The 57,671-nt window shown below is 40.0% G+C and carries 49 protein-coding genes, 1 tRNA gene, 1 pseudogene and 1 CRISPR repeat array; of the genes and pseudogenes, 39 read left to right on the forward strand and 12 right to left on the reverse strand.

What is annotated here, in order from left to right:
- Nucleotides 1-149: 149 nt before the first annotated feature.
- Together floA and HCJ66_RS06270 are read right to left on the reverse strand one after the other, a co-directional pair.
- Nucleotides 150-1,085, reverse strand: a complete 936-nt coding sequence (floA, locus tag HCJ66_RS06265; RefSeq protein ID WP_036059155.1) for a flotillin-like protein FloA — start codon at nucleotides 1,083-1,085, stop codon at nucleotides 150-152.
- Nucleotides 1,082-1,387, reverse strand: a complete 306-nt coding sequence (locus HCJ66_RS06270; RefSeq protein WP_036090969.1) for an NfeD family protein — start codon at nucleotides 1,385-1,387, stop codon at nucleotides 1,082-1,084. The genes floA and HCJ66_RS06270 overlap by 4 nt, the downstream gene beginning before the upstream one ends.
- A 164-nt stretch (nucleotides 1,388-1,551) precedes the next feature.
- On the opposite strand from HCJ66_RS06270, the gene HCJ66_RS06275 reads away from it, so the two are divergent.
- Both HCJ66_RS06275 and HCJ66_RS06280 read left to right on the forward strand, forming a co-directional pair.
- Nucleotides 1,552-1,884: a MerR family transcriptional regulator gene (locus HCJ66_RS06275; RefSeq protein ID WP_187132355.1), complete on the forward strand. Its 333-nt coding sequence runs from the start codon at nucleotides 1,552-1,554 to the stop codon at nucleotides 1,882-1,884.
- 3 nt (nucleotides 1,885-1,887) lie between these two features.
- A complete protein-coding gene (locus HCJ66_RS06280) occupies nucleotides 1,888-2,346 on the forward strand; it encodes an SRPBCC family protein (RefSeq protein ID WP_181676272.1) in 459 nt (152 codons plus the stop codon).
- Nucleotides 2,347-2,401: 55 nt separating this feature from the next.
- On the opposite strand, the gene HCJ66_RS06285 is transcribed toward HCJ66_RS06280, so the two are convergent.
- Complete coding sequence (locus HCJ66_RS06285; RefSeq protein WP_181676271.1) at nucleotides 2,402-3,028, reverse strand: FMN-dependent NADH-azoreductase; 627 nt, start codon at nucleotides 3,026-3,028, stop codon at nucleotides 2,402-2,404.
- A 173-nt stretch (nucleotides 3,029-3,201) separates the two neighbouring features.
- Here HCJ66_RS06285 and HCJ66_RS06290 point away from each other — a divergent pair, with 173 nt between their 5' ends.
- Both HCJ66_RS06290 and HCJ66_RS06295 read left to right on the forward strand, forming a co-directional pair.
- Nucleotides 3,202-4,365, forward strand: coding sequence for a GNAT family N-acetyltransferase (locus HCJ66_RS06290; protein WP_187132356.1), 1,164 nt, complete (start codon nucleotides 3,202-3,204; stop codon nucleotides 4,363-4,365).
- A gap of 108 nt (nucleotides 4,366-4,473) precedes the next feature.
- Nucleotides 4,474-4,563: transfer RNA gene (locus tag HCJ66_RS06295), tRNA-Ser, on the forward strand.
- Nucleotides 4,564-4,723: 160 nt separating this feature from the next.
- On the opposite strand, the gene HCJ66_RS06300 is transcribed toward HCJ66_RS06295, so the two are convergent.
- The gene (locus tag HCJ66_RS06300) at nucleotides 4,724-4,984 is read right to left on the reverse strand and encodes a hypothetical protein (protein WP_187132357.1); all 261 of its coding nucleotides are present in this window, start codon (nucleotides 4,982-4,984) and stop codon (nucleotides 4,724-4,726) included.
- Between the two features lie 245 nt (nucleotides 4,985-5,229).
- Between HCJ66_RS06300 and HCJ66_RS06305 the strand changes: the two genes are divergently transcribed.
- On the forward strand, nucleotides 5,230-5,553 hold the full coding sequence (locus HCJ66_RS06305; RefSeq protein WP_187132358.1) for a helix-turn-helix domain-containing protein: 324 nt from the start codon (nucleotides 5,230-5,232) through the stop codon (nucleotides 5,551-5,553).
- Nucleotides 5,554-5,588: 35 nt separating this feature from the next.
- Here the strand turns inward: HCJ66_RS06305 and HCJ66_RS06310 are convergent, their stop codons facing one another.
- Nucleotides 5,589-5,783, reverse strand: coding sequence for a hypothetical protein (locus HCJ66_RS06310; protein WP_187132359.1), 195 nt, complete (start codon nucleotides 5,781-5,783; stop codon nucleotides 5,589-5,591).
- Between the two features lie 368 nt (nucleotides 5,784-6,151).
- Here HCJ66_RS06310 and HCJ66_RS06315 point away from each other — a divergent pair, with 368 nt between their 5' ends.
- From HCJ66_RS06315 to HCJ66_RS06350, 8 genes are all read left to right on the forward strand, one after another.
- Nucleotides 6,152-7,033 carry a helix-turn-helix domain-containing protein gene (locus HCJ66_RS06315; protein ID WP_187132360.1) on the forward strand — a complete coding sequence of 294 codons (882 nt, stop codon included), beginning with the start codon at nucleotides 6,152-6,154 and terminating at the stop codon, nucleotides 7,031-7,033.
- A gap of 91 nt (nucleotides 7,034-7,124) precedes the next feature.
- Nucleotides 7,125-7,421 carry a hypothetical protein gene (locus HCJ66_RS06320; RefSeq protein ID WP_187132361.1) on the forward strand — a complete coding sequence of 99 codons (297 nt, stop codon included), beginning with the start codon at nucleotides 7,125-7,127 and terminating at the stop codon, nucleotides 7,419-7,421.
- A gap of 19 nt (nucleotides 7,422-7,440) precedes the next feature.
- A complete protein-coding gene (locus tag HCJ66_RS06325) occupies nucleotides 7,441-7,752 on the forward strand; it encodes a hypothetical protein (protein ID WP_187132362.1) in 312 nt (103 codons plus the stop codon).
- Nucleotides 7,739-9,244, forward strand: coding sequence for a DNA/RNA non-specific endonuclease (locus HCJ66_RS06330; RefSeq protein ID WP_187132363.1), 1,506 nt, complete (start codon nucleotides 7,739-7,741; stop codon nucleotides 9,242-9,244). Before HCJ66_RS06325 ends, HCJ66_RS06330 begins: the two co-directional genes overlap by 14 nt.
- A complete protein-coding gene (locus HCJ66_RS06335; protein WP_233230982.1) occupies nucleotides 9,225-9,731 on the forward strand; it encodes an immunity protein YezG family protein in 507 nt (168 codons plus the stop codon). The genes HCJ66_RS06330 and HCJ66_RS06335 overlap by 20 nt, the downstream gene beginning before the upstream one ends.
- Nucleotides 9,728-10,219, forward strand: a complete 492-nt coding sequence (locus HCJ66_RS06340) for an immunity protein YezG family protein (protein WP_187132364.1) — start codon at nucleotides 9,728-9,730, stop codon at nucleotides 10,217-10,219. The genes HCJ66_RS06335 and HCJ66_RS06340 overlap by 4 nt, the downstream gene beginning before the upstream one ends.
- A gap of 35 nt (nucleotides 10,220-10,254) precedes the next feature.
- On the forward strand, nucleotides 10,255-10,701 hold the full coding sequence (locus HCJ66_RS06345; protein WP_036059172.1) for an SMI1/KNR4 family protein: 447 nt from the start codon (nucleotides 10,255-10,257) through the stop codon (nucleotides 10,699-10,701).
- Nucleotides 10,702-10,752: 51 nt separating this feature from the next.
- The gene (locus HCJ66_RS06350) at nucleotides 10,753-11,235 is read left to right on the forward strand and encodes an immunity protein YezG family protein (protein WP_036059176.1); all 483 of its coding nucleotides are present in this window, start codon (nucleotides 10,753-10,755) and stop codon (nucleotides 11,233-11,235) included.
- Between the two features lie 265 nt (nucleotides 11,236-11,500).
- On the opposite strand, the gene HCJ66_RS06355 is transcribed toward HCJ66_RS06350, so the two are convergent.
- A complete protein-coding gene (locus tag HCJ66_RS06355) occupies nucleotides 11,501-11,782 on the reverse strand; it encodes a hypothetical protein (RefSeq protein ID WP_036059178.1) in 282 nt (93 codons plus the stop codon).
- Between the two features lie 89 nt (nucleotides 11,783-11,871).
- Here HCJ66_RS06355 and HCJ66_RS06360 point away from each other — a divergent pair, with 89 nt between their 5' ends.
- The 3 genes from HCJ66_RS06360 to cas13a all read left to right on the forward strand — a co-directional run bounded on the left by HCJ66_RS06360 (nucleotide 11,872) and on the right by cas13a (nucleotide 16,583).
- On the forward strand, nucleotides 11,872-12,090 hold the full coding sequence (locus tag HCJ66_RS06360; RefSeq protein ID WP_233230983.1) for a helix-turn-helix domain-containing protein: 219 nt from the start codon (nucleotides 11,872-11,874) through the stop codon (nucleotides 12,088-12,090).
- A gap of 23 nt (nucleotides 12,091-12,113) precedes the next feature.
- Complete coding sequence (locus HCJ66_RS06365; RefSeq protein ID WP_036059182.1) at nucleotides 12,114-12,581, forward strand: DUF4274 domain-containing protein; 468 nt, start codon at nucleotides 12,114-12,116, stop codon at nucleotides 12,579-12,581.
- Nucleotides 12,582-13,433: 852 nt separating this feature from the next.
- Nucleotides 13,434-16,583 (forward strand): type VI-A CRISPR-associated RNA-guided ribonuclease Cas13a, encoded by a 3,150-nt coding sequence (gene cas13a / locus HCJ66_RS06370; protein ID WP_187132365.1) that lies wholly within the window; start codon nucleotides 13,434-13,436, stop codon nucleotides 16,581-16,583.
- Between the two features lie 128 nt (nucleotides 16,584-16,711).
- Nucleotides 16,712-17,275: a CRISPR direct-repeat array (repeat unit 36 nt; unit sequence GATTTAGAGTACCTCAAAATAGAAGAGGTCTAAAAC).
- Between the two features lie 311 nt (nucleotides 17,276-17,586).
- Here cas13a and HCJ66_RS06375 read toward each other — a convergent pair.
- From HCJ66_RS06375 to HCJ66_RS06385, 3 genes are all read right to left on the reverse strand, one after another.
- A complete protein-coding gene (locus tag HCJ66_RS06375; RefSeq protein ID WP_187132366.1) occupies nucleotides 17,587-18,147 on the reverse strand; it encodes a DUF4240 domain-containing protein in 561 nt (186 codons plus the stop codon).
- Complete coding sequence (locus HCJ66_RS06380) at nucleotides 18,080-18,388, reverse strand: hypothetical protein (protein ID WP_187132367.1); 309 nt, start codon at nucleotides 18,386-18,388, stop codon at nucleotides 18,080-18,082. The genes HCJ66_RS06375 and HCJ66_RS06380 overlap by 68 nt, the downstream gene beginning before the upstream one ends.
- Nucleotides 18,389-18,486: 98 nt before the next feature.
- Nucleotides 18,487-19,305 carry a LysR family transcriptional regulator gene (locus HCJ66_RS06385; RefSeq protein WP_187132368.1) on the reverse strand — a complete coding sequence of 273 codons (819 nt, stop codon included), beginning with the start codon at nucleotides 19,303-19,305 and terminating at the stop codon, nucleotides 18,487-18,489.
- A gap of 67 nt (nucleotides 19,306-19,372) precedes the next feature.
- Here HCJ66_RS06385 and HCJ66_RS06390 point away from each other — a divergent pair, with 67 nt between their 5' ends.
- Nucleotides 19,373-20,371: a YeiH family protein gene (locus HCJ66_RS06390; protein ID WP_187132369.1), complete on the forward strand. Its 999-nt coding sequence runs from the start codon at nucleotides 19,373-19,375 to the stop codon at nucleotides 20,369-20,371.
- Nucleotides 20,372-20,414: 43 nt separating this feature from the next.
- On the opposite strand, the gene HCJ66_RS06395 is transcribed toward HCJ66_RS06390, so the two are convergent.
- Together HCJ66_RS06395 and HCJ66_RS06400 are read right to left on the reverse strand one after the other, a co-directional pair.
- Nucleotides 20,415-22,187 carry an ABC transporter ATP-binding protein gene (locus HCJ66_RS06395; RefSeq protein WP_181676257.1) on the reverse strand — a complete coding sequence of 591 codons (1,773 nt, stop codon included), beginning with the start codon at nucleotides 22,185-22,187 and terminating at the stop codon, nucleotides 20,415-20,417.
- Complete coding sequence (locus tag HCJ66_RS06400; RefSeq protein WP_187132370.1) at nucleotides 22,187-23,908, reverse strand: ABC transporter ATP-binding protein; 1,722 nt, start codon at nucleotides 23,906-23,908, stop codon at nucleotides 22,187-22,189. The genes HCJ66_RS06395 and HCJ66_RS06400 overlap by 1 nt, the downstream gene beginning before the upstream one ends.
- A 340-nt stretch (nucleotides 23,909-24,248) precedes the next feature.
- Between HCJ66_RS06400 and HCJ66_RS06405 the strand changes: the two genes are divergently transcribed.
- Nucleotides 24,249-25,112 carry a GRP family sugar transporter gene (locus tag HCJ66_RS06405; protein ID WP_187132371.1) on the forward strand — a complete coding sequence of 288 codons (864 nt, stop codon included), beginning with the start codon at nucleotides 24,249-24,251 and terminating at the stop codon, nucleotides 25,110-25,112.
- A gap of 120 nt (nucleotides 25,113-25,232) precedes the next feature.
- Nucleotides 25,233-25,964: a WxL domain-containing protein gene (locus HCJ66_RS06410; protein ID WP_187132372.1), complete on the forward strand. Its 732-nt coding sequence runs from the start codon at nucleotides 25,233-25,235 to the stop codon at nucleotides 25,962-25,964.
- A 109-nt stretch (nucleotides 25,965-26,073) separates the two neighbouring features.
- Here the strand turns inward: HCJ66_RS06410 and HCJ66_RS06415 are convergent, their stop codons facing one another.
- Nucleotides 26,074-27,543: an AcpB/EbpR/MafR family transcriptional regulator gene (locus HCJ66_RS06415; protein ID WP_187132373.1), complete on the reverse strand. Its 1,470-nt coding sequence runs from the start codon at nucleotides 27,541-27,543 to the stop codon at nucleotides 26,074-26,076.
- A gap of 1,132 nt (nucleotides 27,544-28,675) precedes the next feature.
- Between HCJ66_RS06415 and HCJ66_RS06420 the strand changes: the two genes are divergently transcribed.
- The 20 genes and pseudogenes from HCJ66_RS06420 to HCJ66_RS06515 all read left to right on the forward strand — a co-directional run bounded on the left by HCJ66_RS06420 (nucleotide 28,676) and on the right by HCJ66_RS06515 (nucleotide 57,551).
- Complete coding sequence (locus tag HCJ66_RS06420; protein WP_187132374.1) at nucleotides 28,676-33,517, forward strand: immunoglobulin-like domain-containing protein; 4,842 nt, start codon at nucleotides 28,676-28,678, stop codon at nucleotides 33,515-33,517.
- A gap of 73 nt (nucleotides 33,518-33,590) precedes the next feature.
- Entirely contained in the window at nucleotides 33,591-34,067 is a 477-nt protein-coding gene (locus HCJ66_RS06425) for a DUF4352 domain-containing protein (RefSeq protein WP_187132375.1), read from the forward strand.
- Between the two features lie 50 nt (nucleotides 34,068-34,117).
- Nucleotides 34,118-35,407 carry a nucleotide sugar dehydrogenase gene (locus HCJ66_RS06430; RefSeq protein ID WP_187132376.1) on the forward strand — a complete coding sequence of 430 codons (1,290 nt, stop codon included), beginning with the start codon at nucleotides 34,118-34,120 and terminating at the stop codon, nucleotides 35,405-35,407.
- A gap of 283 nt (nucleotides 35,408-35,690) precedes the next feature.
- The gene (locus HCJ66_RS06435; protein ID WP_187132377.1) at nucleotides 35,691-36,893 is read left to right on the forward strand and encodes a glycosyltransferase family 4 protein; all 1,203 of its coding nucleotides are present in this window, start codon (nucleotides 35,691-35,693) and stop codon (nucleotides 36,891-36,893) included.
- Nucleotides 36,880-38,148 (forward strand): glycosyltransferase, encoded by a 1,269-nt coding sequence (locus HCJ66_RS06440; protein ID WP_187132468.1) that lies wholly within the window; start codon nucleotides 36,880-36,882, stop codon nucleotides 38,146-38,148. Before HCJ66_RS06435 ends, HCJ66_RS06440 begins: the two co-directional genes overlap by 14 nt.
- Nucleotides 38,149-38,152: 4 nt before the next feature.
- Nucleotides 38,153-38,488 carry a hypothetical protein gene (locus tag HCJ66_RS06445; RefSeq protein ID WP_187132378.1) on the forward strand — a complete coding sequence of 112 codons (336 nt, stop codon included), beginning with the start codon at nucleotides 38,153-38,155 and terminating at the stop codon, nucleotides 38,486-38,488.
- The gene (locus HCJ66_RS06450; RefSeq protein ID WP_187132379.1) at nucleotides 38,485-40,593 is read left to right on the forward strand and encodes a CgeB family protein; all 2,109 of its coding nucleotides are present in this window, start codon (nucleotides 38,485-38,487) and stop codon (nucleotides 40,591-40,593) included. Before HCJ66_RS06445 ends, HCJ66_RS06450 begins: the two co-directional genes overlap by 4 nt.
- 10 nt (nucleotides 40,594-40,603) lie before the next feature.
- Complete coding sequence (locus HCJ66_RS06455; protein ID WP_187132380.1) at nucleotides 40,604-42,754, forward strand: glycosyltransferase family protein; 2,151 nt, start codon at nucleotides 40,604-40,606, stop codon at nucleotides 42,752-42,754.
- Nucleotides 42,729-43,697: a hypothetical protein gene (locus HCJ66_RS06460; RefSeq protein ID WP_187132381.1), complete on the forward strand. Its 969-nt coding sequence runs from the start codon at nucleotides 42,729-42,731 to the stop codon at nucleotides 43,695-43,697. The genes HCJ66_RS06455 and HCJ66_RS06460 overlap by 26 nt, the downstream gene beginning before the upstream one ends.
- Before the next feature lie 24 nt (nucleotides 43,698-43,721).
- A complete protein-coding gene (locus HCJ66_RS06465) occupies nucleotides 43,722-44,513 on the forward strand; it encodes a hypothetical protein (RefSeq protein WP_187132382.1) in 792 nt (263 codons plus the stop codon).
- 507 nt (nucleotides 44,514-45,020) lie between these two features.
- Nucleotides 45,021-45,713, forward strand: coding sequence for a Crp/Fnr family transcriptional regulator (locus HCJ66_RS06470; protein ID WP_181676240.1), 693 nt, complete (start codon nucleotides 45,021-45,023; stop codon nucleotides 45,711-45,713).
- A 137-nt stretch (nucleotides 45,714-45,850) separates the two neighbouring features.
- The gene (locus HCJ66_RS06475) at nucleotides 45,851-46,561 is read left to right on the forward strand and encodes a polyphosphate polymerase domain-containing protein (protein ID WP_187132383.1); all 711 of its coding nucleotides are present in this window, start codon (nucleotides 45,851-45,853) and stop codon (nucleotides 46,559-46,561) included.
- Entirely contained in the window at nucleotides 46,561-47,238 is a 678-nt protein-coding gene (locus HCJ66_RS06480) for a DUF4956 domain-containing protein (RefSeq protein WP_187132384.1), read from the forward strand. The genes HCJ66_RS06475 and HCJ66_RS06480 overlap by 1 nt, the downstream gene beginning before the upstream one ends.
- Before the next feature lie 182 nt (nucleotides 47,239-47,420).
- Entirely contained in the window at nucleotides 47,421-48,344 is a 924-nt protein-coding gene (gene bla, locus HCJ66_RS06485) for a class A beta-lactamase (protein ID WP_187132385.1), read from the forward strand.
- Nucleotides 48,345-48,997: 653 nt separating this feature from the next.
- A pseudogene (locus HCJ66_RS06490) lies at nucleotides 48,998-51,468 on the forward strand (cation-translocating P-type ATPase).
- Nucleotides 51,461-52,402, forward strand: coding sequence for an L-lactate dehydrogenase (locus HCJ66_RS06495; protein WP_187132386.1), 942 nt, complete (start codon nucleotides 51,461-51,463; stop codon nucleotides 52,400-52,402). The pseudogene HCJ66_RS06490 and the gene HCJ66_RS06495 overlap by 8 nt, the downstream one beginning before the upstream one ends.
- Nucleotides 52,403-52,653: 251 nt before the next feature.
- The gene (ytvI, locus tag HCJ66_RS06500) at nucleotides 52,654-53,763 is read left to right on the forward strand and encodes a sporulation integral membrane protein YtvI (protein ID WP_187132387.1); all 1,110 of its coding nucleotides are present in this window, start codon (nucleotides 52,654-52,656) and stop codon (nucleotides 53,761-53,763) included.
- Nucleotides 53,764-53,874: 111 nt separating this feature from the next.
- Nucleotides 53,875-55,398: a cardiolipin synthase gene (gene cls / locus HCJ66_RS06505; protein ID WP_187132388.1), complete on the forward strand. Its 1,524-nt coding sequence runs from the start codon at nucleotides 53,875-53,877 to the stop codon at nucleotides 55,396-55,398.
- Between the two features lie 310 nt (nucleotides 55,399-55,708).
- Nucleotides 55,709-57,205, forward strand: coding sequence for a glutamate/gamma-aminobutyrate family transporter YjeM (gene yjeM, locus HCJ66_RS06510; protein WP_187132389.1), 1,497 nt, complete (start codon nucleotides 55,709-55,711; stop codon nucleotides 57,203-57,205).
- Between the two features lie 13 nt (nucleotides 57,206-57,218).
- A complete protein-coding gene (locus tag HCJ66_RS06515) occupies nucleotides 57,219-57,551 on the forward strand; it encodes a hypothetical protein (protein WP_187132390.1) in 333 nt (110 codons plus the stop codon).
- Nucleotides 57,552-57,671: the final 120 nt, after the last annotated feature.

Consider the following 57,671-nt stretch of genomic DNA (forward strand, 5'->3'; position numbering starts at 1 on the left):
AACGACAATGCCCACCAAACTTATTTGTCCTCTTTCGCAATAGCCTCGCGCATTGTTGAGGCTGTTCGAATAAGATGAGTTACAGCATCAATATGGATATGAACAAAGTGAATATCCTACCCGCTAAACAACGACAATGCTCACGAAACTTATTTGTCTTCCTTCGCTATTGCTTCCCGCATTGTCGTATCCGCTTGAACATTATCCATACGGTAAATATCCATTGCACCAAGGTTCCCTTTTTCCAGTGCTTTTGCAAGGGCTCTTGGAACTTCGGCTTCGGCGGCAACTACGACTGCACGGTTTTCTTGTTCTAGTGCGATCGCTTCTGCTTTACGTTTGGATGCTGCGGCTTGAGCAACTTCCATGTCCGCGTTTGCTTTTTCGATGTCTAGTTTGGCTTTGATGTTATCGCCAATACGCATTTCGGCAATATCAATCGATAGAATCGTGTAGGCTGTGCCATCGCCAAGACCTTGTTCTTGTACTTTTTTCGAAATGCTGTTTGGGTTTTCGAGTACATCGGTATGCTCGCGAGTTTCACCGACTGTTGAGACTACGGCTTCACCGACACGCGCGATAACAGTATCTTCACCGGCACCACCGACGATACGGTCGATATTGGATTGCACGGTAATTTGTGTGATAACTTTTACTTCAACACCGTTTTGAGCAACACCGGTAAATTCAGGTGTGCGGATAACTTTGGGTGTAACGGAAGTTTGAACGGCTTCTAAAACGTCACGTCCTGCAAGGTCAATCGCTGCGGCACGGCTAAAATCAAGTTGAATATTGGCACGGTGCGCGGCAATTAGAGCATCAACGGTTTTATCGACGTCACCACCAGCTAAGTAATGGCTTTCCAGTTGGTTTACTTCTAGGTCAAGCCCGGCTTTTACGGCTTTAATTAGTGGTTTGACAACGCGGGAAGGAGTTACCCGGCGCAAACGCATGCCGACAAGTGTTCCCAGTCCTACGCGAACTTGCGCGGAAATGGCGCTGATCCATAGGCCTACTGGTACTAGTGTGAAAAATATAATCAAAACTACAAGTACTAAAACTGCGATAATAATTGGTCCAATCATGAATTATCTTCCTCTCTTTTTAGGTCTTCGTTTACTAATACATAGCCAATATCAATGCCGACAACAACGATAGGAGTTCCTATATCTAAATAGCCGTCTTTTAGCCTAGCGTCATACCATTCACCATCAATGATAACTCTGCCAATCGGTTTCAAAGTTGTTCCGGCTTTTCCGTGCTTGCCCATCACTTTATCTCGTAGCGCTTTCATTCGTTCGATTTCACTATCCGCTAAGAAACCACGATGTACAAGTCCCCAAGATTCGCCGTATACAAGATCATCTTCGGTATATTCTCGCGACATTATGCTCACCATCCTCTTGATAATAGATTGCTTACCTCTAGTATAACCTATTTTGCGTTAGGTGTGGGGAGGAATGTGGAAATAGTATGAAATTTTTCACGAAAGTTCGATATTGACACCGTGGTGCGCTACATGGTTTATACTGGATATGAGGAGGGGGAAGCATGTATCGAATTGGAGAGTTTGCAGAGATGACTGGGCTTACGAAGGAAACTTTGCGATATTATGCGCAGATAGAGTTGCTAGTGCCTGTGTTTGTGGAACCTCGGAATAAATATAGTTATTATGATAACAACTCGTTTTTGGTAGCGAGATTGCTCGTTTATTTGCGCCGATTTGATTTTTCGATTCAGGAAATGTTGACGGTAGTCCATGAGCGTTTGCTGGATGAGCTGGAGGAAATTTTGAGGGAGAAGAAGGTGGCTTTGCGTCAGCGAATTGCGGACACGGAGGCGATTATTAGTGAGATTGATGGATTTTTGGAAATGGAGGAATGAAACATGATGAAGTGGCATGAGGAAATGGCGATTAAGGCGAATATCGAGGTGGTTTGGAACTTATTTGCGCTTGAAAATATGCAGCGAGTGATGCCTCAAGTAGTTGAAAATGAAGTGATTGAGAGGAAAGAAGGTATCGTTGGCTCGACTTATCGGCAGAAATATCAGGAAGGTAAGCGTGTGGAGACGTATATTGTCGAGGATTTGGAGCATGAGGATACGCCGGATCGTAAGCATAATACGAGCGGTTTTGTGTTAGCGAAAGCTTTCAAAATTGAGACGTCGATTACGCTAGAAAAAATAGATGAGGATACGACGCGGTTCATTTATTATGGCTCGAATCAAGGCGTTAACTTTCTTGGGAAAACGTTGATGAAGCTTGGCGGATCGAAGAATAATGATAAGGTTGTGGATGATTTCATGAAGCGTGTGGAATCGGAGGCTTTGAAGGATATAGTATAAAAATAAGTCTAGCCACTTTTTGACGAGTAGCTAGACTTATTTTTATACATTTAAATTAGAACTTATTAGCCAAAGCAGCTGCTTTTTCTACGCCTGCTGCGATTAAATCTTGTGCTTGATCTGGTGCTGCGTTGTGGCCTTCTACGATAACGGTTTGTGGATTCGTGATACCGAAGTGAGTTAAGATATTTTTTACGTAGTTAAGAGACATTTCCCAGTTTGCCATTGGGCCGTCTGAGTATACGCCGCCGCGTGCGTTTAATAGTACAACTTCTTTATTTGTTACAAGACCAACTGGGCCTTCTGATGTGTATTTGAATGTTTTACCCGCTTGGTTTAAGTAGAATAGGTAAGTTAGGAATTGTGCTGGGATGCTGAAGTTCCACAATGGGAATGCCATCACAACTTTGTCAGCTGCTAAAAATTGTTCTAGGTAGCTGTTTGCAACTTTTGCTAGGCGAGCTTCGTCTTGCGTTAATGTTTCGCCGATCGACTCTTTGTAAAGGCCGCTCATCATCGTTGCGTCATAATAAGGAAGGTCTGCTTGGAACAAATCAAGTTCAGTGATTGTATCCCCTGCATTGCTTGCCGTATAGTTTTTTAAGAATTCTTCGTATAATTTCACACTCACGGAACGTTCCGCTGGTAAACCGTTTGCTTTAATAAATAATACATTAGCCATTTTATAAATTCCTCCAATATGTTTTGATTACTTTTACAGTGTATAATATTGCACGCTACACTTCAAGTAATATGCTTACAAAAAATTAGCATGTTGTAAAAAGTAAGTGAAAACGTTTTCGTGAACAATTAGACGCATTTTGTGCTAAAATAAAGAAGAATGGGGGTGTCGGCATGGAAATGAGGGAAATTAAGGATTCAGAGATTGGAAAAGTGAAGGAATTGCGCGACTATGCGTTTCGAGTTCCTGCATCTGGTGGAGAAGCAGATTTTAATTATTGGGCAGAAAATGCGCGGCGTCTGGGGTTGTTTTACGGCGAGCATTTACTAGCGCAGGTTTTGACATATCCGCTCAGCGTTTCGATTTTGGGTGAACGATTTTCGATGGGTGGCATTGCGTATGTGGCGAGTTATCCGGAGTATCGGAATGCTGGCTTGATTCGCCGTCTGATGGAGGAATCACTTGTTAAAATGAAGGAAGCCGGGCAGTTGGTTTCCTATTTGAGCCCGTTCTCCATACCGTTTTATCGGAAATTCGGGTATGAAGTATTCACGGAAAAAATAGAGGTGGAAATTCCGAGCCATGCATTACCGGATATGGGAAGTGTACCAGGGCGTGTGATGCGCTTTTCGAGTGAAGATGGGACGGGTATCTCGGTCGTTCGCGAGCTGTATAATCGATTCGCGCTGACGAAAAAAAGCGGCATGATGATGCGCGATGATGCGTGGTGGTTACGATTGGCGCGCCGTGGTCATACGAAGGAAATTGCGGTTTACTGTGATATGAACGGCGTGACGATGGGGTATATGTTGTTTACGCTGGATTCGGAAGTATTTAAGGTACACGAGATGGTCGCGCTGGATTACGAGGCCGAAAAAGGATTATGGCGATTCGTTGGGACGCATGGCATGATGGTGGACCGCGTTGTTGCAAAAAATGTGGGCAGTTTGCGGGATATCGCGCTTGCTTTTCCGTCACCAGATTTCGAGAAACGTGAGATTTTGGACTTCATGATGCGAATCGTGGATGTGGAAGCCTTTTTGGGGAAATATCGATTTGCGCGAACGGAAAATACGCTATACCTCCAAGTGGAAGATGAGACCGCGCCGTGGAATGACGGGATTTTTGAAATTCGAGGCAGCATTGTGAGGCGGTTAGAACAGACCAGCGAGCCTGTTTTGGCGATCACGATTCAAGCATTAGGGCAGATGGTGATGGGCTTTGTGCGACCGCGCGACCTCGTGTATTACGGGAAAGCGACGGCGAGTGAGGTAACGATTGCGACCTGGGAAAAAGCGATTCCACATGTTCGGAGCGATTTTTACGACGCTTTTTAAAAAATGGAGAGAAAACGCTGGATTTTTACGAAAAAATGCATTAGAATGGAACTTGTGATTGTTCAGGGTACGACTTTTAGAGCGTATTTTGGCAAGCATCTGCATGTTGGGGAAATACCCAAGTCCGGCTGAAGGGGACAGACTCGAAATCTGTTAGGCGGTTCAGGCCGCGCCGGGGTTCGAATCCCCGTTTCTCCGTTTTTAGGAAATGAAGGAAGAAGAGAAGACACTGTGAATCATTGATATTATGCGATTTATGGTGTTTTTTTGTTTGAGGGGTATGAAAGGTAACATAGAAAAAGCTCTTATCCTTAAAACGAGGATAAGAGCTTTTTTTTGCTTTGAATAGGGAAGTTTGCTATTTATTTTGTGAAAACTGTAAACCTTCTTTAAAAGCTACCGAATAAATATACGCAAAGGTTTCCACTTGTAATTTCTCCAGCTCATCGAGAAAGGGAAGAACGGCGGGAAACAATTGTTCTTCCATCTGGTCGCGCACTTGATAAAAGGCGGCACTTTTTTCTTGGTATGTTTTGTGGTTGACCTCATCTTCAAACATCGCCCGCAAGCGCATCGAGCAAAAATTTTCAAAGTCTTGTTCGAATGTTTTTGGAATCAAAGGTGATCACCTCTTTCTATAGTTTATAACGATACATCATTCATGATTTTGGGTTTTTCTCTCTAATATTGACTCGGATTATTAAATTTGATAAAATGAATCCATAACTTGTAAGTACATAACATTTGTTGCAGTCATTGTAAGCGGATAAATCGACTTATGGCTATACTTTATCATTGGATTTAATAAAAATCAAGTTTTTTTATCGAAATTAATAAAAGTAATATGGAACTAGGGAGGGTAAAATGATAACCTTTGAACGTATAAAAAAGCTCTGCAAAGCGAGAGGCATGTCGCTTCAAGACTTAGCTCGCAGTGTAAATATAGGAGAAAATTCAATCTACGCTTGGAAAACCAATGCTCCCACCAGTGATAAGCTTCGCGCGGTTGCGGATTATCTTGACGTTTCCGTGGATTACCTACTCGGCAGATCAGATAATCCAACGCAAGAAAATGGTCATTCCCCTGAAATACAAGATATTATCGATTACATGGAGCAAAATAGTGATTTTGCGGAATCCATCAGGCATTTGATAAAAACGGTTGAAAATCAAAAAAAGGATAAATAGAAAACCGCCCAAGAAAGGCGGCAATAGGACGAGGATTATTTGCAAGCTAGTGTTGATAAAAATGCACCGTTAAGTATAAACAATATTTTAAATGCTTCATCTTCTGTGTATCCTGCTACCATCAATTCATCTTTACTAATTCTATCTTGATCAATTATCTCTATTATCTTTTTGTAATGCATTTTATTTTTTTTCGCATGTTCTAATAGTAACCCGTGTTTTAATCCCATCTCAGCCTCACTCCTACGATAATATGATGCTCATTCATCACTCATTTTCTTTTTTACTTTTTCATAATATATGGTAGACTAAGTACATGTTCGAGGTCTATCTTTCGTTACACAATCGTCGGGATTGGAAAGAATAGGCTTCGGCTTTTTTACATTCAACCTGTATGAATATTAATCATTGTTTGGGCGATTGGAGTTTCCGCCACTACTAGACTGACTGTAGCTAGTAGAAAAGTAACCGTTAACATAGAAGCAAGCACTTTTTTCAATGTAAATTCACCTCACTCTTCACTTGTTAAATCTTAGTATATCACACAAATAGTTCCATTTTTCATTTGACCCAAAATACAATCGAAGGAGTAAAATATATGAAACCCATTGGAAGTACACTCGCTTACCTGCGAAAGAATTTAAACATGAGTCAACGCGCTTTTAAAAACATCAAGCAAAGTACCATCGGCAATATTGAAGTGAATAACACGGTACCACGGGTGAATACGTTTTTGGATATCATCAGCGAATTGCATGTGAGTTTAGACGAATTTATGTTCATATTGAATGGCTATGCGTACGATGAGCGTACCACATTATTCAAAGACGTACGCGCCATGCGACATAGTTTGTATGCCAAAGAAAATGTCGAATTGAAACACCGCATAGAACAATACATAGAGAATAACCCGCGCGACATGTTTATACAAGATTTAAAAGTTATCTTAGATAGTTACATTGAGATAAGCGAGTCGGATACGTATGAAATTGACTCCCCGAAATCGTTTGCTATTTATGATCGTATCGAGGAACAAAAAATATGGACGTATGAACAGATTTACGTCATGTCGAAATTGTTTTACATTTTCCCAGAAAAACGTGCGCTGGAAATTGTGCAACGAATCGACAAAGAATTCGAAAAATATAACACGTATGAGAATATACAAGGCACGCGAATCGCTTTCTTACTGAATGCTGGCGGCTATCGTATTTCCAAACGGTTGTATGCTACGGCGCTACCGCTTGTCGAAAAAGCGAGAGATTTGTCATATGCAGCCGATAATTTAGTAACCATGTCGTTTGCCAATGCAGAAATAGCAAAAGTGAAGCATGCTCATGGTGAAATAGAAGAGGCGCAAATCTTGATAGACAATGCGATTGCAATTCTGTCATTAAGTAAGAAACAACAATTAGCCGATGATATTGATCATTCTTGGAGGAACTTTATTACCGAATTAGAAGCGGCTCCGGTAAATTGAGTTTGCCGGTCTATGCTAGAAATTGTATAATAAAGGTGCTAGAAAAATGAGAGGAAGCTTTTTAAGAAAAAATAATGAAAGGATGGATAATATGGCGAAAAAAATACAATTACCAAGCGGTCGATTAGCCGAACATGCGAGTGCGATTCAAGCGACAACAAATAGGTTGAAGTTACAGCCTAAGCCAAGCGTTTCGTATTCCACAGGTAGTGCGCGGCAACTGGTAGAAGGCGCGATGGAGTTTGCGCAAATGACAGCATCCGCTCCAGCTGCGTTTCAAAAAGATACAGCGAATTTGAAGAATGTGGAGAAAGCATTTGTTGCCTCAGAAAAAGCGCTGGGCGACATGCTACACCAAGGAATCGAATGGGTGGGCAGTAAAAAATAGATAAGGGGGATACATAGCAATGCAACCAAGACAACGGGAAGAAGATGCTTGGAAAGAACAAATCAAGAAAGAGCGACAGTTTGAAGAGTTGGAGCAACTATTTTCAAAAGCGAAACGGGCGCAAGAGAATGTGTTACATACTTTTCAGGATGCGTGGCAGGGGAATCGGTCACGACAGCGATTAGGACTCGTGGAAGAAACGATGACGGAAGAATGGCAGAAGCGGAAAAAACAGATGTACGCCGTGGATGATGCGATACAGGAATCGCGTCGCGCTCACCAGCGAGCTAAATTTGCATCGAAGGAGGCTGATGCGCATGCCACGGATTGAGATTGGGGAAGTACGTTATTTTGTAGGACAGTTTCTACGAGAAAGTGAACGGTTACGGGACGCACTGAGCGATTATCGAAAAGCCGTCGCGAAGTTAGTGGCGGATGGTGAGATTAAAGGCGAATTTGTCGATAGCGCGAAAAGCTATTATGAAACGGTGCACTATCCCATCGTAGACACGACCATCGAGTGTTTGAGTGAAGCGGATCGGATTTTGAAGAAGTATGTGCAGGACTTTGAAGCGCAGGTGGATGATGCGTTTGACTCGCGATTGGATTCGGATAAATTAGATGCGCTGTATGCGGAAATCAGGCGGTCAGAGAATTTGTTGGATGACTTCACGCACGCGATGGATTCGATGACGGGCAACTTGAACCTTGGGCAACAGATAGGCATGAAGCTGGGACTGGAAACGTCGATGATGCAAATCAAAGAGGAGATCAAGATTTTAGAACGGTATCTGGATTTTGAGCATAGTCATACGAACGTGATGCACGATGTTTTATCGCGGATGTATCAGGTGAAGACGGGCGTGAATGAAATCCTAGCCGGAAAAGCATTCAATGCGACAACACACACCTACGATTCCAGTAAAATGCAATTGGGCTGGCTGAACCATCTAGTACCAGAGAAGAAGCCGAAGAAAACGTATAATTTCGATGATTACACGAAGACGCTGGAAGGTAGCTATTGGGTTTTAAGTAAAAATGGTATCACGAATCGCGAAACCGCAGAAGCAAGTATTGCCTACAACGACGGCTTAAAAGATGGTACAATTAAAGTGACATCCGAAGAAACTGGCGATTTCATGACGGATTATATGCTAGATGCAATGAAGGGTATCAATACACTTAATCCCGATGTACCTTTAACTAAAATGCAGAGTATTTCTATTGTCTCTTTTGTTCTATTAGGCGGAGTAGCTATGAAATCAAAAGGGATTAAGGTGCCTAAAAGCAATGTCAGTAAAATATATAGTAATGTGAAGCTTAAAGGGACATCTAGTAGAATTGTTCTTAATGATAATAGCCATTTTTTGAGTGAATTTGAATTAAAGCCAAATGTTAAGTACGATAGTAAAGGATATATGTATAAGACAGATGAGCTTAGCAGAGTTAAACAAGCTAAAGGTAAACTGACAGCTGTGAACGGTACAAGGAATACCACTCATCAACTTAAGGCGGGTGGAGAAGATCGTATTATAGCTCCTAGTACACAAGGAGATCATGGTGGACATTTAATAGCGACTAGATTTAATGGGTCGCCACTTATTGATAATATTGTTGCCATGAACGGAAATGTAAACGTTAGTGCATATAAGCAAATCGAAAATAAATGGGCAGCTGCGTTATCGCAAGGTAAAGAAGTAATTGTCGATATTAGACCTGAGTATCTTGGTACATCCAAACGACCAGTAGCGTTTAATATCAATTATTCAATAGATGGAGAAAAAGTATCAAGGAGGCTATTAAATGAGTATGGAAGCAAATAAAATGGAGACTAAAATACTAGACGAATTATATCAAAAGATCGCAACACAGGTCATAGAGACAATACCAGAAGCATGGGATAAATTTAAGCTTTATTCCGAGGTGGATAAATATAGCGATTCAACAATGTTTTACTATTATCCTAAAAATAGTAAGGAACCAATCTATAGTCTGGACATTGAAGACATAGATGGTGTGGATGAAGATATAACACAAGATAATTTAAGCCAATTGAGTAATTTATTGAGAGATTTGTGGGAAGAGTTTATAAGAAATGAACATGAGCCATGGACTAATTTAACATTTGAGGTAGATGCAGAAGGCGATTTCACTATCGATTATGATTATACGGATTTGGATGCGGGTAAATATGATCATTTTGAGAGAGTTATCGTTTGGAAATATGAGCATCTAGGTATCTTGCCTAAAGCTGGGCGGGATGATGAATTGAGTATGGTAGAGGCTTATATTGCGAACAAAAATAAATGAGTAATGAAAATGTTAATTCACTTTATCAGGAAATAGCGACAGAACTCAATATGATAATTCCAGAGCAATGGAGTGAGGTTCTATTATATTCAGAGGTGGAAGAACACAGTGACGCAACTTTCTTTTACTATTATCCTATGGGTAATAGTACACCGATATATAGCTTGGATATTGAGGATATAGAGGGTGTAGACGTAGAAGGGGTAGATAACGGTTTGAGCAATTTAAGTGATCTATTAAGAAAACTTTGGAATGAATTTATTGTAAACAAACAAGAAACATGGAAAAGTCTAAACTTCACTTTAAATTCAAAGGGCAAATTTAACATCCAATACAGCTATGAAGATTTAGAGAAAGATGGCTATGATTATGTTGATCGCATAGCTATTTGGGAATATGAGAAATTAAACATGTTACCCAAACCGACTGATATAAGTGGTATAGAACTAATTGAAAACTATAAAAAGAAATCTAGCAAGGGGAAATAGTATTAAAAATCGTTTGCCGCTAAGGAGCAACGGATATGCATAAAATTAAAGGTTTTGGCACATTGTCAATGCAAGAGATTATTAGGTTAGAAAAAGAGATGCAACTAAAATTTCCAGAAGACTATAAACAATTTTTGGTGAATAAAAATGGTGGGGTTCCAGCAGAAAATTATTTGTCTATGATAATCCCATCTAATGGCGAAGAGATTGTTTTAGGCGCGTTATTGGGAGTTAACGAAAATGATAATTTTGATTTAGAAAGCTGGTATAAAGAGTACGGTGATGAATTGATGGAGTCAGCATTAATCATAGGGACAGAATATGGCTCTGGATTATTTATTCTAATATGTGAAGGGGATCAAGAAGGAATATATTTTTGGGATAATGGGCAAGAATTAGAAGGGTCTAGTGATGAGGAGAATGTTTATAAGTTGGCAACTCCGTTTAGCACTTTTATCTCTGGACTAAAACCAGAAAAATAGTTCTATAGAATGATAAATTTAGAAAGCTAGTTACAGTAGAGAGGGTATTAAATGAGTATGGAAGCATTGTATCAAGAAATAGCTAATCAAGTGAATAATGTTATTCCAGAGGACTGGAGCCGGTTCTTACTTTACTCTGAAATGGATCAATACAGAGGAGCAACTTTCTTTTATTATTATCTGGTTGAAGGCAAAGATCCCATCTATAGTTTGGATATTGAAGATATGGAGCACATTGATATGGATGAAGTTCAAAATGGACTGAGCAATTTAAATGGATTATTAAGAGATTTATGGAATGAATTTATTGATAATAAACAAGAACCATGGAAAAGTTTAAATCTAAGTCTGGATTCTGAGGGCAAGTTCAATATTCAATACAGCTACGATGACTTGGAGAAGGATGGCTATGATTATATTGAGCGGGTTAAAATTTGGAAGTATGAAAAACTAGGTATCCTGCCTAACATTAAGGATGTAAGTGGTTGCAAGTTAATTGAGAAGTATAAAAAAGATGCAAGCAAGAAAAAGTGAGTGGAGTATAAAATGCGCATAGAAAAAGGTTCAGTCGTATTACCATTACCTACAAAAGACATAGTAAGCAACGAGGAAAATATGTGGGGTGTTAAACTTCCAACAAAATACTAAGCTTTATTAATTGAAAATAATGGCGGAGGAGCGTGCTGCATGCTGCTTAGTAAATTGAACAGATGATGTAGTTGGTTTAAAAAGAATTAAATAAGATTAATGATTAGATAAGACATTGAACTGTGTTTGGGTTCAATGTCTTATTTGGTGTTTATACAATATGGTTTTGGAATAACAGAGTTTTAGCATCATTAAATCCTAGCTTATAAATGTGTTGAGTAAGAAGTTGTTCATAGTTAAGGATGGTTTTTTCATAACGATTTAAAAGATCTAGCGCTTGGTCATCTTCGTCTAATTGTAAAAATAATTCATTTAATAAGGAAGTGCAATTAGAATTAAATTCCGCTAATTTTTTATCAGTTGAAGGGCTTTCCATAAGGGTTTCAATTCGGGTAAGAACAAATTCTTGAAAATCAATATCTAAATTTTTCATCAATAACTCCTTTCTGATGTCTTTAGCGACACCATATGATTACACATTATACTATATGATGTTCTTATAAACAACAGAAAGGGATGAGCATGTTGAGTAGATATGTAATTATTAACTTGAAGAATCTGGTGGAGAGCAGAAATATATCTTTACGAGAACTTGCACGGTTATCTGATATTGAGCCTTCGATTATTAATAAGCTGTCAAATAATAAGCATGAGAGAATTTCATTGCGACATATTGAAAGGATTGCAGAGGCGCTCGAAATTGATGATATAAGGGAGATAATAAGTATAGAATCTCATTAATGAAGGTTTATGGAGGAGATATTATGCACGGAGGACTCGACAGTGAAAAAATTAGTTGTATAGAGGCAATTCTGTATTCTGAGGATTTGAATGAAGCCACAAAACAAGTGGCGAGCATTGGAGATTCAGAAATGCTTTATGTACTTGCGGCAAATTATAATTGGGATAACGGATTTAGTATACCTAGGGCGATAATTACTAATAATAACTGTGACATGTCAACGGGTTTAATGATGTTCTATTTGTCTGACGGTATTAGATTACTAGTAGATAAAGAAAGTGTTGAACAATCGGGACTGGATGAATGGAGTAAATTTATAACGGAGGTTTATTCCAAACTTGAGATGGATGTTTTCAAGCGCAGCAGTATTTCATATTATCCAGAGTTGACTAAGGTACAACTATTTAAATTGAAAAAATCGAATCCAAACATACCCGGTTTTTTCTTGGATGGTATAGAGGGAAATGATATTGAGATTCCTATGATATAATTCAACACAAAAATCTAATTGAAATCAGAACTAGCAACATTTTCTCTGAACTTAGATTTTTAATTTTGCTATTTATTAATATCGGTAATTGTAAAAATTTCATTGGCAGCAGTTAACTGAAAATCTGCTTAAAAACCCAGTTGCTGACTTACAAAAACTTGAGGTACAGGTATTGAATTATTATGAAGAGTTTCAAGAAGGAAGGTATTTTGTTAGCAGAAGATAATTGGTTGAATTTAAGAGATGGCTGCTGAGCTGTCTCTTAATTTATGAAAAAATAATTATGTTTTGCTAATCTGTCAAGCTGCAGATTCATTAATAATCTGGTATAGTTATGTTGTTGCAAGCGAATAGGCGGATATATTACCTCAAAACAGAAGAGGACTAAAACCCAAACGATTGGTGTTACATTATTTTCATAGATTTAGAGTACCTCAAAACAGAAGAGGACTAAAACGCACTCTCCGACAATAATCTCGTCCATTTTGATTTAGAGTACCTCAAAACAAAAGAGGACTAAAACAACTCTGTACTTGTGAAGTACGTTAAATCCGATTTAGAGTACCTCAAAACAAAAGAGGACTAAAACCTCTTTTGTGGATAAGTATTCGAAATAAAGCCATAAAAACTGTGATCCAAAGAGCTGGATTATTGGTTTTTATGGCTTTATTCAATTCTTAGTATGGTAGATGATTCGTCAGTGAATGTTGTCTTACAACGTGCCTTCTTGTATAATGAATATATTGATAAATAATAGAAATTTCATACACACATGAAGAAACCAATTAAAATTTCAGCAATAATGAAGCATTAGGCGCATGACTATAAAATCAAATGGAGCTGAGTAGGCAGATGAAAATCACAAAGATGAGAGTAGATGGAAGAACTATCGTAATGGAGAGGACAAGTAAGGAAGGTCAACTGGTTTATGAAGGTATCGATGGAAATAAGACGACAGAAATTATATTTGATAAGAAAAAAGAGTCATTTTATAAGAGTATCCTCAATAAAACTGTGAGAAAGCTTGATGAGAAAGTAAAGGATAGGCGTCAGCGGGCAATTAATAAAGCGATTAATAAAGAAATAGCAGAATTAATGTTGGCGGTGTTACATCAAGAAGTGCCAAGACTAAAGTTACATAATTTAAAGAGTCTAAGTACGGAATCTTTAACCAAACTATTTAAACCGAAGTTCCAAAATATGATTTCTTATCCGCCTAGCAAAGATGCCGAACATGTTCAATTTTGTCTCACAGACATAGCGGTACCAGCGATTCAAGGGTTAGATAACATTAAGCCAGATTGGGGCGTTTTTTTTGAAAAATTGAAACCCTATACGGATTGGGTAGAATCATATATTCACTTTAAGCAGACAACCATACAGAGATCCATTGAGCAAAACAAAATACAGTCCCCTGATTCTCCAAGGAAGGTAGTATTGCAAAAATATGTCGCAGCCTTTTTGAATGGAGAACCGCTGGGACTCGATCTTGTGGCGAAAAAATATAAACTGGCAGACTTAGCGGAGTCGTTTAAATTAGTAGATTTGAACGAGGATAAAAGTGCAAACTATAAAATTAAAGCGTGCTTGCAACAACATCAGCGAAACATTTTGGATGAATTGAAAGAAGATCCTGAGTTAAATCAATATGGTATAGAAGTGAAGAAATATATACAGCGATATTTCCCAATCAAACGTGCACCGAATAGAAGTAAACATGCACGAGCGGATTTTTTGAAAAAGGAATTAATCGAATCTATAGTAGAGCAACAATTTAAAAATGCTGTATATCATTATGTATTGGAACAAGGTAAAATGGAAGCCTATGAGCTAACAAATCCTAAAACAAAAGACTTGCAGGATATTAGATCTGGTGAGGCATTTAGCTTCAAATTTATTAATGCTTGCGCCTTCGCATCCAATAATTTGAAGACGATTTTAAATCCTGAATGTGAAAAGGATATTCTAGGTAAGGGCGAGTTTAAAAAGAGTTTGCTAAACAGTACTACGCGATCTGATGTTGTGAAGAAAATGATTCCCTTTTTCTCGGATGAGATTCAAAATGTGAATTTTGATGAAGCTATCTGGGCGATTAGGGGCTCTATTCAGCAAATTAGAAATGAGGTTTACCATTGTAAAAAACATTCCTGGGAACGCATACTTAAAATAAAAGACTTTGAACCTAACAAGATGAAATATGAGGATTCTGATATGCAAAAATTGATGGACAAAGATATCGCCAAAATTCCAGACTTCATCGAAGAAAAACTTAAAAGTAGTGGGGTAATAAGGTTCTACAGCCATGATAAATTGCAGTCTATATGGGAAATGAAGCAAGGGTTTTCGTTGTTGACTACTAATGCGCCGTTTGTCCCAAGCTTTAAACGTGTCTACGCAAAAGGGCACGACTACCAAACTTCTAAAAATAGATATTATGATTTAGGTTTGACTACTTTTGATATTTTGGAATATGGAGAAGAAGATTTTCGTGCACGCTATTTCCTGACGAAGCTAGTTTATTATCAACAATTTATGCCATGGTTTACAGCTGATAATAATGCTTTCCGAGATGCTGCCAATTTTGTATTGCGATTAAATAAAAATAGACAGCAGGATGCAAAAGCTTTTATTAACATTAGAGAAGTTGAAGAAGGTGAGATGCCTAGAGACTATATGGGCTATGTCCAAGGTCAAATAGCGATACATGAGGATTCAACTGAGGATACACCGAATCATTTTGAAAAATTTATTAGCCAGGTTTTTATTAAGGGATTTGATAGTCATATGAGATCTGCTGATTTAAAATTTATTAAAAATCCAAGAAATCAGGGGCTAGAACAAAGTGAGATTGAGGGAATGAGCTTTGATATTAAAGTAGAGCCATCATTTTTGAAAAATAAAGATGACTACATTGCATTTTGGACATTCTGCAAAATGCTTGATGCTAGGCATTTAAGCGAGCTAAGAAACGAAATGATTAAGTATGATGGTCATTTAACTGGAGAACAAGAAATCATTGGTTTAGCATTGCTCGGAGTGGATTCACGAGAGAATGATTGGAAGCAATTTTTTAGCTCAGAATGGGAATACGAGAAAATTATGAAGGGCTATGTTGGAGAGGAATTGTATCAATGTGAACCGTATCGACAAAGTGATGGAAAAACACCGATTCTTTTTCGTGGTGTAGAACAAGCGAGGAAGTATGGTACTGAAACAGTGATTCAACGGCTTTTTGATGCTAGTCCTGAGTTTAAAGTGTCGAAATGCAACATAACTGAGTGGGAGCGGCAAAAAGAAACCATTGAAGAGACTATTAAGCGAAGAAAAGAATTGCATAATGAATGGGCAAAAAATCCCGAAAAACCGCAAAATAATGCATTTTTTAAAGAGTATAAAGAGTGTTGTGACGCTATTGATGCTTACAATTGGCATAAAAATAAAACTACGCTTGTATACGTTAATGAGCTGCACCATTTGCTAATTGAAATTCTGGGAAGATATGTTGGCTATGTAGCAATAGCTGATAGAGACTTTCAATGTATGGCGAATCAATATTTTAAGCATTCAGGAATAACTGAGAGAGTGGAATATTGGGGCGATAATAGACTAAAAAGTATTAAAAAGCTGGATACATTCTTGAAAAAAGAAGGACTGTTTGTTTCTGAGAAAAATGCAAGGAATCATATAGCGCATTTAAATTATTTATCACTCAAATCTGAGTGCACGTTGCTGTATTTATCTGAGAGGTTGAGAGAAATTTTTAAGTATGATCGTAAATTAAAGAATGCCGTTTCCAAGTCATTAATCGATATTTTAGATAGACATGGTATGAGCGTCGTATTTGCTAACTTGAAAGAAAATAAACATAGGTTGGTGATAAAAAGCTTAGAGCCAAAAAAATTGAGACATCTAGGTGAGAAAAAAATCGATAATGGTTATATAGAAACAAATCAAGTTTCAGAAGAGTATTGTGGTATAGTAAAGAGACTATTAGAAATTTGATATAGAATGTTGCAGTTAATTTCAAAATGAAATTGGATGGGAGAATGCAATTTCATTTTGCTATTAAAAAATACCTCAAAACAGAAGAGGGCTAAAACTAGAATAATCGAGTGAGACGGTCTACAAGTGATTTAGAGTAGCTCAAAAAAGAAGAGGTCTAAAACGCTTGCCTTGTCGTAGGCAATCTCGACACCGATTTAGAGTACCTCAAAATAGAAGAGGTCTAAAACTAATGCCTGCCGTGTGATCTCCGTGTTCATGATTTAGAGTACCTCAAAATAGAAGAGGTCTAAAACCAGCTAATTCCTTACTATCTGCCTTGACATGATTTAGAGTACCTCAAAATAGAAGAGGTCTAAAACTCCGCCTTAGCTTTCTTCGTTTGCGCCTTAGATTTAGAGTACCTCAAAATAGAAGAGGTCTAAAACTACTATTATCGTTGCTGTAATAGGCGGAATGATTTAGAGTACCTCAAAATAGAAGAGGTCTAAAACTAATAAGAATAAGAGTAAGTCACAGTTGTAGATTTAGAGTACCTCAAAATAGAAGAGGTCTAAAACATCTGAATTTAGAATTCTATATTCCATTGAGATTTAGAGTACCTCAAAATAGAAGAGGTCTAAAACTAAGGAAATCGTCCGCATATTTCTGAAATCGATTTAGAGTACCTCAAAATAGAAGAGGTCTAAAACCTCAAATTGAAACGATGAGCTATGTAAAAAATCTAGAGCCCTTTAAACAGAAGAGTATTAGAATCTCGCACAACAAAGAAGATGACGAATAAAATCTTCGCCATCTTCTTAAAAATATTTGCCACAAAATTGCCACACAGCCAACATTATAAGCATTGAAACCAGCACCACGAGTGCATTTCATCCAACCGTCAGAATCCCCGTTTCTCCGTTTTTAGGAAATGAAGAAAGCACCATAAACTGTTGTCATGACGCGGTTTATGGTGCTTTTTTTCGTATCTCTGCCACAAAAAAACTCTGAAATAGATGACCTATTTCAGAGTTGCTACAATTTTAGGAAAAATAATTTCTAAATCATCGTCTTCATCCCACTCTAAGGCTTCTGGTAACACAATATCGGTATGAATCTCCGCTTTTTCATCGGCGGTTAGGGCGAAACGATCACAAGCTTCAAAGAAAATCTCCTCATCGTCCTGCTCGGTTTTCTCTAAATACTCGTCACTGCTGATATACATAATCTCTTCAAATTCAGCTAAAAAATCTTCGTCTATGTTACCTTGAAGCAATTCGCCGATAGAATCCGGGTCTTCCAGTATCGCTAAAAAAGCATCCTGTCCAAGAGAAATGAGCCAAGCGCGGAAATAATCGAAACCGTCATCACTCGCTCCGTCATTCAGTAGATAAGCTGCGGCCCAGAGCCTGTCCACCTTCGAAACTTCGAGATATTCATCAAAAATAAGTTGCCATTTCACTATATCATCTGATTTTAGTTTACGGAGCAATTTTTCGAGCGCTTCCAAGTATTCATCGATGTCTGCGCCGCTTTGCACGATAGCTTTGTTGACGATTTTCCAGAACTTTTTCTTGTTCATGCTTTTGACTCCCTTTCATTATCCAAAGTGTGATTGTTGTTACGGCAAACAGGAATAATATGCTCATAATCGAAATATACATCATCCAACTGTCCATCTCAGAAAAATCTTCGTACGGAAAGTTATGGAGATAGGAGCTACTAATCGATGCAACTATGTCCGGTGTTTTATACATAAACACAGCGATAGCGAGTAAAATACCTGTAAAAAGCCAATCTAAGTCTGTCCATTTTTTCTTCATTTTATCCAATCCCCTTTTTATTATTAATAATATTGATAATTAGTATCTGAAATATCTATTTTACTTATTATCTATTCCTTTGTATACTGTAAATATAGTCAAGAAAAGGTAGTTAACAACAATTGATGTAGCGCAATTTGCAACGGATCTTGCGGAAAAGCATGATTATGAATCTGAAAAAGTGGGCGAACAATCGGTGTCGGCGGATGTTCATAAGGCAAATCGCGGACGCTCAAATCAGAAAGTAGCGTTTTTCCGACGCCTTGCTGGAGCATAGTCAAAATTGCCTCATTGCTCGCAATCTCCATTTTTTGCGCTGGAATTATGTTTTCTTGTTGAAAAAATTGATTAGTATACGTGCGAATCCCAGAACCAGCTTCGCGCAACAGCCAAAGGTTGCTCGTCATATCGCCAGCCAAAACAAGTGAATCGTGGGCAAAAATAGTGCGCGTAATCATCGGTGCAATCATCGGCGATTCCACGAGCCCAATTTGATACTCATGCGTTTCCACCCGATTAAAAATCACCGTCGAATTAGCAATCGAGACCACAAAATCATAGTTCGGAAATTGCTTTTGGAGCTGCGGTAAAATGAGGGGTAACATATAGACACCAATCGTTTGCGAGGCGCCAATCGTGTAAGTAACCCGCGTGTTTCCTTGCAATTGCTGGATATCACTCAAACTAGTTTCCCATAAGGAATCAAGTTGTTTCGCGCGAATATAGAGTAAGTCAGCGCTTTCGGTCGGTACAGCATGATTGCGTCCGCTCCGAATAAACAGTTCGCTTCCCGTTATTTCTTCTAATTTTTGAATATGTAACGAAACAGTTGGCTGTGAGATAAATCGTTTTTCGGCGGCGTGCGTGAAATTCTTCTCTTCGTAAACCGTCATAAACGTCTGAAGCCAATGAAACATGCGCGTGAGCCTCCCATACATAAGATTTCTTATTATTATAACATGGATTTAGGAGATGAATGGAAAAATGAAGATAAAATGGCAGGAAAAAGGATTTTGGATAGGTGTAGTCGTCACGCTTGCCTGTTCACTAGCGGGAAAATATTTAGCACAAATACCTGGTTTGCAGCTTGTTGGTGCACTGGTTATCGCGCTAATACTTGGAATGCTCGTTCAACTGAGCCGAGCGCTTGTCGTCAGCGCGCAACCCGGAACGAGCTTCATATCGAATAAATTTTTGCGGTTGGGGATTATCTTGTTAGGATTCCGACTGAACTTGAAAGCTTTGGCGGATTCCGGTGTGAAAACGATTGTCCTCGCGATTGTGGTCGTCGCGTTCACGATTGTAACGGTATATTTCCTCTGCAAATGGCTAAAAGTAGACAGCACACTCGGCATGCTCACGGCTTGTGGTTGCGGAATTTGCGGAGCGGCTGCGGTCATGGGGGTGTCGCCGCAGTTGAAGGCGAAGAACGATGACGCGGTACTGGCAGTTGCGGTTGTCGCGATTTTGGGGACGGTATTTACATTGATTGAGGTCGCGTTAAAACCAGTGTTAGGTATGACGCCGACCCAATTCGGTGTCATGACTGGTTCATCCCTCCATGAAATTGCGCATGCAGTTGCAGCAGGTGGGGCAGGAGGAACGCAGGCGCTCGATGCTTCGATTATTATGAAATTATCTCGTGTCTTGTTACTCGCACCAGTGGCTTTGATTGTTGGGATCATTGCACAACGCAAAACACGAGGAACAGCGGATGAAAAGGCAAAATTACCGATTCCGTGGTTTATGGGCGGATTCTTGTTAACAAGCGCGATTGGCACGTTTATTGCGATGCCAGCAAGTTTATTAGATGGGCTTGTTTCACTGGCGTACCTTTGCCTCGGAATGGCGATGGCAGGGCTTGGTATGAGCGTGAATTTTCAAGTCATTATTCGTCGTGGTGGACGTGTCTTTCTCGCGGCTACAATTGGTTCGGTAGCGCTACTCGCGTTATCAATCACGGCGAGCAAATTATTTTTTTAACCGCAGAAAAACAGCGCATCCCCGCGAAAGGATGCGCTGTTTCTTATTCGATCACAAACTGATTATGATATAACTCTGAGTAGAAACCTTCTTCTTTCAGTAATGATTCATGTGTACCTTGCTCGATAACTTCTCCTTGGTGCAGAACGACAATATGATCCGCGTCAAGAATCGTTTTCAAACGGTGGGCAATGACGAAACTAGTACGGCCCGAGATAACGTTATCCATCGCTTTTTGGATGCGGCTCTCGGTTACGGTATCGACATTACTTGTCGCCTCATCTAGAATAAGCAGGGACGGGTTCGTAATAATCGTACGCGCGATACTAATCAATTGTTTTTGACCAACACTGAAAATGTTGTTCTCATCCGTGATTTCTGTTTCATAACCATTTTCAAGCGTCATGATAAAGTCGTGAATGTTCGCTTGTTTTGCGGCATCTGTAACTTCGGCATCTGTTGCTTCTGGGTTACCAAACACGATATTATCGCGGATTGTACCAGAGAAAAGGACAGAATCTTGCAACACGATACCAACTTGTTTACGAAGGGAAGCGAGTTTGATGTCGCGAATATCCACATCGTCAAACAAAATCGCGCCGTTATCTACATTGTAGAAACGATTTAGCAAGTTCATGACGGTTGTTTTACCAGAACCAGTTGGACCAACGAGAGCGACCATTTTACCTTTTTCAACGTCAATCGAGACATTTTTGAGGACTGGTTTTTCCGGTGTATACGCGAAATCCACGTTTTGTAGTTTCACACTTTGATGAACGCCATCGATTGTTTTCAAATCTTTACGTTCCACTTCTTCTTCTTCGTCAAAAATTTCACTAACACGACGTGCACCAGTAATGGCAAGTTGAAGCATGCTGTACTGCGACGAAATTTGAGTCAGTGGCATATAGAATTGTTGTGAATACTGTACGAACATGACGATCAAACCTAGAGCTGCGGCACGTTCGATACTACCATCAAGAGCTAGATAACCACCGAAGAAAATCACGACAGCCGTATTAATCAGTGAAATACCTTGCATCATTGGGAAAAGTAAACCGGAGTAAACTTGCCCTTTAAAGGTTGCGTCTTTCACGATGTTGTTATGTTTCACGAAGCCTTCAATTGTTTCTTCTTCCAAGCCATTTGTGATGACGATTTTTTGACCAGAAATTTTTTCATCGATATAACCGTTTAGTTCGCCAAGACGATCTTGTTGCATATCGACATATTTACGAGCTTTGCGGATAATCAACGCGGCAATGATGATCGCAATTGGAGCCATTAGCAGCGTTACAGTTGCGAGTTTCACGTTTTGTTGATACATCATGATAATAACACCAATCATTAACGCAACGTTCGACAAAACTTGTACGAGCGCTTGGTTCAGCGTGTTTGAGATGTTATCCAAATCACTTGTAAAACGACTAAGCATTTCGCCATCTTTATGTCCGTCGAAGAAACGAATCGATAATTTCTCCATTTTGCGGAACAATCCGATACGCATCCGGTTTGTCGCGCGACCAGAAACACCAGCCATCAAGATGGTTTGAATAAATGTTGCTGCGGCAAGCAAGACGTAAAACAGGATAAGCATCCAAATAATATGAACGAAATCTGTTTTGTCATCCACACCCGTTGTGAAGAGGCGTTGCGCGTAAGTTGCTAGTTCTTGAATAGCTTTCCCGATATATTCAGGAGCCTTGACTTGTAAATAAGTAGCGCCGATAATCGCGATAATAATCACGGTCAGTTGCAACTTGTAAGCTTTGAGATAGTGCCAGAAAAAGCGGCAGATACGTTTAAATTCAGTCATTACGCGTCAACCTCCCTTCCCTTTTGTGTGTCATAGATTTCTCTGTAAGTGGCACTTGTTTCGACGAGCTCTTTATGTGTCCCAACGCCAACAAGTTCGCCAGCATCAAGCACGAGAATCTTGTCAGCATGAATAACAGACGAGATTTTTTGAGCGATAATGAATGTTGTTGTGTCACCAAGTTCGTTGTTTAAAGCTTCTTTTACGAGCTTCTCACTACGCGCATCGAGGGCACTTGTGGAGTCATCGAGAATCAAGATTTTTGGTTCACCGATAATACCGCGTGAGATTGAAAGGCGTTGTTTTTGCCCGCCGGAGAAGTTATTTCCACGCTCAACGATTGGCGCATCATATACATCCGCTTGGCGTTCGATAAACTCTTTCGCCTGCGCAATACGTGTTGCTTTCTCCATATCGTCCGTCGTCGCATCCTTCTTCCCGTGACGTAAATTCTCGGAAATCGTACCTGAGAAGAGAATCGCGCGTTGCAACACAAGCGAAACTGTGTCGCGTAACGTTTGTTTACTCATTTTCTTCAAGTCCGTTCCACCGATCAAAATTTCACCCTCAGTTGGGTCGTATAATCGTGGAATCAGTTGAGCTAGAGTTGATTTACCCGATCCAGTTGCGCCGACGATACCGATCATTTCACCAGGTTTTGCTTCGAATGAAATATGTTTCAGCGCTTTTGTTTCGTCGCCTTCATATTGGAAGCTAACATCACGGAACTCCACGCTACCAATTAAATCTTGTTTTGGCGCGTTTTCGTCGTACGTAATATCAGGCTCTGTGTCGAGCACTTCACCAATACGTTTCAGCGAGATCATCGCACGAGACGCCATCATCATCATCATACCACCGATAATAATCGCCATCATAATTTGCATCAAGTAGTTCATAAATGACGCAATGGCACCAATAACTTCAGGATTGTCTTTCACTAAATCCCCAGCAAAATAAATCGCCGCGACAACCGCCATGTTTGAAACGAGCATGAATGCCGGAATCATAACAGAGAAAAGTTGTCCAACTACGATGGTGTGATGCGTTAATTTATCACTTGTTTTTGTGAAGCGTTCTAATTCATTGTCTTCTTGCACAAATGATTTAACAACGCGCATACCAGCCAAGTTTTCTTTTGCAATCGCATTGACGCGATCGATGAAACCTTGGATTTTACCAAAGTGTTTGCCCATTCTTCCAAAAATCAAGAAAACAATGAGGAGAACAAGGACAACGAGCACGATAATAATCCACCAAAGTTCAGGCAGGGTATACATCGCTAAAATAAAACTACCAATAAACATAATCGGAATTCGAGTGATAGATTGTAAAGACATCATTACTAAGTTTTGAACTTGCGTAATATCATTCGTTTGACGAACAACTAGATTTCCTGTAGAAAGTCTCTCGATATTGCTGAATGAGAATGTTTGAATTTTGCGGAAACTAGTTTCACGAATGTCGGCTCCTACACCTTGTGCCACTTTTGCGGAGAGGATGGTGTTAAGGATACCTGCGATAAGTCCGACGATGGCAATGACAATAAGTAAAATACCAATTCTTGTAATCTCGTCCATCTTATCATTAATAATTGCTTCCAGTACTTGTTGTAATAATTTCGGCTGCCATAATTGTGAGATAACCATGACGACGACGAACAACGTGGAGAGCGTGGTTTGAAGCTTGTATTTCTTCAAATGTTGAAATAAAACTTTCATTATATACCTCCTTGTATATGCGTTAAAAACCAGCACGAACATATATTCTAAACCAAATCGCGGGTATATGCAAGGGAAAAATGAAACTTTATTCTAGTAAATAGTACTTGTCATAAAACGTTCACAAAATGAAGCGAAACTTGTTAGGCTGTAGCGTTAGCTGGCACATGCATTTTGGATGATTGGATACAAAAATTGCTAAAAGGTGCATAAAAAAGCTTGCTATGAAACGGCTTTCATTTTGTATAATACGAAATAGGAATATCGACATACCAAATCTAATGTGGGATAATCAATTTTTAAGGGGTTATAGTGCATAATTAGGGAGGAAAAGGGACAGATGAATATTTTGATAGCGCTTATACCGGCTTTACTATGGGGATTCATGCCGCTAATTATTACAAAGATTGGCGGTACAACAAGGCAGCAAACGACAGGTATCACATTTGGGGCGCTTATTTTCGCATGTATTGCGTTCCTATTTACGGATCCGGTCTATACAGCGGAAACGGTGATTATTAGTTTTATTACGGGCTGTTTGTGGAGTGTCGGGCAGATGTTCCAATTGAAGTCATTTAAGCTAATTGGTGTATCAAAAGCGATGCCGATTTCGACGGGGATGCAACTTGTTGGAACGACGCTTTGTGGGGTGCTGCTTTTTCACGAATGGGATACGACATTCCGAATCGTGTTTGGATTCATTGCGTTGGCGCTAATTGTCATTGGTATTTTTATGACATCCTACGCGGAAAAAGAAGAGGCGGGACAAGCGACATTGAATCGCGGGTTGCTTGCGTTAGCCATTTCGTCAGCGGGCTATGTGAGCTACGTCGTGATTATTCAAGGATTTTCCATCAATGGACTGGATGCGATTTTGCCACAAGCGATTGGAATGGTGATTGCGGCGCTTATTATGACGGCGCGTAGTAAGGACGACCAAGAAAGCCGCTTCATTAAGAAAACAGCTTGGCTTGTTATTCCCGGTATGATTTGGGCAATCGGAAATGTGGCGATGATCTATGCGAATAGTCTTGTTGGCGTCGCAACTGGATTTTCCCTATCCCAACTCGGCGTCGTTATTTCAACACTTGGCGCGATTCTTCTATTAAACGAACGCAAAACGCGAAAAGAAATTATTTTTGTCATCATCGGCGTTGTTTTAGTCGTTATCGGTGGCATTCTTATCGGCGTGACCAAAGCCTAATCGTTTTCATTTTTTTCTAGGTTTCGATATTTTTTGACATAACTCCTGAATTTCGTCTTTTGTGTAGTAATCTTATGTATGTAAGGGACACAATAAAAAACGAGAGAAGGAATTGATAGTATGAAATTAACGAAATTCGCGATCGTAGGTATGGTAACAGTGGCAACCTTAGTAGGAACAGGTACAGGAACAATGGCTCATGCAGCAGACGGTGGAACATTGGGCTCCAAAGCAGATGTCAACTTTATTCCTAACGATACAATCACAAACCCAGTTGACCCAACAGATCCAGGGAATCCAGAAGTAGTAGTACCAGTTGACCCAGATCATCCAGCAGGTACAGCAGGCCCTCTAAGCATCGATTATATCTCTAATATTCACTTCGGGGATCAAAAAATTTCTGGTAACAATGAAGTTTACTCCGCGCAACTGGATCAAATTAAAGTAGGCGCATCAGAAACGATTAAAGATATTCCTAACTATATCCAAATTACAGATAACCGTGGATCTAACGCTGGTTGGCATTTAACAGTAAAACAAGACGGCCAATTTGTTAATGGCACATCCGAATTAGTAGGAGCCGTATTAAGTTTTGAAAATCCAACATTGAACTCCGCATCAGAAAGTGACGCACCAACAGCAACCGGTTTCTCGCTTGACCCAGCTGGAACGTCATCGGATGTTATGAGTGCAGAAGAAGACCAAGGTATGGGAACGTGGGTTGATATGTTTGGAGCAGATGCGACAGAAGCCGCAGACAGCATTAAACTAAGCGTACCAGGTAAAACTTCAAAAATTCCAGGTCAGTATGAAGCAACCCTTACTTGGGAACTAACAGATACTCCAGCTTAAATAGTTTTTCATCCAACTCAAAATAATACATTCCCTATAAGAATAGATACTAGATTTATTATTTCTCTAGTATCTACTCAATAGGGAGTTTTTTGTTGTGTTTGGAATTTTACCTAGTAAAACGCTCATTCTTTTTGTTTAAAAATACATCTAGTTGTTCAAAGTCTTTTTTTACAGGAGGCATGTTCCAGACGAGGGTGTCTGCTGTGATGCCAGTTTCTTCATAAAAAGGGAAGTCGCTGATGATGAGATCGATGTGCTGCATATGTTCGTGGGAATGCAATTCATCACAAATGATAATTTGATCTTCTGAATATCGCTTCCGTAACTCTGTGCGTAAATATTCTTCCCAAAAATAACCGTTCTCTGAAACAATTTTTACATGAAGTATCCGATATTGTTGCTCCTGTTGTATCACGATGTTATAGAAATCTGTTAGATAGTGGATCATCATGGCCTTGTTAGAGCGAATATAGCGGTGATTTGGATTCGTTTCAAAGCTATTCAATACTGTTCTGATTTTTTGACTAAGCTCGTGTTTATCAGGAGCTACGTGCGTATATGGCACCTCTGGTAGAGTATTCATTTTATCAATAAAGAGGAAGCGCGTTAGAAAATCAATCGTTTCCGCTAAAATATGCGTTGTATTATGAATATGATACACCTCTAAAAGTTTCACCAAATCCTGGGCCAATTCATGCTTATGAGGATTAACAAGCTGACTTTTTCTTACTCGTACTTCTGCCTGTCTTGCATCAACATAAGAGAAATTTGTCCAAAAGCACATCAAGACATTGACATAGCATTCGTGTTTAGACAACGGAGAGCCAATAATATCCTCCAAAATCGAATAATCAACCGGATGAAACTCCCGTTGCGCCTCAGCAATACTTTTCCAAGAGTGGAGGTCAGCTTGAGTCATCGTATAGTGATAACCTTGCTTCACACGCTCCAAGCAAACGGCAATCGCAAGCGCATAATTTATCCGAGCAGATAGCGAAAAATATATCCCAAAACAACTTTCCACCGTCTTAATAAAGTCATTCACACGCGCATACGGTATTTCCGGAAACGGCCACTTTGTATAAGGATAAGAACGACTATAAATCTGAAAATAATAAAAACGCAAGCGAATCTCGGTCCCTTTAATATCAAGAGGTGTCGTCTCCAAAACAAGGCGGCTCTCGGCAAGATACGTATCAATTTGACGAACGCGGCGATACATCGTTGGCAAACTACTGAAATTCTCTTCTGCCCAATCGGTTAAGTTTTGTCGTTTTCCCGCAAAGATATCTTTAGAAATTAAATACATATACGAATTACTGACGGTCATGGCATATAAATAGGAGAAATTCACTTGCTCCCCCACATCAAATAACACATAGTATTCATCTTCATGAACATAGGCAATCGCCGGATCAAAAATTTCTTGCAAACTTTTGATATCGCTATCCAGCGTCTTAATAGAACAATGTAGCAGCCCCGCAAGTTCTTTCTTCGTATAGTTCTGTTCTGCTGTAAATAAGATGTGTAACAGTCTTAGCTTCCGATATTCCGAAGCAATAACAAGGTTTTTCATACGTAAACACGCTCCTAAGGCATGACTTTCTATTACGCTCAATATAGCACCATAATGGCGATTTGTCATTTTTTTTCACTAAGCAAAGTCAAAAGTTTCTCGATTGAAGAACTTTTTGATAATAATCGCATTTTCGTATTTTTATGTAGTATTCTTATAACTGTAAGAGGCACCGAGAATAGGCAGTATAAGCAAATCTCAGGTACCTAACGAAAAATTCTTCTTCTGGTCATCCCCCCGACCAACCTAAGAAAACCGGCTGCACCAAGCAGTTATACTATCTCTTCACAAGTTCCCCAGAAACAATCTTCACAAACCAACCCAATACACGTAACTATAGAAAAAATTTAATTAAAGGAGGTGAGGTTACCCACGGCGACACAACATCTAGAATGAACTGTTAGTGATGTATGACAATTCAAACGGTAAGCAAGATAAGTTACATCAAAAATGTGATAAATCTGCAAATTTAGAGTATAGCAATAAAAATACCCTTAAATAAGTGAAATTTGTTACCAAAAAAATGGACATCATTTTGAGTAAAAAAGTAGCAAAAATAAAGAGAAGTACAACGAAGACCGCAAAATGAAGCAATAAAAGCAAGAAAATATTTATTTTACACCACATTACTAAAAGATAAAAATGCATCATAACTTAGTAATATCTAGTATAAGAAAGATTAATTAAAGCAATACCAGAGTTTCCATTAGTATTAATCAGAATTTTTAAAACAGTCAAACTCTAATTTTGTTAGATTTAACAAAGGTTTCACCCGCGCACTATAAAAGTATAATAGTTTACAAATTAAAATGGATATATCGTCCAACTACATTTCTTTTTAGAAGAAACTGGCGATTTACAGAAAAAAACATCGCCAAGTGACTCTAAAATACTGTGATATAATCCAATCAGCACGAGTGAAGTAATGAATTTTACTTTGAACAAATGACTGCAGGGACTTATTCCAGAACATAAGGAAACACTACTTCAGATGATTCTATATTTTTAATAAATATAAATGAGAATACAGTTTCTGTTGCAACTTAGGGGGTGTTTATTATGTGAAGGCAACACAGTTCACGCAGAGAAAACAGACAAATAAACAGTTTAAGGAAGAAGGAGAAAAATAAACATGAAAAATGAACAAAAGGGACCAATTAACGTACTATCTAAGGCGTCGGTCATGAAAGCTGCAAAATCACTTTTAGTAGCTACAGTTATTGCAAGTCAAGTATTTACAGTATTACCAGCGGGGTCATTGGCAGCAGAAGCAACAGGGCAAGATATAACAACACCAACATTGCCAACTGCAGATCAAGCAGCAAACAAAATTGCAATTGCACCGATGTCATTAGCTCTAGACAATGGGGTAACAGAACGACGTGCGCAAGTTTCAACATTTGCAGAATTTAAAGCAGCAGCAGAATCTACAACAATCAACGTTATCGAAATCACTGGTAACTTCCAATTCACAAGTAACGTAGCAATCAACAGCAACATCCGCATTGAAGGTAACGGCTATGCAGTAACTGCTGGTAGCTACCAAATGATTATGCGTTCTACTTCTACTATCGATGTACAAGACTTAAGCATCTCAAACGTTGGAACTAAAGGAGTATTCACAGGGTATAACTCAACTGCAGCACCAACAGTTAACTTGACGAACAACGTACAAGTATGGGGAATGATTATGGGTGGATACGGGAAACTTTCTCTATCTATCGCTGGAACAAACAATAAAATCGTCAGCCCAGACCAATACGGTATGGACGTTGATGAATTAGTCATCGAAGACAACACTCGCATCGAAGAATTATCAGCTTTAAACACAGCGGTTAAAGTTCGTTCATCAGGTAACGTGGGTATTGGCGACAACGCTTATATCAATATGAGCTCAAACAAAGGTTACGCATTTGACGCATCAACTAGTGCCGTTGTTATTGGTGAAAACACAGTTTTGAAATCAGCATCTAAATACGGAACTTTAAGAGCAGCAACATTGGTTGTTAAAAATGGCGCTGACTTAACACTAGCATCAGGCGATGTTGGTAACGGTATCTATGTATCTGGAAATATCACAATTGGCGATAACGTAAACCTTAAAGCAACTGGTACAGGTACAGCCGTTTATGCATACAACACAGGAGCAGCAATCGTTGTAGGTAAAAACGCTAATATCGATATTGTAAGTGACAACGGTCATGGTTTCTATGGTAATGCAACAATCACATTCGGTGACGGTTCATCCCTAAAATTAAGAACACAATATAAAGGTATTTACTCAGCAGGAGCAGCAGCAATCAATTTTGGTACTATATCTAACCAACCAAAAGCAGCAGCAGATCGTGTAAAAATTGATATCGATTCTGCAATTGACTATGGTATCTACTCTGGCGGACCAATTCTTTTCGGTGATGACACAGAAGTTAATGTAAAAGCAAAATCCGGAGCCATTTATGCAGCAGGAAACTCACGCGTAAACTTTGGTGCAAACACACAAACGACAATCTCATCTTCAGCTGGTAGAGGTATTGATGCTGGTGGCGTGAAAATCGCTGATAACTCAAGTATGGATATTAAAGCCTATGTAGATGGTATTTATACTACAGATACAAGCGGTGAAGGTTTATCAACAGGTAAAAACGTCAACTTGAACATCACAGCATCTAATCACGATGGTATCTACACAACTAAAGATACAACTTTTGGAGCAAATAATACAGTCGTTATAAAAGCATTGAACAGCCATACGTTTCACTCGCTTTCTGGCTCAGTATTGAATATCTCTCCTGACTCAAGTTTTGACTTATCTGGAACAGATGGTATTAGACAAGAAGGTGGCGCAGCAGCAGCACTTAATGTAGGAACAAACTCAACAGTGAAAATTGCAGCGGCAGACTATGGTATCTATACTACTGGTTCTGTAACGTTTGCCACTGCTTCAAAAGCTAACATCCGTGCTGCTTCAAAATCAGCAAAACCAGCAGTAAAAGCAAACGGTGTTGTAACATTCCAAAAAGACACAATGGCGTATGTTGAATCACTCTATCCATCATCAACAACATCTGTATTTGACTTAAGTGGCGCAACAACTTCTAAGTTAGTGCTTAACAGCCCTAAATTTATTGACTTCCGCCAAAACAACAACAATGCCACAACTAAAACGGGTCATATTGTGAAAGGTGCAAGCACTACAACAGTTGCTAACCAATCACGCGTAGAAATCAACAACGTTAAAAACCTTATGGCTTGGAATCACGGAACAGACTGGTCTAAAACACCAAATGCTGAATGGACTGACACTGACGCAGGTCGTGTTACGCTAGCATATAAAACTGGCACTGTAACAACAAACTACTATGGTGGTGTTGCAACAGGAATGGACGGATTCACGCTATTCGATTACACGCGTCTTTCAACAGAAGGATCAAGTGCTATCGCTCGTCCAGGAGTTGACAATATCTACACTAACTCGAAAACAGTAACTGGTACTGGTGTGGCAGGTAACGATATCATTGTTACATTCCCTAATGGAACAACTGGAAAAACGACAGTTAAACCAGATGGCACATGGACATTGGACGTACCAGCAGGCGTTACACTTGCTAAAGATCAATCGGTAGTTTCATACCAAACAAACGGTGTAAATGACAGTGCAAACGTAACAACAAAAGTACAAGAAGATTTACGCGCACCAGCAGCTCCAATCGTTAATGACATCAAAGAAGGCGACACAACTGTTAAAGGTAAAGGTGAGCCAAATAAAGACATCACTGTAATACTTCCAGACGGAACAAAAGTACCTGGTAAAACAGATGCTAACGGTGACTTCACGGTTACAGTTCCAGCACAAAAAGAAGGCGATGTCGTTAAAGTAACACAAAAAGGTGACAATGGTGTTGACAGCCCAGAAACATCGAAAATCGTACAATCAAACCAAAAACCAGTCATCACAGCAGCGAACAAAACAATTAAAGTTGGCGACACATTCACTCCACTAACAGGTGTAACAGCAACAGATAAAGAAGACGGTGACGTAACAGCTAAAGTAACGGTAACAGCAAACAACGTTGATACAACAAAAGCTGGCACTTACAACGTAACTTACTCAGTAACAGATAAAGATGGCAACAAAGTAACAAAAACAATCACTGTAACAGTAAAAACGAACGAAAAACCAGTCATCACAGCATCTAATCAATCAGTCAAAATGGGTACTACATTTAACCCATTAACAGGCGTAACAGCAACAGACAGCGAAGATGGTAACCTAACAGCTAAAGTAACGGTAACAGCGAACAACGTTGATACAACAAAAGAAGGCACATACAGCGTAACTTATTCTGTAACAGATGCAGATGGCAACAAAGTAACAAAAACAATCACAGTTACAGTAGAAGATCTAAATGGTTCAGTACTTCCAAACGTCTTCTATCTAAATGGTGACACTTATCTTGAAGGAACTTATACAGGTAAAGTAGCTAAAGTGAAACTACAAGTAAATGGCGTAGACTTCACAACAGTTGCCGTAACTAACGGTGTAATCCGCTACTACGCAAAAGATAAGATTTTGAAACTAACAGATGATGTTAAAATCCTTGCTTACAGCGCGAGCGGCAAGCTTATCGAAATGAAAAAAGTAACAGTTTTAGACGCAGCAGCATTAAAAGGTACTGTTGTTCCAGTAACATTCAACTTAGGTAGCGATCTACGTGTAGCAGGAACATACACAGGCGACATCAAAAAAGTAGCCTTGTCTGTTAACGGAACACTTTACACAAGCGTAGCAGTAGCAGCAGACGGAACATTCACTTACTACGGAAAAGACAAAATTCTAAACCTAACAGATGATGTTAAAATCATTGGTTATAACTCAGCAGGAACAGCCGTATCTACAGTGAAAGTTAATATCCAAGATTCAGGAGCACTTTCAGGAACAATCAAAGCAACTGACTTTGCAGTAGGTAGTGATCTACGTGTAGCAGGAACGTACACAGGCGGCGTGAAAAAAGTAGCCTTATCTGTTAACGGAACAGTATACACAGGCGTAGCAGTAGCAGCAGACGGAACATTCACTTATTATGCAAAAGATAAAGTTCTAAACGTAACAGATGATGTTAAAGTATTAGCTTACAATTCTAATGGCGATCTTATCCAAACAGTTAAAGTTAATTTAACAGATTCAGCAGCACTACAAGGAACTGTAACACCAGTGAAATTCACTATCGGAACTGATTTACGTGTAACAGGAACATATACAGGCGGCGTGAAAAAAGTAGCGCTTGAAGTAAATGGAACAGTATACACAGGCGTAGCAGTAGCAGCAGATGGCACATTCACTTACTATGCAAAAGATAAAGTACTAGCAAAAACAGATGTAGTGAAAGTACTAGCATACAATTCAGCAGGGACATTAATTGATACAAAAGTAGTAGCACTTACAGATTCAGCAGCACTTCAAGGTAACATTTTCCCAACAACATACACAATGGGTGATCTTCGCGTAGCAGGAACATATACAGGCGGCGTGAAAAAAGTAGCGCTTGAAGTAAATGGAACAATTTACTCAGCAGTTGGTGTAGCAACAGACGGAACATTCACTTACTACGCAAAAGACAAAGTACTAGCAACAACAGATGTAGTGAAAGTTATTGCTTACAATGCAAACAATGACGTTGTAGACACAAAAACTGTCGCAGTAACAGATGGTTCATCAACAGTAACAGGTGACATTTTCCCAGCGACATACAAAATCGGTGATGCTCGTGTAACAGGAACATACACTGGTGCTGTGAAAAAAGTTGGTCTAGAAGTTAACGGAACAGTATTCGCTTATGTACCGGTAGCAGCAGATGGCACATTCCAATACTACGCAAAAGACAAAATTGCAGCGGACACAGACACTGTAAAAGTTATCGCTTACGATAGCACAAACACAGTAATCAAAACACAAACAGTAACACTTACAAAATAAGACAAAACAAGAAGCGGTTGGCGAGGGGACAAAGTGTTCCCTCCCAGCCATGCTTCATAAAAGGACGGTAATGATGATAAAAAAAATAGCAATTTTTGGACTTACAATTCTAACTGCAACGACACTAGTAGCGTGTGGCAACCCTGATACGAGTACCGATAAAACGCCAAAAACAGAAGAAAAAGCAAAAGATAGCGTATCTACTACTAAGACAGTAGACAACATCGATATGAAAATCGCAAACTTAAAGCTGACGGAGAGCGGCGATGGTAAACAAGATATTTTGCAAGTAGAAATGAATATTCAAAACAACAGTAACACATCATTTGCAATTGGCGGTGGCGATTTCAAGCTAAAAACAGCTAAAGGCAAGGCATTGAAAGTAGATCCACAAGCAAGTAATTTCGGTGATGAAATAGCAGCAGGAAAAACACTGACTGGAAAAGCATATTTTAACTTACCAAAAGGTACAGAAAAAGCAACATTAGCTTACCAACCAAAAGATAAAGCCCAAGCAGAGTGGGAAGTTACGATACCAGAAAAAGAATAATCTTTTTCTCGATGGACAAAAAAACTATAGATAATTAGGAGTGCTATATTTTGAAAATTTTAGTTATAGGTTTAGGATATATTGGATTACCGACGTCTATTATGTTTGCTAATCATGGACAAGAAGTGGTTGGCGTGGATGTAAGTGAGCGAGTAGTTAAGTCATTGAACAACGGAACGATTCATATTGAAGAGCCAGGTTTGCAAGAAGAGTTGGACCGTGCCATCCAAGCTGGCAACTTCCGAGCTAGCTTGCAAGCAGAAGAAGCTGATGCATTCATCATCTCCGTACCAACACCAAACAATAACGATGCATTAAAATCATGTGACTTATCCTATGTGAAATCCGCAGTCGTTTCAACATTACCTTATTTGAAAAAAGGGAATACCATGATTATCGAATCCACTATTGCCCCGCGTACAACCGAAGACCACATCTTACCACTAATCGAGCAAGCTGGTTTCATTGTTGGAGAAGATATTTTCTTAGTACATTGCCCAGAGCGTGTATTACCAGGTCAAATTATTCACGAATTAATTTATAACAACCGCATTATCGGTGGTGTAACCGATGCTTGTACAGAAGCAGGAAAAGCGGTTTATGGCGTTTTTGTAAAAGGTGAATTGATTTCCGCAAAAGCATCTACAGCAGAAATGTCCAAACTAATGGAAAATACGTATCGTGATGTGAATATCGCACTAGCTAATGAACTTGCCAAGATTTCCGCAGACTTAGGAATCAATGCACTTGACGTTATCGACATGGCAAATAAACACCCTCGCGTGAACTTACATTTCCCTGGCCCAGGAGTTGGTGGACACTGTCTAGCTGTTGACCCCTACTTTATTGCCGCAGCCTCTCCAGATTATTCCCCGCTTATCCAACAAGCCCGCGCTATCAACACATCGATGCCAAGTTATATTGTAGCACAAGTAAAAATGATGATGGAACGCGTAGCAGGTAAGAAAATTGCAATCTTTGGCTTAACTTACAAAGGTGATATTGACGATATTCGTGAAAGCCCAGCCAATGAAATCTGGGAGATGTTACTGAATGAAACAAGTTATGAAGTCGTTGCACATGATCCACATGTTGATGCTCCTTTTGTTGAGAAACATAGCGAAAAAGCAACAGCTAATGCAGATTTATTATTAATATTAGCTGATCATTCAGAATTCAAGGCATTAAATCTCGATAATATCGCCAATATGAAGCAGCAAAACGTGTTCGACACGAAGAATATCGCACAAGAATTAACGGCTGCGAGTAGCTATACCCACATGGGGAATATATCCGAAGTTTCTCAATATCCAGTCGAATCCAAGGTTCTTTCTGTATAAAGGAGTCGAAATGGAAAATAAGGAACTGTTAGAACTACTCGATGCCAACTTTATGTCAACCAGTGAAGCAATTGAAGCCTTAGCAGTATCGAAGCAATGCTTTCATTCGCTCGTCACACGAAATAAACTAACGAAAATAAAAAAAGGCTCCTGTGTCTTATATTTTCGTTATCAAATAGAGGATAGAAAAAAACGCCAAGAAGATCTGAGGAATAAGTACCGACCATACGGTGTTTAGCTGGTACGGTAAAGGCGTGAAATCTAGCCAGAAATGGGAAGCTCAATGAAAAAAATCTTAATTATTTCACAAAACTTTTATCCTGAAATCGGTAGTGCGGCGAATCGAATCAAGTTCTTATTTCAAGAACTGTCGGAGTTTAACCAAGTAACACTCATCACTACTGATCCGCGATACCCGAATCAAAATTTGTATAAGCAAGGCGATTTTTGGGAAGAAGGCTTGGATGAAACACACGTTATCCGAGTGAAACCGCGCACGAAAAAGTATGCCAATAGCATTATAAAACGATTTCTATTTTATCTAGAAGTCATGTGCCAATTCATTCAAGCCATCATGCGTCAAGGCAAAGATACCGATACGGTTTATATCTCAACACCGCCGATTTCAGTAGGCGTTGCGGGACTGTTCGCTAAGCGTTTTTTAAAGACCAGGTTAATCGTAGAAGTAAGAGATTTGTGGCCTGAGACTCTGCTTGGTGTCAAACGTTGGAATAATCGTTTCTTTCTACGTTTTGCCTACTGGCTAGAAAACAAAATTTACCAAAATGCGGATAAAATCGTGGTCAACAGTGAGGGCTTTGTAGACTACATTGTTGGAAAAGGTGTTCCAAAACAAAAAATCCACTTCATTCCGAATTCCCTAACAGAAGCAGAGTTTGCGTGTAGCGCTAGCCAGAATAAGCCAACGAATCAAGAAACTAAAACGATTATTTATACAGGAAATGTCGGCTTAGCGCAAGAGATGGAGGGCTTCTTTGAACTAGCAGAACGTTTCAAAACAAACGAGGCTATTACATTTAAAATTATTGGCTATGGCTTTAAACTTCAAGAAATTAAGCAGCGATTAAAACAATACCAGCTGGCCAATATCACGGTTCTTTCCCCGCAGAAACGCGCACAAGTTTTAAAAGAAATTGGAAAAGCAGATGTGGCGTATGTGACACTTGTCGATCACCCTATTTTTGAAAAAGTACTACCTGGTAAAGTGATTGATTACATGGGTATGGGCGTACCAATTGTCGGAAATGTGTCAGGATACAGCAGCCATGTCATTGAAAAAGCGAATTGCGGCTATACATTCCAACATAGTCAAATCGATGAGATGTATCAAAAAGTAAAAGAACTCATTGAGGATCCAGAATTGGCGCAGCATATTGGACATAACGGCTACCAATATGCGTATCAGAATCATCGCTGGCAACAAAATTTCAAGAAAATGGAGGCTGTAATTAATCGTGACAACTAAAGTCGGTATGTTTGTATGGAACTATTTCACCAATGATGCACGGGTTTTACGAGAAGGCACAGCCCTTAGTGAGGCTGGATATCACGTGGATTTAATCGCAATACACCAAACCGGATTACCAAAAGTAGAACAGCAAAATGTCAATTTCCACGTGTACCGAATGTCTCGTAAGTTACCATTCACTCCAATCCTGAGCTGGTTTAAAAACAAGAAATATTTACTCGGAATACTTGTACTACTGTATATCATTGCTTGCTTTTATTGGCCATTACTCTTCCTCTTATTACTCACTCTCCTCTTTTTTACAAAACCGATGCGAACGATTATGTTTCGAAGTGTTGTTTTTTTTCGGATGGTAGGCGCAGGTTTTCGTCAGCGATATGATATCTATCATGCCAATGATCTAAATACGTTGTTACAAGCTGTGATTTGCGCGAAATGGTTAGGGCGAAGCAAACTCATCTATGACTCGCATGAAGTTCAGACGAGTAGAACGGGATACGATAGCCCTTTATACGGTATCATGGAACGTTTTTTACTACGATTTGTGGATGTTTGTATCCATGAAAATCACACACGTGCAGCTTACGTGGAAGAACGCTACGGTTTTTATCCAGAAGTTGTGCATAATTATCCATTTAAGCAAGAACAAGATGCGGAAATGACAGTAGACTTACATCAACAACTAGAAATACCACGCGAAGAACCAATCTTACTATATCAAGGTGGGATCCAGGCAGGGCGAGGGTTAGATCGATTAATAGAAGCCGCTCCAAACATCAAGATGGGAACTATTGTTTTAATTGGAGATGGACGCATAAAGCCAACACTCAAAAAGATGGTGGTAGAGCGGAATTTAGAAACCCGAGTGAAATTTATGGACAAAGTGGCATTAGAAGCTTTACCAAGCCACACAAAAGAAGCATACCTAGGATTCCAAATACTCAATAATACGTGCTTCAACCATTACTCCGCCTCATCGAATAAATTATTTGAATATATCATGAGTGGCGTTCCAGTAATTGCTTGCGATTTCCCGGAGATAAGCCGTGTCGTTAAAGGATACGAGGTTGGCTTAACTGTCAATTCACACGATTCAGAAGCGATTGCTAAAGCTGTCAATGAGCTAGTTAGTAATCCAGAGAAAAGAAAGAAATTGCATCAAAATTGTTTGGAGGCACGTGACGTTTTTAATTGGGAGCAGGAAAAGCTGATTTTTCTAGCTCTATACGAAAAAATAGTAATAAGGAGTTAAAGCAATGACGAATGCAGAACAGCAAATAAAGCAATTGAAAGAAAAGATCACAGAGCAGGAGCAAGTCATCCAAAAAAAGCAGGTAGAAACGACCGCTTTCAAGAAGAAAATATATGATTTGCTTGGAGAACAGAAGTCGGCGCTGGAAGCCTTAAATATGAAGCTAGCAGAACGACAAAAAGAAGTACAAGAACAAAAAGACAAATGCGCCAAAGCAGTGCGTCAATTCGAACAAATGAAACAGCGTTATGAACGTCTGAACGATTCCAAACTTGTAAAAATATCACGAAAGTATTGGGCTATGAACAAGAACACCAAGGCTAAAGGAGAGAACCAATGATCGACATTAATGCGCTGTACGAAGAAATTGAAGCTGTTCAAAAGCAAATATTGGACGATACAAACCCAAATATTGTCGACGTGAAGCAATTAAATACGATCGAGAATTGGCATAATCCTAGCAAAAAATTAGTGACCTATGAACAAAATGGGCATCTGTATATCTCAAGCTCAGATTCCAGTTTTGACTACCTGACTTTTCTTGAAAATAACAATGTCTTCACGAGGGAACCAGAACATGGTATTCCGGTCCTACCCAAGGAAACCCTAGAACTTCATTTTGAAGCAGAAATGATGGGGGATGTTTCCGTGAAAATGGCATTGATTGAATATAACCATTCTGAAAAATGTAACGTTTCGTTTTTCAATCCAAATAAAAAAGTTACAATTCATTTGTCGGAAGAAACAACACAAGTACGACTAGCATTAAAGATAACGCATTCCGGCGTAACAATAGTAAAACACATGCAATTAGAGCGTATCGTGGCGAGTGAAGCGAGCAGACAAACAATGGCTTATATAGCACCAAGCCATGCACCAGCGATTAAAAGTTTGAAAGATTTACAAGTAGCCTGCATTTTTGATGAATTCACGCGTACTTGCTACGAAAAAGAAGTACAACTTTTGCCGATTACGCCAACAGATTGGCGTGAAGTATTGACCGAAAATCGTCCGCATTTCCTATTTGTGGAGTCAGCCTGGAAAGGGAACTACGGCGCATGGGAGTACAAGATTGCCACTTACAATAACCAATCAAAGGAAGAACTTTTTGATCTGCTAGATTGGTGTAAGGAGCAAGGAATCCCGACTGTTTTTTGGAATAAGGAGGATCCTATTCATTTTGAAAAATTTATTGCAACGGCAGAACGATTTGACTACATTTATACGACAGATGCTGACATGATTCCGAGATATCAGGAGCGTGCAGGACACACCAATGTATTTGCGCAGAGTTTCGCGGTACAGCCATCGATGCATAATCCAATTGCTTTGGTAGAGCCACGTATCGACAAGATGTGTTTTGCAGGTTCTTACTATGGTAACAGGCATGAGGAACGACGCAAGGATATGGAGGATGTACTGGATGTGGCGCTTGATTATGGTTTAGCCATTTATGATCGTAATTACAGCAAACCGTTGAAGGATAAGGCGATGTTCGAGTTTCCCGAGCGTTACCAACAAGCGGTTCTTGGAAGTTTACCGTACAGTGAAATGGAATTGGCATATAAAGGCTATAAATATATGATCAATATTAACAGTATTAAGTACTCGCCGACGATGTTTTCGCGTCGTGTATTTGAAGGATTAGCCTCTGGGACACCTGTTCTCAGCAGTTATTCGAAAGGAATTCGCCGTCTTTTTGGAGATGTCGTGATGATTTCGGAGGATACGGACAAGCTACATGAACAAATGCAAGCCATTACGAATGATGACCAGATATATAATCAAAAATCACTTGCAGGGATTCGCGCAGTTTACCGGGAACACACCTATCAACACCGTTTAGCGAGCATGTTAGACGACCTGAAGATAGCCGTGCCGACGTTTACAAAAAATGTGACGGTGGTTGCGGTTGCCCGTTCGAAACAAGCATTTAACAAAATTTTGAAGCAGTATAAAGCTCAAACCTATCAAGATAAAAAGCTAGTCGTATGTGTCACGATGTTTGATGAGGCTATCGATATAATGAATCAATATAATTCAGGCGATATCAGCGTATTTGTCCATAGTTATATGGCCCAATACAACAAAATAACAGAAGTCATCGATACGGATTATGTAGCCTATTTCTCAGATCGTCATTTCTACGGAAAATATTATCTAGAGGACATGATGCATGCTGCGCTTTATAGTGAGGCCGACTTCATCGGGAAAAGTGAGGCGCGTTATGAGTTTGTGACAGATCTTCATTTCCAGAGTAGCTTGATTGCAACTCATTGGCATTTTGGAAAAAAGTTACCGACACTACTGCGTGAGATGGAGCAGGATGCATCGATAGCCCCGCATTTGAAACAAGGCGCGCGATTATTCAGTGCGGACACCTATAATTTCATGCGAGATGGCAACGAAATAAAACCAGAAGAACGACAGCAGATCGAGATTTAGGAGGAATAGTGTGAGAACTTTAAAAGTGTTAGTGTACGGAGATGTGGATTTGAATATTATGGACGGGTCCGCAGTATGGCTTACCTCGATGGCCGGAATGTTGGCTACAAATCCAGATGTCCAGACGGAAATCTTGCTAAAAGCACGCGTCAAAAATACACTATTAACCGACGAAATGGCAGGGTACCCAAATGTGACGACGATTCAGCCCTACGAGGATTTGGAAAAACGCTCTTTTGACAACGGAAACCGAATGAATGTTGCGGAAGCAGTGCGAGTGATGAAGGAACTCGATGCTAAAAATCATTATCATGTAATTATTGTTCGTGGTTTTGATTTAGTACGCCAGCTGATGAAAGAATCCAAATTAGTAGAAAAAACAGTCCCTTACATTACGGACTTTAATCATACGCTTACTCGTTCATCACGAAAAGAACGCGCAGAGCTAGGCGAAGTATACAAACGGTTTCCAAATATTTTCATGCAAACGGAGCCAATGAAACAGGCCTTCATGCGACTCATGAATGTGGGCGGCGAAAAAATTCAAATTCTATTTCCGATGGTACCAAATGGGACGGTGGAACCGAGTTTTCGAAATAAAAATGATCGCTTAGTTTACACAGGAAAATTTGCTACGGATTGGTATACGGAAGAAATAGTAGAAGCAGCATCAGAACTAGATGGAAATATAACGGTTGGTATTGCTGGAGATAAATTTCAAGGTGAATTAACGGCTAAAAAAGAGCAGATTATGCAACAATTCACGGAAGAACCAAAGATTGATTGGCGTGGAGCGATGTCACGTTCGGCTAGTCAACAATTTATTGAAGACGCAGATGTTGGCATCAGCTGGCGCAGTGAGGTCATTGATAACGATGAGTCAGTAGAATTATCTACGAAGTTGTTGGAATATGGGCACCTTGGCAAACCTGTTTTAGTAAGGCGTACCAAAATGCATGAGGATTTGCTTGGCAAGGATTATCCACTGTTTGTAGCAACCAAAGAGCAATTTATTGAAAAAGCAACACAGAGTTTGAACGATAGCACATTGTACGAACGGGCTGCACGTATGACATATGGTGCGAGTCAACATTTCACGATGGCAGCTTCTTACAAGCGTTTAAGCACCTTCTTATGGAGCTATCAAAAAGACAATATTCGCATTGTATTTGCAGGACATGACTTGAAATTTTTGACGATGGCGATTGAAACGTGTGAGGCAAATCCTCGGTTAGAGGTAAAAATTGATACGTGGAAAGGACATGCAACCCACGACGAAAAAACGAGCCAGAAACTACTAGATTGGGCAGACATTATTTTTTGTGAATGGGGCTTGGGAAACGCCGTTTGGTATTCGAAGCATAAAAAGCCACATCAAAAACTAATTGTTCGGATGCACTTGCAAGAGCGTGAAACAGAACATCCAGCAAACTATACGATGGATAACATCGATCAAATCATTGCTATTTCGCCTTATATTTTTGAAGAGTTCCACCGCGTTTGTGGGATTCCGCGTGAGAAGATGACAATGATATATAACATGATTGACACAGCGCAATATCGTCTCAAGAAAACAGTTGACAGCCGTTATAACATCGGTGTTTGCGGTATTTTACCGAGTCGCAAACGCTTAGATTTAACATTAGATATTTTAGAAAAACTATGGCAGAAAGATAAGCGTTACCGTCTTTATGTGAAAAGTAGAATGCCGCAAGATTTACCGTGGTTGATGCAACGTGAAGATGAAAAGGCGTACTATGATGCTATTTTCAAACGGATAGAGGATGCACCCTGGAAAGATGCCGTCATTTTTGATGAGCATGGGGATGATGTTGCTGAGTGGATGAGAAAAATTGGTTTTATGCTATCAACAAGTGATTTTGAAAGTTTTCATTTGGCACCGATGGAAGGTATGGCATCTGGAAGTGTACCATGTGTCCTTCATTGGCCAGGAGCAGAAACGATTTATCCCGAAGAGCATATTTTTGAGACGACAGAGGACATTGCGGAGTATATCGAGTCATACAAGCAAACGCCTGACAAAAAATTAGAACTGCGCCTTTATCCACAAGCCAATTTTGATAAAATGATTATTTGTAAAAAACTAGAAAACGTGATAATGGAGGCTTTCGTAAATGGAGAAACTAGCAGCAAGCTTTGAGATGGAAACAACAACAGGAAAAATACCAGTGCAATATCGTATTGCTACATCGAATCCGGTAAGTGAATATCTCCTTGTATGTTTTGCAGAGCTAAATGATGCTGGCGAACCGTTTGATTATTTAGGAGAAGCCAGTAAGACGTATGACCAGCATCGACTATTTCTGATGCCACCTGCTAAGGAACATAACAAAATCACGCAGGCACAATATGAAAAAACTGTGAATGAGCTCGTGGAATCTGTTGCAGAGAAACTAAAAGTGAAGCGCCAAAACATCATGATTACGGGTTATGGTGAAAGTGGTGCAATAGCCATTTATTTTGGCTTGCGATTTCATTACAACCACACGATTGCCGGCGATCCACAAACTTTGAAAAATCACTATCAGTTTTATCAGAACGTGGTCAAGGCATCCTTGAAAGGTAATCAACGAATCGATAAGCTATTCGCACAGCTCCATATTGAGGATTTTAATCGACCGCATGTTTATTTTTACAGTGGTTCTAGCTCTCAAAATTATCAAGAAGAGACAAAATACATGCTAGAAGTCTTAAAAGAGAAACAAGTTTTGAGTAAGATTTGTCGCCAACGTAATATTGGCGTAGCTGGTTTTCCAAGCTTTCTTGAAAAAGAGCTACATGAGCATACGAATCAGTTGGCTTGTAATGAAATCATTGCTTGGCAAAACGACAATAAAGTGCTCGCCGAATGCGTCTTACCCCAGTACTTAATAGAAGATAAGCGCATTGAATTTGCTTATTATTTCTATAAAATCGGGGAACAAGAGGCGCTGCACAAAACAAAGTACCAAACAAGCGCCCAGTATCGTTACACAGCGGAAGACGGCGGCAGTTATTTTGTTAAAGTATTCATTAAGCGAAACAAAGAGACAATCACAAAAAATTCAGGAAAAATTCGCATTACTGTCGCGGAAGATTTCTAAAATGATAATGGAAAAGGTGAAATTATGTTACATGGCAGGCATTTGAAAAATGGGAGTAAACACTTGATTCTTGTTTTTCAATCAGTCAGTAAGAAAATTTTGGACGAGATACCAAGCGTAATGGACGGCACGGCAGATCATGCGAAAATCAAGAAATTGCACGAACGGTATAACTGGATGAACTTCTGTACAGATTATAAAGAAAGTGATTATTTATTTGTTCAAGATTATTTTTCAGACAGTTACGGCTGGTATTTATTCGATGGCGGCAAAGCGATTTATAACGAATTAAATCAGGAATTAGAACAGTTTATTAAAAAACACGGCTATGAAAAAGTCATTGCGTTTGGTAGTAGCAAAGGTGGTACTGGTGCGTTGGTATATGGTGTTTTGAATCCTTATATCACAGATGTTTTTTCGCTCGTACCACAAGTGAAGGTAAGCGATTTTATCGATCGTTATCACGCAACAGAAAAAGAAGCTTTTTATCAGGGCAATACAGAATTAGAAGAAGAAATAAACACGTTTTTCTTTGATCCAAAGAATTACCAACAAGATGCGATAAAAACGACAACCTTCCATCTGTACACTGGGAAAAACGATATGCAGTTTGCAGAATTAATGGCATTAAAAGACTATTTACAAACGCAAGATGTACGTGTCAAAGTGATTGTTAATTCGCTTCATAAAAGTCATAGTCCGCTCGTTACAGAACATACAAACTTGATTTATCAAACAATCCGCGACATCAATGAGTCACGCGCTTTCGGGTCTACGGAATTGATTCGATTGAATGACGATGCGTACATGGTTTAAACAAGCTTTTTTAGTGTTGCACTTCATACTGCGTCCGTATTTATGTTTATCCTTTTTATCTACGGCGCAGTTACATTGCTTCGGTAGAAATAAAAAAATCAATATGCCTCTATGTATCTCCCCATATACCATCAATGAAGCCTACCTACGAAAAATACTTGTTTTATTGCACAAGCACACATGAGTTTGAATCCCCAGTGCTATACTAATCTGTTAATAACGTATACAAGCACAATCCAATGTCTGTATACGGATTATATGTATATTGAGGATGTGATGGAAGTCAAGCAATTAATACGTTAAAAGGCAGTAATTATAAGAACTGGAGACGAAATCACGGTTTTAAAAATGTGCTAAAGAGACTATAGTGACTACGACCATACCTTGGTGATGCGAGGCGTTCTATGCTTGCCAAATGGGCTTATCACTAAATGAGCGTGAAAAAATTTTCATGCTATATTACAACAAATTTAAAAGATACGTGAAAATTAAAAGGAGGCATTCATTATGCTACAAACATTTGGTGTTGAAATCGACGAGAATTTCCTGGAAATACTACTGTTTTCCAATAAATCATTTGATAAATATTCCAAGAAGAAAGTACTACCAGCTAAAACAGTTATTGATTCCACGGTGACAGACAATCGTTCCTTTATCTATATAGAAAAAGGGTTGACCAAAATTGTGGCAAGTCATAATACGAAAGAGACAACTATTTCATTCTCTGGAGACGGCGAATTTATAGGTTTTGCCTCATTATTATCAAGGGGAAGCAACCAGTTTGAATTAGAAACGATTTCAGAAACGACGGCATATTTCATCGATCCGTACTTCGTCTTAAATGTTATCGACGAATCCGGTTGGGGGACCTCGATTCTACTGAAAATTATCGAAAATCTAACACAATCCGTGAACTACTACGGCAAATTTAACTTACTACCAGCAAAAGCAAAAGTAGCAGCATCTTTGCTACACTTAGAATCTAAAAAGCTAGGCAAATCAGAGGGACATTTACCAAAAGAAATCTGTCAACACCACTTAGCTAGCTATTGTCAAATCACGCGCGAGTACGCAACGACGATACTATCTAAGTTTGAAGAAGAGGGGCTCGTTAAATTAACGCCGAAACCAATTACAATCTTGGATACACAGACACTAAAAGAAATGGTCGGCTTCGAAGTATCAGGATCTTTGCATTAATAAATACATGGCGGGAAGCGTGGTATATGAGCTAGTGCGCTTCCTGCAATAGAAAACGTCATACTCTAAAGTGGATATTATAGATAGGTATAGGATATAAAATTGTATATTAAGAATATTATAAAAGGTGGATAGTGATGCAAATTTTTGAACGTAAAGAAAAGAAATATATATTGAGCGAGGAGAAATATACCTTGCTGGTAGACAGAATTTCGGAGCACATGAAGGAAGATAAGTACGGCCTACACACGATTTGTTCCCTTTATTATGATACAAATAACTACGATTTAATTAAGCGATCGAGTGAAAAGCCAGCCTATAAAGAAAAGTTTAGAATCCGCACATACGGGGTTCCAAGTCATGAACAGATGGTCTATTTAGAAATCAAGAAAAAACTAAAGGGGATTGTGTATAAACGAAGAATTTCAATGCGTCTGAGTCAAGTAGATGCGTATATGCAAAGTGAGCAAGAGGAACAATTTGAAGACAGATTAAATCAACAAATCAGCAACGAGATTTTTTGGCTAAAGAAAAAAGAGACGATCGCGCCTAAAGTTATCATTTCCTATGATAGAAGAGCTTTTAGCGCCTACAAAGAGGACGAGTTTAGAGTAACATTTGACGCGAAAATAAGGTGGCGCAACGACGATCTTCTGTTAGCAAATGGTCACGATGGGGAACTTGTGGCACCAGAAATAGATGTATTAATGGAAGTGAAATCATTGCATGCCTATCCTTTATGGTTTGTGAAAATTCTTTCCGATTTAGACCTCTATCCATCCAAATTTTCAAAATATGAACAAGTATATAGAAGATATTTAACTAATCAGAAAGTAGGAGTTTTATAATGTTAGAAAACGTAGTTAAAAGTTCAATGATGGACCTAGACGTGTGGCAAATAATTATGTATAGTGGGGCTTCGGTTCTTTTAGGGGTATTAGTGGCTTGCGTGCATATGTATCGCAACACCTATTCACAAAGTTTCATCGTAACGCTGACGATTTTACCAATCTTGGTGCAGTCAGTTATCATGCTTGTAAATGGTAATGTCGGGACGGGTATTGCTGTTTTGGGGGCATTCAGTTTGATTCGTTTCCGTTCTGTAGCAGGCGGGGCACGCGAAATTAGTAGTATCTTTTGGTCGATGGGCATTGGCCTGGCGACTGGAATGGGCTATATTATGTACGCGCTCATTTTCTCGGCATTTGTCGCAGTTGTTTTAATCGTCTTGACACGCACAAGGTTCGGATCAAAAAGTAAAGTCGCTGAGCGGAGCCTGCGTATTTCGATTCCAGAGGATATTGATTATGCGAATCTTTTCGATGACTTATTGCAAAGTTACGGCTATGAGATTTCGCTTGAACAAGTGCGGACAACGAATATGGGGAGTTTGATGGAGTTACGGTACTATATTAAACTGAAAAACGTCGAGCAAGAGAAAGAATTAATCGATGCCATCCGTACTAAAAATGGGAATTTACCGGTTATTTCGGGCCGCGTTTCAAGCATTAAAGCGGAATTATAATGAAAAAATAAGAGAAGAGTCTCGGTTTATAGCCTAGGCTCTTATTCGTGATAATAGGTTAAAAGGTGAATTTGTATATAAAAATCCAATAATTAATGTTTTCTTTCTGTTTTCTGTACTTTCTATTTAAATTCCTCGGGTAGAATAGGGTTTGTAACAAATAAATAGGAGGAGTTGAAAAAATGGTTTTCAAAAAATATGTGTTAGGATTGATGCTTCTTTTTGTGGTAGCGTCTTTAGCAGCGTGCGGTATGGCAGACAAAGATACAGCGGCTACGAAAGCAAAAAAGGAGCCAAAGCAGGAGACGGCGACGGCCAAAGCTAATGCGGAGTTAAAAAAACTAGAGGAAAAGTACGGCGCAACACTGGGAATTTATGCAGTTAATACAGCGGATAATCAGAAAATCAGTTATAATGACCAAGAACGATTTGCCTACGTATCTACTTATAAAGCGATGGCTGGGGGATTATTGCTTAAAAATTTAACATCCGAGCAACTAAATAAGCGCGTCTACTTCTCAAAAGAAGATTTAGTCGAGTATTCACCAGTCACAGAAAAGCACGTTGAAAGTGGCATGACGGTAAAAGAAATCATCAACGCAGCTATGACATATAGTGATAATACGGCGGGAAACATCTTATTCCACCAATTAAGCGGTCCTAAAGGCTACCAAAAAGCGCTTGCAAAAATTGGCGATAAAACAACGCAAGCAGATCGATTTGAACCAGAATTGAATGGGGCTGTTCCTGGGGATAAACGTGATACAACGACTCCAGAAGCAATGGCGAAAGGACTGTCATTCCTAATAACGAAAGGAAATATGGCATCTGATCGATTGGATTATTTCAAGCAAACCTTGATTGATAATACAACCGGCGACAAATTAATTCGTGCAGGCGTTCCGGACGGTTACACTGTTGGAGATAAGACAGGCGCGGGCTCGTACGGCACTCGGAATGATATCGCGGTCATTTATCCTAAAGAAAAAGGTGCGAAACCATTAGTCTGGGTGATCTATTCTAAAAAAACAGGAAAAGATGATGAATATAACGATCAATTGATAGCAGACGCAGCAAGAGTACTTAGCAACTACTTTGCTTTGTAACCTCAATATGCATGAGAGCAAGGCGAGCATGTAATCCTTATCGCATAAGGATGGCAGATAAATGAAAATTCTCTGCCTATTGGAGTACTCATTTCATGTCGAAGGACTCCAACAACACGCTGTGGTTTGGCAAAAAATCATGTTGGGCCGTTTTTCTATTGATTGAGGAGACTCGTTTTATGGGTCTCCTTTTTCTGCGATAAATCTCGAAAATTGTTATATATAAGTCTCTACAACGCACAATTTTGGGATAAAAAAAGAAATCAATGTGATACGGTTTGGGACCTTTTTATGGTATTATTAGAGATGAAAGTAATAGTGGGAGTGCGGATAGTGAAAGAGGATTTGTAAAGTCTTATTTGCAATTTCATTTTTCGCATTATTTACAATTAGTCGTATATCACACATTGAAACTCTAAAAACATCGTCGTAAATAACATAATAAGGTTAGAACAACTCGTAAATTTTGAAATGATGCTTTTTTGATCAGAAATATTTATTGGAGGGGTTGTAGTCTTTTTTTTCGGGAATAGAGAGATTAGCTGTATGATCATTACATAAACCACCAAGACACGAATTGTAAGATTACTTTAATAGTGCAATTATTTTAAAGGTAGAATCACGAATTTGGAAGCAGAGTGGAGGTAATCAGGATGAAATGGATGGAAAAAGAAATACAAGCCATTTTTACAGCGTTAAATACGAATGCTGATAAGGGGTTAACAGGTGCGGCTGCGTCGACGAAAAAGGCGGAGGTTGGACCGAATAAGTTCGAGGAAGGGCAGAAGGAGACGCTACTTGCCAAAATTGGACATCATTTGCTGGAGATTACGACGATTATCTTACTTGTGGCCGCGGCGATTTCGCTTTATTTGGCGGTTACAACGGGTTATGGCTATCCAAAAGTCATCGTTATTTTGGGGATTGTAGTGCTGAATATGGTGCTGGGAATTTACCAGGAGAACAATGCGGAGCGGGCGCTTGAGGCATTGCAGAACATGAACGCGCACATGACGCTGGTCGTTCGTGATGGTGTGAAGCAGGAAATTGACGCGACGGAATTGGTGCCTGGAGATATCATTGAACTTGGCGCGGGAGACATGATTCCAGCGGATGCGCGGATTATTGAGAGTAGCAGTTTGCAGGTCGAGGAGTCGGCGCTGACTGGTGAGAGCTTGCCGGTGGAGAAGGATGCGAACGCGATTGTGAGCGAGAAGTCGCCGCTTGGGGATCGCTTTAACATGTTGTTTTCGGGATGTTTGGTGACGGGAGGTCGCGCGCGGGCCATCGTTGTGGAAACTGGGATGGATACGGAAATGGGGAAAATTGCGAGTCTGATTAACGCGACGAAGAAAACGGAGACACCGCTACAAAAACGCTTGAAGGAACTTGCGAAACGGTTGAGTATTGTGGCGCTGATCGCGGTATCACTTGCGGTTGCGGCGGTTCCGGAGACTTTGCCGGTTATTGTGACGATTACGCTTGCTTATGGCGTGCAAAACATGGTGAAGAAAAACACGATTATTAGACGGATTCCTGCTGTGGAAACGATTGAGAACACGTCGGTGATTTGTTCGGATAAGACGGGGACATTGACGCAGAACAAGATGCGAATTCAGCAGATTTGGTCGGTGGGCATGACGCCAAAACCGGTGGAGGAAACGTTTGATACGTCTGAAAATGAGCTTTTGGAAATGCTGAGTTTATCGAATAACGCGACGATTGAAGTGACGGATGGTGTAGAGAATATTATTGGTGACCCGACGGAATCTTCTATTATTCGTCTGTTGAATGAGAAGGGTTTGACGAAAAAGGAATTGGAGCAGAAATCACCACGGGTATTTGAATTACCGTTTGATTCGGAGCGGAAGCTGATGACGACGATTCATGAAGTGGAAGGTGGATTCCTCTCGATTACAAAGGGTGCTTTTGACAGGATTCCGGTTGCTTTTTCGGAGGAGTTGTTGGAGCAAGCACGGGAGATTCATGATCGGTTTGCGGAGAAGGCGTTACGCGTCATTTCGGTTGGTTATAAATGCTATGCCGAGATGCCAGAGGATTTGACGGCGGAGGCGCTGGAACGCGATGTGACTTTTGCGGGGATGGTTGGGATGATTGATCCGCCACGACCTGAGAGTAAGCGCGCGGTTTCGGAGGCGAAGCGAGCGGGAATAAAAACGGTAATGATCACGGGCGACCATATTGTGACGGCTTCGGCGATTGCTAGGGAAATTGGTATTTTGGAAGAGGGGGACAAATCGATTACTGGTACCGAACTTGCCGAGATGTCGCAGGAGGAATTGGAGCGCACGGTACGCGATTATGCGGTGTATGCGCGCGTGAGCCCTGAGTATAAAATTCGAATCGTCCAAGCTTGGCAGAAAAATGGGGAAGTGGTGACGATGACCGGGGATGGCGTGAATGATGCGCCGGCCTTGAAAGCAGCGGATGTGGGTGCTGCGATGGGAATTACGGGAACCGATGTATCGAAAAATGCGGCAGATATGGTCATCACGGATGATAATTTTGCGACGATTGTAGACGCTGTGTCGGAAGGTCGGACGGCGTATGAGAATATTCGCAAAACGATTTATTTCTTACTCAGCACGAACTTCTCGCAGATATTCATTATGTTTATCGCGATTACACTTGGATGGGGCGCACCAGTAGTAGCGGTGCAATTGCTACTGATTAACGTGGTCGCCGAAAAGTCGCGACACAAGCGGTTGTGTTCACCTTTGTAACTTTGATTGGGTTTTATATTGGAAGATTCGTGGATATTAATGCAGACATCGGCGCGAGTGCTGAGGTTGGCATGACAATGGCGTTCGTCATTTTAGCGTGGTCGTCTGTATCGCATATTTTCAACGTTCGCAGCGACGAGTCTATTTTCAAAATTGGTTTTTTATCGAATAAACCACTATTCTTTAGCGCGATGCTATCGATGGTGATTATTTTGCTAATGGTTGTTATTCCGCCAGTTGCTAACATGTTCTACCTAGTGCCACTAAGCTTGACGCACTGGTTGCTGGCATTCGGATTATCCGTTTTCCCATTAGTATTTGTAGAAATTCAAAAAGCGATCAAAAATCGCAAACAAAAAGGAGACGAGAAATATGCGTAATGACAAACAAAAAGTGATTTTAGTAGGTGCTGGGGACGTTGGAGCAAGTTATGCCTTCGCGTTAACCGCACAAAATATTGCACGTGAAATTGGTATTATTGATTTAAATGTAGGCAAAAAAACAGGTGATGCGCTGGATTTATCCCATGGTTTGGCGTATACATCACCGAAACAAATCTATGTAGCAAGCTATGACGACTGCGCGGATGCTGACCTCGTTGTTATTACAGCAGGCGCGGCACAAGCTCCAGGAGAAACGCGACTTGATTTAATCGGCAAAAACTTAAAAATCACGAAAGCAATCGTGGATAGCGTCATGGCAAGTGGCTTTGACGGACTATTTTTAGTTGCATCAAACCCTGTGGATGTCTTGACGTACGCCGTTTGGAAATATTCAGGCTTACCAAAACACCGCGTCATTGGTTCAGGAACATCACTTGATAGCGCGCGATTCCAACAAGCACTCGCTGAACTTGTCGGCGTCGATGCCCGTGACGTGCAAGCCTATACACTCGGCGAACATGGCGATAGCCAATTCCCAGTTTGGTCACACGCTAATATCGGTGGTTTGCAAATTAAAGAATGGATGCATGACCATCCGGAAATTACCGACGAGGTTCTGGATGAGCTATTCCATAAAGTTCGTGATGCAGCCTATGAAATCATCGAGCACAAAGGCTCCACCTATTACGGCATTGCAATTTCATTAGCCCGGATTACAAAAGCGATTTTTAACGATGAAAATGCGATTTTGCCATTGTCCGTTTATTTAGAAGGTCAATATGGACATAGCGATATTTATATTGGGTCAACCGCGGTTATCAATCGCCAAGGAATCAAGTTTATTATCGAAATGCCACTGAACGAAAAGGAACAATCAGATATGGATAACTCAGTTAGTGAAATTAAATCTATGATGCAGGACTTCTTCTAATGGCTCAGCGGAGCGAGAAGGCTGTAGTTCCTAGGCAAAAGCGAGCACCGAAGCGGAGCGTACGATTGTACGTGAGCATCGGAGCACAGCTTTTAACGACGGAAATGCAGTCTTCTTGCTTCGCTGAGGTTTGGTGGTGGAGACGAATTTTAGCGTAGAAACATGAGCACTGACGCTTAGCTTTGAGCCTGAAGCTGGGATTTGATGGGGAAACACGATGACATAGATTTAGATAGACGGGGGAGTTTTACATGGAAGAGAAACATGAGGTTGAAGGGAAGTCGAATTTGGAGAGGCAGAAGCGGTTTTTGATTCGATTTTTATATTTGGCTAGTATCGTTGTCGTGATTATCCTTTTTATTAAGTATGTTTTGCCGTTGACTTATCCGTTTTTGATTGGATTCGGCTTGGCGTGGATGTGTATGCCTCTCACTCGACTGCTCGCTCGCAAAACGAAGTGGCGGAATCGCAATGCATGGGGATTGATTGTCATGTTGTTCTTCTACGCGATTCTTAGCACCCTGCTCATTCTGGGATTGCTGGAGCTTTTTAAGTTGCTCGGTAGCTCAATCGGCAGTATTCCGAGGTATTATCAAAACGATATTTTACCAGCCTTGCAAAAAATCGAGGACTGGGGCGCCGATTGGATCGATAATATTGCGCCTGATCTCGCGCAGCAATACCATGATGTTTTCCATGCCGTTATCGCCAAAATTGGTCGTTTCGCACTTTCGTTATCGGGTAGCATTGCTAGCTGGATTGGCTCTGTGACACTTTCCTTGCCAGGCATTTTCATCTTCTTTTCCTTCAGCATGTTGTTTTCCTTTTTCATCGTTTGGGACTTTGACAAAGTGGGGGCGTTCATGCGGAAGCAACTGCCAGATCGCGTGAACGAAACGATGCAAAATGTGCATAAACATTTCAAAACAACGACAGTGGATTACATCAAAGCATACCTTATTATCGCTGGAATCACGTGTGTCGAGCTTTTCATCGGCCTCATGATTCTAGGCGTCCCGAACGCGATTTGGATTGCTCTTGGCATTTCTGTTTTCGATATGATTCCTGTATTCGGAACTGGTGGTATCATGATTCCGTGGGTGCTTCTGATGTTCATCAACGGCGATTTTGCCTTCGCAATCGAACTGCTCATTTTATACATCGTTATTACCGTTATTAGAAACATCATCGAGCCAAAAATTCTCGGCACAAAATTAGGACTGAACCCTGTTATTGCCTTGTTCACACTCTACATTGGCTTACAACTATTCGGCATTATCGGTCTGATTCTCGCGCCAATTATCACGGTTATCGTAAAAGATCTACACGATGCCGGTAAGTTCAAAATTTGGAAATACTAATAATTATTGCTACGATCCATAATACGGCGTAGCAATTTGTTGTATATAACAGGACAAACCGCCCATCTCCATGTATAATTGAAATAGAAATAAGAAAAAGGGAGCCATTATATGCAAAAATTAATCCAGTTTATCGTCATTTTAGTCTTATTTTCCCTCGTCGGTTTTTTCCTTTATACATGGTCAGGTGTTATTCTTACCGTTATAACCATTGCCGGAGAAATTACTGCAGTTGTCATTGCCGTGCGTTTACTGCTTTGGGATCAGCGTAATACCACATCAAAAATTGCGTGGCTAGCAGTCGTTCTTGTCCTGCCAGTTTTCGGAGTTATTCTTTACCTATTCTTCGGCAGAAACCCACAAAACCGGATTTTCACCGCGAACCAAGTGAAAGAAAAAGAAAAACTAATCGAGGCAATACATAACTTGCCAATCCAACAATCCGAAAAAGAACTACCAGAACTATCGAAAAGTCTGTATGCATTAACTGATATTCGGCCGATAAACGGCAACAAAGTAACGATTTTAACGAATGGTTCAGAAACATTTCCAGCCATTTTAGCAGCTTTGCGAACAGCCACAGATCATATTCACATTCAATATTACATTTATCGCCAAGATGAGATATCGACGGAAATTCGCGATATTTTGATTGAAAAAGCAAAAGCAGGAGTCACGGTTCGTTTTATGTACGACGGTATGGGCTCGGCAAACCTGAAAGATGAGTTTTTAGAACCATTAAAACAAGCGGGCGCAACCGTTTATGCGTATGATCCCGTTCGTTCCATCTGGATTGCGCGCACAGCCAACCTCCGAAATCACCGCAAAATGATCATCATTGATAGCAAAATTGGTTTTACCGGAGGCCTGAACGTAGGCGAAGAATATCGCAGCAATACGCCAGATTTTGAGGTGTGGCGCGATACGCATATGAAAATCGAAGGAACTGGTGTCCTGGAGTTACAAGAGTCCTTCTTATTCGATTTGGTTTATATGGAAAATCGTGCTGGAGCATCCGACGAGTTCATTAGCGAAGCCGGGACTGCACGTTATCTAAGCGCTGAGCCAGTTGATGACGCAGATGATTGGGTGCAAATCGTGTACGGCGGTCCATACGATAAAGAGAAGTGGGTCCGTGATTCGATGCTTGACCTCATGGATTCTGCGAAGAAATCAGTCTGGATTGCGAGTCCCTATTTTGTCCCTGACGAAGAATCACTTGCCGTTATCCGACGCGTATCAATGAGTGGTATCGATGTCCGTGTTATTATTCCAGGTAAAGGGGACCGCGGCGTTTCCTTCCACGGAAGTAATGCATATATCCAAACGATGATTGACGCCGGTGCAAAAATGTATTCCTACCGTGACGATTCGTTCATCCATGCAAAAGTGATGCTGGTTGACGGAGAGCGAGCAGCCGTTGGAACCGCGAATTTTGATATTCGTAGTTTCCGCCTCAATCACGAATTAATGGTATTCCTATATAATCGTAGTGATGCAGTCGTGCAATTAGAACGAGATTTCAATGCCGATTTCCTAGAAAGCCACCTATTCACAGAAGCAGAAATGAAGGCGAAATCCAGAACACAACGCATGAAGGAAACATTAGCAAGTCTGCTATCACCAATACTGTAAAATAAAAGCTGTCAATCTTGTGTAGTGAAAACTAGATCGGTTGACAGCTTTTTTATAGTGCTCACTAGTTAAAAAATATCAAGTATAACTAAAAATGTAAAATACATCCAACAAAATAGGTCAATAAATGGATGACCGAGAACCCTTAAATATGGTATAATCCTTTTGCTAACATGTAATACTCTATTAGAATTACGGAAATAAAAATCAGTCTATTGTATAAAAATTATCAGATAAATGTAGTTTTAATTACTTTTAGCGTGAAATTTTATCAAAATATAGTTGAACAATAAAAAGTGGGAGGACACACATGACAACACAAGTGAAAAAATTAACATTAATAGGGCTTATACTGATGATTTTCACATCGGTATTCGGTTTCGCAAACAGCCCATCTGCGTTCTATTTGATGGGATATGGTGCGATTCCATGGTATATCTTCTCGGCCATCTGTTTCTTCATCCCGTATGCATTGATGATGGCAGAATTCGGCTCCACCTATAAGAAAGAACAAGGCGGTATTTTTTCTTGGATGAATGACAGCGTTGGACCACGTTTCGCTTTTATTGGAACGTTTATGTGGTTTGCATCGTACGTTATCTGGATGGTAAGCACATCCTCAAAAGTTTGGATTCCGCTCTCCACATTCATTTTTGGTGGCGATAAAACACAAGAATGGCGTTTATTCTCGCTTTCACCGACACAGACCGTCGGAATATTAGCGATTGTTTGGATGATCGTCATCACATTTTTTGCTTCCCGAGGTCTAAAGCAAATTTCAAAAGTAACAGCAGTTGGAGGGATTGCCGTTACAGGTCTGAATCTAGTTTTACTCCTTGTCAGCGTACTAATCATTATTCTTAACGGCGGGGAATTTGCCCAACCAATCACAGGCTGGTCATCCTTTGTAGAATCACCAAACCCGTCCTACGTCACACCACTTGCCACGCTTTCCTTTGTCGTATTTGCGATTTTCGCGTACGGTGGCATTGAGGCTGTCGGCGGCTTGGTCGATCAAACGAAGAACCCAGAAAAGAACTTTCCTAAAGGGGTTATTATTTCAGCAATCATTATCTCAGTTGGCTATGCCTTGGGGATTTTCCTATGGGGTGTAAGCGCGAACTGGCTACAAGTACTTAGCGGCAAAACGACGAACCTTGGAAACATCACATACGTTTTGATGTATAATCTAGGTTTTGAACTCGGAAATGCCCTTCATTTGAGCGCTACAACAGCAGCTTCTATCGGAACTTGGTTTGCACGAATCACCGGACTATCCATGTTCCTAGCCTACACAGGAGCCTTCTTCACACTTATTTATTCACCGCTGAAGACTCTGATTCAAGGAACACCAGCAAAAGTATGGCCGAAAAAAATGACACGCATGAATAAGGCAAATATGCCAGAATTCGCAATGTGGATGCAATGTTTGGCTGTCATAATCATTATTTTACTAGCCTCATTTGGTGGGGATAATGCCTCTGCGTTCTACAATAAACTAACCTTGATGGCAAACGTATCGATGACGCTACCATATCTATTTTTAGCTTTCGCGTTCCCATTCTTTAAAGCGAAAAAAGGACTGAGTCGAGAATTCGTCATCTATAAAAAGAAATGGCAAACGTATCTTGGCACAACGGTAGTTTTGATTGTTGTAGGGTTCGCTAATGTCTTCACGATTATTAATCCATCGTTAAATGGAGATTACAGCAGTACGATTTGGATGATTGCAGGACCGGTTGTTTTTGCGGTTGTTGCATACGTTCTGTACGAAACCTACTTGATTAGAACAAAAAAAGGTAGATAATAAAAGTGGCGTTATGGTTCCGAAATGGGGATTGCGACGTCGCTTTATTTTTTGGACAATAAATCATAAATTTTTTGCTTGGCTAAATCATACATTATTTGTTATAATTGCAGGGTACGATAGATATAGAAAAATGAAAACAAAGGATGGTGCTATTCATATGCAATCACGGGATGCATTGAAAGATGGCGAGAAAGATTCAGTTTGGGAGGAGTGCTCAGAGGCATTCCAAGTAATTATCGATCGTATGCGGGCGCAAACAGAGGAACAGCAACAAAGACTCCAACAAACAATCGATATGTTTAAAGAGAGACAAAGAGAATTACAAGAAGAGATGGATAAGTAATATTACATTGTTCATGATGAAAAAGCTGGGATTATGACAGATTCCCAGCTTTTTTTGCTTTCTATATTGAAGTGAATTACGATCATCTTAATCCAGATTATTTGTTGAAATCGTGGTTTT

Source organism: Paenilisteria portnoyi, assembly GCF_014322795.1.
GTDB classification, from domain to species: domain Bacteria; phylum Bacillota; class Bacilli; order Lactobacillales; family Listeriaceae; genus Listeria_A; species Listeria_A portnoyi.

What these genes read in the sequence shown, in the direction of transcription:
- floA (WP_036059155.1), bottom strand. Translation starts at nt 1,085, where the DNA reads ATGATTGGACCAATTATTATCGCAGTTTTAGTACTTGTAGTTTTGATT.
- HCJ66_RS06270 (WP_036090969.1), bottom strand. Translation starts at nt 1,387, where the DNA reads ATGTCGCGAGAATATACCGAAGATGATCTTGTATACGGCGAATCTTGG.
- HCJ66_RS06275 (WP_187132355.1), top strand. Translation starts at nt 1,552, where the DNA reads ATGTATCGAATTGGAGAGTTTGCAGAGATGACTGGGCTTACGAAGGAA.
- HCJ66_RS06280 (WP_181676272.1), top strand. Translation starts at nt 1,888, where the DNA reads ATGATGAAGTGGCATGAGGAAATGGCGATTAAGGCGAATATCGAGGTG.
- HCJ66_RS06285 (WP_181676271.1), bottom strand. Translation starts at nt 3,028, where the DNA reads ATGGCTAATGTATTATTTATTAAAGCAAACGGTTTACCAGCGGAACGT.
- HCJ66_RS06290 (WP_187132356.1), top strand. Translation starts at nt 3,202, where the DNA reads ATGGAAATGAGGGAAATTAAGGATTCAGAGATTGGAAAAGTGAAGGAA.
- HCJ66_RS06305 (WP_187132358.1), top strand. Translation starts at nt 5,230, where the DNA reads ATGATAACCTTTGAACGTATAAAAAAGCTCTGCAAAGCGAGAGGCATG.
- HCJ66_RS06310 (WP_187132359.1), bottom strand. Translation starts at nt 5,783, where the DNA reads ATGGGATTAAAACACGGGTTACTATTAGAACATGCGAAAAAAAATAAA.
- HCJ66_RS06315 (WP_187132360.1), top strand. Translation starts at nt 6,152, where the DNA reads ATGAAACCCATTGGAAGTACACTCGCTTACCTGCGAAAGAATTTAAAC.
- HCJ66_RS06320 (WP_187132361.1), top strand. Translation starts at nt 7,125, where the DNA reads ATGGCGAAAAAAATACAATTACCAAGCGGTCGATTAGCCGAACATGCG.
- HCJ66_RS06325 (WP_187132362.1), top strand. Translation starts at nt 7,441, where the DNA reads ATGCAACCAAGACAACGGGAAGAAGATGCTTGGAAAGAACAAATCAAG.
- HCJ66_RS06330 (WP_187132363.1), top strand. Translation starts at nt 7,739, where the DNA reads ATGCCACGGATTGAGATTGGGGAAGTACGTTATTTTGTAGGACAGTTT.
- HCJ66_RS06335 (WP_233230982.1), top strand. Translation starts at nt 9,225, where the DNA reads ATGAGTATGGAAGCAAATAAAATGGAGACTAAAATACTAGACGAATTA.
- HCJ66_RS06340 (WP_187132364.1), top strand. Translation starts at nt 9,728, where the DNA reads ATGAGTAATGAAAATGTTAATTCACTTTATCAGGAAATAGCGACAGAA.
- HCJ66_RS06345 (WP_036059172.1), top strand. Translation starts at nt 10,255, where the DNA reads ATGCATAAAATTAAAGGTTTTGGCACATTGTCAATGCAAGAGATTATT.
- HCJ66_RS06350 (WP_036059176.1), top strand. Translation starts at nt 10,753, where the DNA reads ATGAGTATGGAAGCATTGTATCAAGAAATAGCTAATCAAGTGAATAAT.
- HCJ66_RS06355 (WP_036059178.1), bottom strand. Translation starts at nt 11,782, where the DNA reads ATGAAAAATTTAGATATTGATTTTCAAGAATTTGTTCTTACCCGAATT.
- HCJ66_RS06360 (WP_233230983.1), top strand. Translation starts at nt 11,872, where the DNA reads ATGTTGAGTAGATATGTAATTATTAACTTGAAGAATCTGGTGGAGAGC.
- HCJ66_RS06365 (WP_036059182.1), top strand. Translation starts at nt 12,114, where the DNA reads ATGCACGGAGGACTCGACAGTGAAAAAATTAGTTGTATAGAGGCAATT.
- cas13a (WP_187132365.1), top strand. Translation starts at nt 13,434, where the DNA reads ATGAAAATCACAAAGATGAGAGTAGATGGAAGAACTATCGTAATGGAG.
- HCJ66_RS06375 (WP_187132366.1), bottom strand. Translation starts at nt 18,147, where the DNA reads ATGAACAAGAAAAAGTTCTGGAAAATCGTCAACAAAGCTATCGTGCAA.
- HCJ66_RS06380 (WP_187132367.1), bottom strand. Translation starts at nt 18,388, where the DNA reads ATGAAGAAAAAATGGACAGACTTAGATTGGCTTTTTACAGGTATTTTA.
- HCJ66_RS06385 (WP_187132368.1), bottom strand. Translation starts at nt 19,305, where the DNA reads ATGTTTCATTGGCTTCAGACGTTTATGACGGTTTACGAAGAGAAGAAT.
- HCJ66_RS06390 (WP_187132369.1), top strand. Translation starts at nt 19,373, where the DNA reads ATGAAGATAAAATGGCAGGAAAAAGGATTTTGGATAGGTGTAGTCGTC.
- HCJ66_RS06395 (WP_181676257.1), bottom strand. Translation starts at nt 22,187, where the DNA reads ATGACTGAATTTAAACGTATCTGCCGCTTTTTCTGGCACTATCTCAAA.
- HCJ66_RS06400 (WP_187132370.1), bottom strand. Translation starts at nt 23,908, where the DNA reads ATGAAAGTTTTATTTCAACATTTGAAGAAATACAAGCTTCAAACCACG.
- HCJ66_RS06405 (WP_187132371.1), top strand. Translation starts at nt 24,249, where the DNA reads ATGAATATTTTGATAGCGCTTATACCGGCTTTACTATGGGGATTCATG.
- HCJ66_RS06410 (WP_187132372.1), top strand. Translation starts at nt 25,233, where the DNA reads ATGAAATTAACGAAATTCGCGATCGTAGGTATGGTAACAGTGGCAACC.
- HCJ66_RS06415 (WP_187132373.1), bottom strand. Translation starts at nt 27,543, where the DNA reads ATGAAAAACCTTGTTATTGCTTCGGAATATCGGAAGCTAAGACTGTTA.
- HCJ66_RS06420 (WP_187132374.1), top strand. Translation starts at nt 28,676, where the DNA reads ATGAAAAATGAACAAAAGGGACCAATTAACGTACTATCTAAGGCGTCG.
- HCJ66_RS06425 (WP_187132375.1), top strand. Translation starts at nt 33,591, where the DNA reads ATGATAAAAAAAATAGCAATTTTTGGACTTACAATTCTAACTGCAACG.
- HCJ66_RS06435 (WP_187132377.1), top strand. Translation starts at nt 35,691, where the DNA reads ATGAAAAAAATCTTAATTATTTCACAAAACTTTTATCCTGAAATCGGT.
- HCJ66_RS06445 (WP_187132378.1), top strand. Translation starts at nt 38,153, where the DNA reads ATGACGAATGCAGAACAGCAAATAAAGCAATTGAAAGAAAAGATCACA.
- HCJ66_RS06450 (WP_187132379.1), top strand. Translation starts at nt 38,485, where the DNA reads ATGATCGACATTAATGCGCTGTACGAAGAAATTGAAGCTGTTCAAAAG.
- HCJ66_RS06460 (WP_187132381.1), top strand. Translation starts at nt 42,729, where the DNA reads ATGGAGAAACTAGCAGCAAGCTTTGAGATGGAAACAACAACAGGAAAA.
- HCJ66_RS06465 (WP_187132382.1), top strand. Translation starts at nt 43,722, where the DNA reads ATGTTACATGGCAGGCATTTGAAAAATGGGAGTAAACACTTGATTCTT.
- HCJ66_RS06470 (WP_181676240.1), top strand. Translation starts at nt 45,021, where the DNA reads ATGCTACAAACATTTGGTGTTGAAATCGACGAGAATTTCCTGGAAATA.
- HCJ66_RS06475 (WP_187132383.1), top strand. Translation starts at nt 45,851, where the DNA reads ATGCAAATTTTTGAACGTAAAGAAAAGAAATATATATTGAGCGAGGAG.
- HCJ66_RS06480 (WP_187132384.1), top strand. Translation starts at nt 46,561, where the DNA reads ATGTTAGAAAACGTAGTTAAAAGTTCAATGATGGACCTAGACGTGTGG.
- bla (WP_187132385.1), top strand. Translation starts at nt 47,421, where the DNA reads ATGGTTTTCAAAAAATATGTGTTAGGATTGATGCTTCTTTTTGTGGTA.
- HCJ66_RS06495 (WP_187132386.1), top strand. Translation starts at nt 51,461, where the DNA reads ATGCGTAATGACAAACAAAAAGTGATTTTAGTAGGTGCTGGGGACGTT.
- ytvI (WP_187132387.1), top strand. Translation starts at nt 52,654, where the DNA reads ATGGAAGAGAAACATGAGGTTGAAGGGAAGTCGAATTTGGAGAGGCAG.
- cls (WP_187132388.1), top strand. Translation starts at nt 53,875, where the DNA reads ATGCAAAAATTAATCCAGTTTATCGTCATTTTAGTCTTATTTTCCCTC.
- yjeM (WP_187132389.1), top strand. Translation starts at nt 55,709, where the DNA reads ATGACAACACAAGTGAAAAAATTAACATTAATAGGGCTTATACTGATG.
- HCJ66_RS06515 (WP_187132390.1), top strand. Translation starts at nt 57,219, where the DNA reads ATGGTTCCGAAATGGGGATTGCGACGTCGCTTTATTTTTTGGACAATA.